This window comes from Maribacter arenosus, from assembly GCF_014610845.1.
In the GTDB taxonomy this organism is placed as follows: domain Bacteria; phylum Bacteroidota; class Bacteroidia; order Flavobacteriales; family Flavobacteriaceae; genus Maribacter_A; species Maribacter_A arenosus.
Genome location: NZ_JABTCG010000005.1, coordinates 230686 through 288356, shown reverse-complemented (window position 1 = coordinate 288356; position 57671 = coordinate 230686). Strand labels below are relative to the sequence as shown.

The 57671-nt window shown below is 36.2% G+C and carries 62 protein-coding genes and 1 other RNA gene (2 of these 63 only partly in view); 18 read left to right on the top strand and 45 right to left on the bottom strand.

Going from position 1 to position 57671, the window contains the following annotated elements; genetic code table 11:
• The 6 genes from HPE63_RS15000 to HPE63_RS14975 all read left to right on the top strand — a co-directional run.
• A protein-coding gene (locus HPE63_RS15000) for a ribonuclease Z (protein WP_188315102.1) crosses the window boundary here: on the top strand, positions 1-397 show its 3' portion. 509 nt of this gene lie to the left of the window's left edge; 397 of the gene's 906 nt are visible here — the last part of the coding sequence; the start codon falls outside the window, past its left edge; it ends in the stop codon at positions 395-397.
• A 55-nt stretch (positions 398-452) separates the two neighbouring features.
• Positions 453-959, top strand: coding sequence for a hypothetical protein (locus HPE63_RS14995; RefSeq protein ID WP_188315101.1), 507 nt, complete (start codon positions 453-455; stop codon positions 957-959).
• Positions 960-1088: 129 nt separating this feature from the next.
• Positions 1089-1736 (top strand): pyridoxamine 5'-phosphate oxidase, encoded by a 648-nt coding sequence (pdxH, locus tag HPE63_RS14990; RefSeq protein WP_188315100.1) that lies wholly within the window; start codon positions 1089-1091, stop codon positions 1734-1736.
• 11 nt (positions 1737-1747) lie between these two features.
• Complete coding sequence (locus HPE63_RS14985; RefSeq protein WP_188315099.1) at positions 1748-2233, top strand: SixA phosphatase family protein; 486 nt, start codon at positions 1748-1750, stop codon at positions 2231-2233.
• Positions 2233-4311: a polyphosphate kinase 1 gene (gene ppk1 / locus HPE63_RS14980; RefSeq protein ID WP_188315098.1), complete on the top strand. Its 2079-nt coding sequence runs from the start codon at positions 2233-2235 to the stop codon at positions 4309-4311. Before HPE63_RS14985 ends, ppk1 begins: the two co-directional genes overlap by 1 nt.
• Before the next feature lie 10 nt (positions 4312-4321).
• Positions 4322-5209, top strand: coding sequence for a Ppx/GppA phosphatase family protein (locus tag HPE63_RS14975; RefSeq protein WP_188315097.1), 888 nt, complete (start codon positions 4322-4324; stop codon positions 5207-5209).
• A gap of 6 nt (positions 5210-5215) precedes the next feature.
• Here HPE63_RS14975 and miaE read toward each other — a convergent pair whose 3' ends face one another.
• Positions 5216-5797, bottom strand: coding sequence for a tRNA-(ms[2]io[6]A)-hydroxylase (gene miaE, locus HPE63_RS14970; protein ID WP_188315096.1), 582 nt, complete (start codon positions 5795-5797; stop codon positions 5216-5218).
• Positions 5798-5868: 71 nt separating this feature from the next.
• On the opposite strand from miaE, the gene HPE63_RS14965 reads away from it, so the two are divergent.
• Positions 5869-6228, top strand: coding sequence for a transmembrane 220 family protein (locus HPE63_RS14965; RefSeq protein ID WP_188315095.1), 360 nt, complete (start codon positions 5869-5871; stop codon positions 6226-6228).
• Here HPE63_RS14965 and HPE63_RS14960 read toward each other — a convergent pair.
• The gene (locus tag HPE63_RS14960; protein WP_188315286.1) at positions 6217-8034 is read right to left on the bottom strand and encodes a DNA polymerase III subunit gamma/tau; all 1818 of its coding nucleotides are present in this window, start codon (positions 8032-8034) and stop codon (positions 6217-6219) included. The genes HPE63_RS14965 and HPE63_RS14960 overlap by 12 nt on opposite strands.
• Before the next feature lie 195 nt (positions 8035-8229).
• Here HPE63_RS14960 and rnpB point away from each other — a divergent pair.
• An RNA gene (gene rnpB / locus HPE63_RS14955) (RNase P RNA component class A) lies at positions 8230-8535 on the top strand.
• Positions 8536-8587: 52 nt separating this feature from the next.
• On the opposite strand, the gene HPE63_RS14950 is transcribed toward rnpB, so the two are convergent.
• The 3 genes from HPE63_RS14950 to HPE63_RS14940 are packed head-to-tail and all read right to left on the bottom strand — an operon-like array spanning position 8588 to position 10588.
• The gene (locus HPE63_RS14950) at positions 8588-9124 is read right to left on the bottom strand and encodes an RsmD family RNA methyltransferase (RefSeq protein WP_188315094.1); all 537 of its coding nucleotides are present in this window, start codon (positions 9122-9124) and stop codon (positions 8588-8590) included.
• Entirely contained in the window at positions 9124-9960 is an 837-nt protein-coding gene (locus HPE63_RS14945) for a DUF3822 family protein (RefSeq protein WP_188315093.1), read from the bottom strand. The genes HPE63_RS14950 and HPE63_RS14945 overlap by 1 nt, the downstream gene beginning before the upstream one ends.
• Positions 9938-10588 (bottom strand): hypothetical protein, encoded by a 651-nt coding sequence (locus HPE63_RS14940; RefSeq protein WP_188315092.1) that lies wholly within the window; start codon positions 10586-10588, stop codon positions 9938-9940. Before HPE63_RS14940 ends, HPE63_RS14945 begins: the two co-directional genes overlap by 23 nt.
• Before the next feature lie 268 nt (positions 10589-10856).
• Between HPE63_RS14940 and HPE63_RS14935 the strand changes: the two genes are divergently transcribed.
• Genes HPE63_RS14935 through HPE63_RS14910 form a run of 6 tightly spaced genes read left to right on the top strand, consistent with a single transcriptional unit; the run spans position 10857 to position 16013 of the window.
• The gene (locus tag HPE63_RS14935; RefSeq protein ID WP_188315091.1) at positions 10857-12296 is read left to right on the top strand and encodes an ATP-dependent DNA helicase; all 1440 of its coding nucleotides are present in this window, start codon (positions 10857-10859) and stop codon (positions 12294-12296) included.
• A 25-nt stretch (positions 12297-12321) separates the two neighbouring features.
• Entirely contained in the window at positions 12322-12891 is a 570-nt protein-coding gene (locus HPE63_RS14930; protein WP_188315090.1) for a DUF4126 domain-containing protein, read from the top strand.
• A 38-nt stretch (positions 12892-12929) separates the two neighbouring features.
• Positions 12930-13643: a 3-deoxy-manno-octulosonate cytidylyltransferase gene (gene kdsB, locus HPE63_RS14925; RefSeq protein ID WP_188315285.1), complete on the top strand. Its 714-nt coding sequence runs from the start codon at positions 12930-12932 to the stop codon at positions 13641-13643.
• A complete protein-coding gene (locus HPE63_RS14920) occupies positions 13634-14335 on the top strand; it encodes an HAD family hydrolase (RefSeq protein WP_188315089.1) in 702 nt (233 codons plus the stop codon). Before kdsB ends, HPE63_RS14920 begins: the two co-directional genes overlap by 10 nt.
• Positions 14336-14339: 4 nt before the next feature.
• The gene (locus HPE63_RS14915) at positions 14340-15467 is read left to right on the top strand and encodes an iron-containing alcohol dehydrogenase family protein (RefSeq protein ID WP_188315088.1); all 1128 of its coding nucleotides are present in this window, start codon (positions 14340-14342) and stop codon (positions 15465-15467) included.
• Between the two features lie 9 nt (positions 15468-15476).
• The gene (locus tag HPE63_RS14910; RefSeq protein ID WP_188315087.1) at positions 15477-16013 is read left to right on the top strand and encodes a 1-acyl-sn-glycerol-3-phosphate acyltransferase; all 537 of its coding nucleotides are present in this window, start codon (positions 15477-15479) and stop codon (positions 16011-16013) included.
• Here HPE63_RS14910 and HPE63_RS14905 read toward each other — a convergent pair.
• From HPE63_RS14905 to HPE63_RS14800, 22 genes are all read right to left on the bottom strand, one after another.
• Positions 16010-16492: a hypothetical protein gene (locus HPE63_RS14905; RefSeq protein ID WP_188315086.1), complete on the bottom strand. Its 483-nt coding sequence runs from the start codon at positions 16490-16492 to the stop codon at positions 16010-16012. The genes HPE63_RS14910 and HPE63_RS14905 overlap by 4 nt on opposite strands.
• A 595-nt stretch (positions 16493-17087) precedes the next feature.
• Entirely contained in the window at positions 17088-18620 is a 1533-nt protein-coding gene (locus HPE63_RS14900; protein ID WP_188315085.1) for a prolyl oligopeptidase family serine peptidase, read from the bottom strand.
• A gap of 96 nt (positions 18621-18716) precedes the next feature.
• A complete protein-coding gene (locus tag HPE63_RS14895; protein WP_188315084.1) occupies positions 18717-19508 on the bottom strand; it encodes a hypothetical protein in 792 nt (263 codons plus the stop codon).
• A 151-nt stretch (positions 19509-19659) separates the two neighbouring features.
• Positions 19660-20412: a class I SAM-dependent methyltransferase gene (locus HPE63_RS14890; RefSeq protein WP_188315083.1), complete on the bottom strand. Its 753-nt coding sequence runs from the start codon at positions 20410-20412 to the stop codon at positions 19660-19662.
• Between the two features lie 55 nt (positions 20413-20467).
• Positions 20468-20956, bottom strand: a complete 489-nt coding sequence (locus HPE63_RS14885) for a hypothetical protein (RefSeq protein WP_188315082.1) — start codon at positions 20954-20956, stop codon at positions 20468-20470.
• A 3-nt stretch (positions 20957-20959) separates the two neighbouring features.
• On the bottom strand, positions 20960-21277 hold the full coding sequence (locus HPE63_RS14880) for a hypothetical protein (protein WP_188315081.1): 318 nt from the start codon (positions 21275-21277) through the stop codon (positions 20960-20962).
• Positions 21278-21347: 70 nt separating this feature from the next.
• A complete protein-coding gene (locus HPE63_RS14875; RefSeq protein WP_188315080.1) occupies positions 21348-21848 on the bottom strand; it encodes a DUF4411 family protein in 501 nt (166 codons plus the stop codon).
• Positions 21849-21853: 5 nt separating this feature from the next.
• Positions 21854-22981 (bottom strand): ImmA/IrrE family metallo-endopeptidase, encoded by a 1128-nt coding sequence (locus HPE63_RS14870; protein WP_188315079.1) that lies wholly within the window; start codon positions 22979-22981, stop codon positions 21854-21856.
• Between the two features lie 80 nt (positions 22982-23061).
• Positions 23062-23247 (bottom strand): IS3 family transposase, encoded by a 186-nt coding sequence (locus tag HPE63_RS14865; RefSeq protein WP_188315078.1) that lies wholly within the window; start codon positions 23245-23247, stop codon positions 23062-23064.
• Positions 23248-23268: 21 nt separating this feature from the next.
• A complete protein-coding gene (locus HPE63_RS14860) occupies positions 23269-24354 on the bottom strand; it encodes a serine hydrolase domain-containing protein (RefSeq protein WP_188315077.1) in 1086 nt (361 codons plus the stop codon).
• Between the two features lie 75 nt (positions 24355-24429).
• Positions 24430-24996: a GNAT family N-acetyltransferase gene (locus tag HPE63_RS14855; protein ID WP_188315076.1), complete on the bottom strand. Its 567-nt coding sequence runs from the start codon at positions 24994-24996 to the stop codon at positions 24430-24432.
• A 348-nt stretch (positions 24997-25344) separates the two neighbouring features.
• Positions 25345-26535 (bottom strand): hypothetical protein, encoded by a 1191-nt coding sequence (locus HPE63_RS14850; protein ID WP_188315075.1) that lies wholly within the window; start codon positions 26533-26535, stop codon positions 25345-25347.
• 236 nt (positions 26536-26771) lie between these two features.
• Positions 26772-27434: a CPBP family intramembrane glutamic endopeptidase gene (locus tag HPE63_RS14845; RefSeq protein ID WP_188315074.1), complete on the bottom strand. Its 663-nt coding sequence runs from the start codon at positions 27432-27434 to the stop codon at positions 26772-26774.
• 125 nt (positions 27435-27559) lie between these two features.
• Complete coding sequence (locus HPE63_RS14840; protein ID WP_188315073.1) at positions 27560-28396, bottom strand: LytR/AlgR family response regulator transcription factor; 837 nt, start codon at positions 28394-28396, stop codon at positions 27560-27562.
• A gap of 296 nt (positions 28397-28692) precedes the next feature.
• Positions 28693-28965, bottom strand: coding sequence for a hypothetical protein (locus HPE63_RS14835; RefSeq protein ID WP_188315072.1), 273 nt, complete (start codon positions 28963-28965; stop codon positions 28693-28695).
• 66 nt (positions 28966-29031) lie between these two features.
• Positions 29032-29592, bottom strand: coding sequence for a helix-turn-helix domain-containing protein (locus HPE63_RS14830; protein ID WP_188315071.1), 561 nt, complete (start codon positions 29590-29592; stop codon positions 29032-29034).
• 241 nt (positions 29593-29833) lie between these two features.
• The gene (locus HPE63_RS14825) at positions 29834-29989 is read right to left on the bottom strand and encodes a hypothetical protein (protein WP_188315300.1); all 156 of its coding nucleotides are present in this window, start codon (positions 29987-29989) and stop codon (positions 29834-29836) included.
• A gap of 34 nt (positions 29990-30023) precedes the next feature.
• The gene (locus HPE63_RS14820) at positions 30024-30932 is read right to left on the bottom strand and encodes a pepsin/retropepsin-like aspartic protease family protein (protein WP_188315070.1); all 909 of its coding nucleotides are present in this window, start codon (positions 30930-30932) and stop codon (positions 30024-30026) included.
• A gap of 400 nt (positions 30933-31332) precedes the next feature.
• The gene (locus tag HPE63_RS14815) at positions 31333-31878 is read right to left on the bottom strand and encodes an outer membrane beta-barrel protein (RefSeq protein ID WP_188315069.1); all 546 of its coding nucleotides are present in this window, start codon (positions 31876-31878) and stop codon (positions 31333-31335) included.
• Positions 31879-31891: 13 nt separating this feature from the next.
• The gene (locus tag HPE63_RS14810) at positions 31892-32290 is read right to left on the bottom strand and encodes a hypothetical protein (RefSeq protein ID WP_188315068.1); all 399 of its coding nucleotides are present in this window, start codon (positions 32288-32290) and stop codon (positions 31892-31894) included.
• Positions 32291-32298: 8 nt separating this feature from the next.
• Positions 32299-34209, bottom strand: a complete 1911-nt coding sequence (locus tag HPE63_RS14805) for an AAA family ATPase (protein ID WP_188315067.1) — start codon at positions 34207-34209, stop codon at positions 32299-32301.
• Between the two features lie 28 nt (positions 34210-34237).
• Positions 34238-34897 (bottom strand): recombinase family protein, encoded by a 660-nt coding sequence (locus HPE63_RS14800; RefSeq protein ID WP_188315066.1) that lies wholly within the window; start codon positions 34895-34897, stop codon positions 34238-34240.
• A gap of 712 nt (positions 34898-35609) precedes the next feature.
• Between HPE63_RS14800 and HPE63_RS14795 the strand changes: the two genes are divergently transcribed.
• Positions 35610-36083, top strand: coding sequence for a hypothetical protein (locus HPE63_RS14795; protein ID WP_188315065.1), 474 nt, complete (start codon positions 35610-35612; stop codon positions 36081-36083).
• A 1-nt stretch (position 36084) separates the two neighbouring features.
• Here HPE63_RS14795 and HPE63_RS14790 read toward each other — a convergent pair whose 3' ends face one another.
• From HPE63_RS14790 to HPE63_RS14705, 18 genes are all read right to left on the bottom strand, one after another.
• Positions 36085-38766: a TraQ conjugal transfer family protein gene (locus HPE63_RS14790; protein WP_188315064.1), complete on the bottom strand. Its 2682-nt coding sequence runs from the start codon at positions 38764-38766 to the stop codon at positions 36085-36087.
• 27 nt (positions 38767-38793) lie between these two features.
• Positions 38794-39351 (bottom strand): conjugal transfer protein TraO, encoded by a 558-nt coding sequence (locus tag HPE63_RS14785; protein WP_188315063.1) that lies wholly within the window; start codon positions 39349-39351, stop codon positions 38794-38796.
• Complete coding sequence (locus HPE63_RS14780) at positions 39348-40304, bottom strand: DUF4138 domain-containing protein (protein ID WP_188315062.1); 957 nt, start codon at positions 40302-40304, stop codon at positions 39348-39350. Before HPE63_RS14780 ends, HPE63_RS14785 begins: the two co-directional genes overlap by 4 nt.
• The gene (gene traM / locus HPE63_RS14775; RefSeq protein ID WP_188315061.1) at positions 40301-41326 is read right to left on the bottom strand and encodes a conjugative transposon protein TraM; all 1026 of its coding nucleotides are present in this window, start codon (positions 41324-41326) and stop codon (positions 40301-40303) included. The genes HPE63_RS14780 and traM overlap by 4 nt, the downstream gene beginning before the upstream one ends.
• A 3-nt stretch (positions 41327-41329) precedes the next feature.
• On the bottom strand, positions 41330-41953 hold the full coding sequence (locus HPE63_RS14770) for a hypothetical protein (RefSeq protein ID WP_188315060.1): 624 nt from the start codon (positions 41951-41953) through the stop codon (positions 41330-41332).
• Between the two features lie 4 nt (positions 41954-41957).
• Positions 41958-42863: a type IV secretion system protein gene (locus HPE63_RS14765; protein ID WP_188315059.1), complete on the bottom strand. Its 906-nt coding sequence runs from the start codon at positions 42861-42863 to the stop codon at positions 41958-41960.
• Between the two features lie 9 nt (positions 42864-42872).
• Positions 42873-43481, bottom strand: a complete 609-nt coding sequence (locus HPE63_RS14760) for a hypothetical protein (RefSeq protein ID WP_188315058.1) — start codon at positions 43479-43481, stop codon at positions 42873-42875.
• The gene (locus HPE63_RS14755) at positions 43481-46030 is read right to left on the bottom strand and encodes a TraG family conjugative transposon ATPase (RefSeq protein ID WP_188315057.1); all 2550 of its coding nucleotides are present in this window, start codon (positions 46028-46030) and stop codon (positions 43481-43483) included. Before HPE63_RS14755 ends, HPE63_RS14760 begins: the two co-directional genes overlap by 1 nt.
• Complete coding sequence (locus HPE63_RS14750) at positions 46018-46338, bottom strand: DUF4133 domain-containing protein (RefSeq protein ID WP_188315056.1); 321 nt, start codon at positions 46336-46338, stop codon at positions 46018-46020. The genes HPE63_RS14755 and HPE63_RS14750 overlap by 13 nt, the downstream gene beginning before the upstream one ends.
• Before the next feature lie 2 nt (positions 46339-46340).
• The gene (locus tag HPE63_RS14745; RefSeq protein ID WP_188315055.1) at positions 46341-46700 is read right to left on the bottom strand and encodes a hypothetical protein; all 360 of its coding nucleotides are present in this window, start codon (positions 46698-46700) and stop codon (positions 46341-46343) included.
• Positions 46630-46983, bottom strand: coding sequence for a hypothetical protein (locus HPE63_RS14740; protein ID WP_188315054.1), 354 nt, complete (start codon positions 46981-46983; stop codon positions 46630-46632). The genes HPE63_RS14745 and HPE63_RS14740 overlap by 71 nt, the downstream gene beginning before the upstream one ends.
• A complete protein-coding gene (locus HPE63_RS14735) occupies positions 46980-47426 on the bottom strand; it encodes a hypothetical protein (protein WP_188315053.1) in 447 nt (148 codons plus the stop codon). Before HPE63_RS14735 ends, HPE63_RS14740 begins: the two co-directional genes overlap by 4 nt.
• Before the next feature lie 2 nt (positions 47427-47428).
• Positions 47429-48112 (bottom strand): ParA family protein, encoded by a 684-nt coding sequence (locus tag HPE63_RS14730; RefSeq protein WP_188315052.1) that lies wholly within the window; start codon positions 48110-48112, stop codon positions 47429-47431.
• 292 nt (positions 48113-48404) lie between these two features.
• Positions 48405-48806, bottom strand: a complete 402-nt coding sequence (locus tag HPE63_RS14725) for a helix-turn-helix transcriptional regulator (protein ID WP_188315051.1) — start codon at positions 48804-48806, stop codon at positions 48405-48407.
• Complete coding sequence (locus tag HPE63_RS14720) at positions 48803-51265, bottom strand: TraM recognition domain-containing protein (protein WP_188315050.1); 2463 nt, start codon at positions 51263-51265, stop codon at positions 48803-48805. The genes HPE63_RS14725 and HPE63_RS14720 overlap by 4 nt, the downstream gene beginning before the upstream one ends.
• Positions 51249-52766 carry a hypothetical protein gene (locus HPE63_RS14715; RefSeq protein WP_188315049.1) on the bottom strand — a complete coding sequence of 506 codons (1518 nt, stop codon included), beginning with the start codon at positions 52764-52766 and terminating at the stop codon, positions 51249-51251. The genes HPE63_RS14720 and HPE63_RS14715 overlap by 17 nt, the downstream gene beginning before the upstream one ends.
• A 104-nt stretch (positions 52767-52870) precedes the next feature.
• Complete coding sequence (locus HPE63_RS14710) at positions 52871-53683, bottom strand: hypothetical protein (RefSeq protein WP_188315048.1); 813 nt, start codon at positions 53681-53683, stop codon at positions 52871-52873.
• Positions 53684-53799: 116 nt separating this feature from the next.
• Positions 53800-55008 carry a hypothetical protein gene (locus HPE63_RS14705; RefSeq protein ID WP_188315047.1) on the bottom strand — a complete coding sequence of 403 codons (1209 nt, stop codon included), beginning with the start codon at positions 55006-55008 and terminating at the stop codon, positions 53800-53802.
• Between the two features lie 90 nt (positions 55009-55098).
• Here HPE63_RS14705 and HPE63_RS14700 point away from each other — a divergent pair, with 90 nt between their 5' ends.
• The 3 genes in view from HPE63_RS14700 to HPE63_RS14690 are tightly spaced (at most 11 nt apart) and all read left to right on the top strand, a layout consistent with a single transcriptional unit that may run on beyond the window.
• Positions 55099-55902, top strand: a complete 804-nt coding sequence (locus tag HPE63_RS14700) for a M23 family metallopeptidase (RefSeq protein WP_188315046.1) — start codon at positions 55099-55101, stop codon at positions 55900-55902.
• 11 nt (positions 55903-55913) lie between these two features.
• Positions 55914-56297, top strand: a complete 384-nt coding sequence (locus tag HPE63_RS14695; RefSeq protein ID WP_188315045.1) for a hypothetical protein — start codon at positions 55914-55916, stop codon at positions 56295-56297.
• A gap of 3 nt (positions 56298-56300) precedes the next feature.
• Positions 56301-57671: the 5' end (the start) of a helicase-related protein gene (locus HPE63_RS14690; RefSeq protein WP_188315044.1), read on the top strand. Its footprint extends 3651 nt past the window's final position; the window shows 1371 of its 5022 coding nt (coding positions 1-1371); its start codon is at positions 56301-56303; the stop codon falls past the right edge of the window.

The window sequence follows — 57671 nt, the reverse complement described above, 5'->3', positions numbered from 1 at the left end:
ATGTTATTTCCAAAGTATCAAGAATGGGAAAGATATTATTCTTGACGATGGGAAGATAATACCCAACAAGGTACTTACTTTCGATCCGGCTGCCCCCAAGGGTTATGCCTTTTGTAGCGATACAGGTTACTTTCCCGATATAATTCCACAAATACAAAAGGTAGATACGTTATACCATGAGTCCACTTTTTTGGAATCCGAAGCACATTTGGCTAGTAAAACCAAACATGCAACTGCCAAGGAAGCAGCGAAAATTGCCAAAAAGGCCGATGTGGGCCTATTGATATTAGGACATTATTCCACACGTTATAGGTCTTTGGACCTTTTTAAGGAGGAAGCCATGGAAATTTTCAATCGTGTGGCATTGGCTGAAGATGGAAAGGTCTTCGAGTTCTAAATTGAATGATTAACGCAACCCTTAACTTAAAATGTATCTTTCAAGAAAACCGGAGATGCGAAATAAGTTTTTTTTAGGTTTGATTTGCTCTGTACTCTGTCTTGGTTCCTGTGAAAAGGAAGATATGGATGCTTTGGATGGACCTGGAGCTGCAATTATAGGTTCCTGGAGTAGAACCGATGTTATCCCAAGTGGCCGATCGGAAGCTGATTTTCGATATTTCGATATGGTAATCACCTATAACTTTGATGCTAAAGAAAATTATTCATATACTGTTGATTTCTATGGATTTAAAGATGATAATCCAGAAGAGCTAATAGGCTCATCCATGAATAAAGGTTCTTATGAAGTACGAGGGGATAGTGTGTTTATGAAAGCCAAAGTCCATACGTCTTGGGAAAAGGGATTTAGGCCCAATCCTGAATCAATTCTACTGAATGGGGAAGTTTACGGAAATAGATTTGAAATAATTGATCGAACACTTACACTATTTTATATTTCCTATCCTGCGGATGCGCCAGTACCTACCCAAATGAGTTACACAAAAGTTAGCCAAGAGTAAATATTCCTTTTTTTGATAGCATTGATCCCCCCTGTGATAGTTATCATTATCTAATAAAAACAGAAGAAGCTTTCCCATTTCCCAATCTTTTATAGAACTTTGTCTATCTTGTTTTAAGATTACAATACTATGGAAAAAGACCTGGGCAATTATAGAAAATCGTACCAAAAGAGTGCATTGACAGAAGATACGATTTCTGACAACCCCATGGAGTTGTTTCAAAAGTGGTTTTATGAGGTTGAAGCTTCCAATACCGTTGACGAGTCAAATACAATGACCCTTGCTACTGTAGGATTGGATGGGTATCCCAAGAGTCGCGTGGTACTTTTAAAAAGATACACTTATGAGGGTTTTATTTTTTATACCAACTATGAAAGTGAAAAAGGCAAGGCCATTGAAGCGAGTCCAAAGGTCTGTCTTTCGTTTTTCTGGCATTCAATGGAACGACAGGTAATCATCAAGGGTATGGCCGAAAAAATCGCTGAAAATTTGTCCGACGGTTATTTCGAATCCAGGCCCGACGGGAGTAAGTTAGGGGCCATTGTTTCCAATCAGAGCGAAGTGATAGCCTCAAGGGATGAGTTGGAAGAAGGTTTAAAAGCACTGGAAGAGCAATACAAAGGGAAGGAAATTCCTCGTCCTGCCTATTGGGGTGGTTATTTGGTCCGACCTATTTCTATTGAATTTTGGCAGGGTCGCCCCAATCGTCTACACGATAGGATCCGATTTACCCTACAGGAAGATTATGATTGGAAAATTGAGCGTTTGGCTCCCTAATAACAGGCGATATGAAACAACTTATTTTGGTTCGGCATGGTAAATCATCTTGGGAATATTCTGTAAATGACAAGGATAGACCCTTGTTGCAAAGAGGAATCAATGATGGCCATTTGGTCGCCGGGGCCTTTAAGGAGCGGGATATCATACCGGATGCCATATTTTCCAGCCCGGCAATTAGGGCCATGCATACCTGTCTCATTTTTTTAAGGCAACTCCATTTTCCATATGGCCAATTTGAAATCAATAATGAGCTCTACGATTTTTCTGGAGAGTATGTTTTACAGTTTATCAAAAACTTGGACAATTCTTTGAATACGGTAATGATATTTGGCCATAACCATGCTTTTACCCACCTTGCAAATAGCTTGGGAAGTCGCCACATTGACAATGTTCCTACAAGTGGATTGGTGCAAATGGGCTTTGATACCGATAACTGGAATACCATAACGAAGGGTACTACCTTGAATACTATTTTTCCAAAACACTTAAAATAATGATGAAATCCAAATATCAATATATAAATAGAGAAATTAGCTGGCTTAGCTTTAATGATCGGGTACTCCAGGAAAGTGCCGATAAAAATGTGCCATTGATTGAACGCCTTCGGTTTTTAGGGATTTTCTCTAATAATTTGGATGAATTTTTCAAAGTTCGCTATGCCACTGTCAAGCGTATTGTCCAGGCCGGTAAGACTGGGAAAAGTGAACTAGGTGGTGAAACGGCGAAAAACCTCCTGGCCGAGATAACGAATATCGTTATCCGGCAGCAAGCTAAAAGCCTGAATATTTTAAAGCAAATACGAAAGGAGCTGGAGACCCAGAACATTTTTCTGGTAGATGAGACCCAAATAGAGGAATCGCATGAAGAATTCCTAAAAACATATTTCATTCAAAAAGTGAGTCCGGTACTCATGACCATTATATTGAACGATTTGACCGAATTCCCGATGTTAAAGGATACTGCGGCTTATCTTGCAGTCAAAATGGTTTTGATTCCTGAAGAGGGTGATGCGGAGAAAACAAGGAATGTAAAATATGCGCTTATCGAAATACCAAAGGGAATCGATCGGTTTATTGTAATGCCAAAAATTGATGATAAGGATTATATCATTATTCTAGATGATTTAATCCGTTATTCCTTACGAAATATTTTTACGATGTTCTCCTATGAGTCCATAACGGCGCATATGATAAAAATTACCCGTGATGCGGAATTGGATATTGACAGTGACCTAAGTAAAAGTTTCATAGAAAAGATTTCCTCCAGTGTTGAAGGTAGAAAAATCAGTGATCCCGTTCGTTTTGTATATGATAAGGGCATTGGAAAGGATACACTTCAATTTCTTAAGGAAAAAATGGATATTGAGGATACAGACAGTGTAATTCCAGGTGGGCGCTATCATAACCGAAGGGATTATATGGGTTTTCCTAGTTTAGGTAGGCGCGATTTAATGTACGAGACTATAGAACCACTTCCCGTAAAAGGGCTTAGTATGGAGGGAAGTCTTTTTGAACGAATAGCAAAAAAAGATTATCTTCAATATACCCCTTACCATACCTTTGCCTATGTGATCAAGTTTTTAAGGGAGGCTGCCTTGGATCCCAAAGTTAGAAGCATTAAGATTACCGTGTATCGACTCGCCTCGAATTCCCAGGTAGCCGCCTCATTGGTCAATGCGGTCAAGAATGGAAAACAGGTTACGATGCAGATCGAGTTAAGGGCCCGTTTTGATGAACAGGCCAATATTGAATATGCTGAAGAATTACAGGCTGAAGGGGTTAAACTTATTTTTGGTGTTCCCGGTTTAAAAGTCCATAGTAAGATATGTGTTGTAGAACGGGAAGAAGAGGATAAAATTAAACGATACGGCTTTATCAGTACGGGCAACTTCAATGAATCTACCGCCAGAATTTATACCGATTATACACTTTTCACTTCCGATGGTCCTATCCTAAGGGAATTGAACAGGGTTTTCGAGTTTTTTGATACGCCGTATAAAATAAACAATTACAAGCATTTGGTCGTATCACCACATTATACCCAAACCTACTTTATTAAGATGATAGATCGCGAGATAGCAAATGCAAAAGCAGGAAAAGATGCCTATATCAAAATCAAAATGAACAGTTTTACCTCTTATAAAATGGTTGATAAATTGTATGAAGCCAGCAACGCTGGTGTAAAGATCCAATTGATCATACGGGGTATATGTTGTCTTATTCCTGGCATCAAAGGAATGAGCGAGAATATTGAGGCTATTAGCATAGTGGATAAATTTTTGGAGCATCCTAGGGTTTTTATATTCGGTAATGAAGGCAATCCCAAGGTGTTTATATCCTCGGCCGATTGGATGACCCGTAATTTATTAAACAGGGTAGAGGTAGGTTGTCCTATTTACGATAAGGATGTTAAACAAGAATTGATCGATATCTTTGAGATAGGGTGGAGAGACAATGTGAAAGCTCGGGTATTTTCAGAAAAACAGGATAATGCCTATAAAAAGGATAATAAGCCTAAGGTACGTTCCCAATTCGCGATATATGATTATTACGCAAAAAAAATGAACCCTTAATTCCTATCATTTGAAAGTTAGAAAATTTGCGGCAATAGATATTGGATCAAACGCCATAAGACTCCTCATCAATAATGTTATTGAGGAAAAAGGCAAAAGAACCTTGTTCACTAAAAGCGAGTTGGTACGCGTGCCGGTTCGTCTTGGGGAAGACTCATTTACCGTTGGGGAAATATCAGAAGATAATGCTGCCCGGATCATAAAATCGATGAAGGCATTTCGATTATTGATGGAGGTGAATAGGGTGGAAAAATATATGGCCTGTGCCACTTCTGCCATGCGGGAAGCCAATAATGGTATGGAGATCATTGAAAAAATCGAGCTTGAATCAGGTATTAAAATTGAATTGATTGATGGTAAAAGGGAGGCTGAAATAATAGCTTCCACAGATTTGAAACAATTGATCGAGAAAGACCAGGCATACCTTTATATCGATGTAGGGGGGGGAAGTACCGAATTCACACTTTTTAATGAAGGCACCATAAAAACCTCGAAGTCATTTAAACTAGGGACGGTACGCTTATTGAACAATATGGTTGGGGAGTCGACTTGGAAAAAATTAGAAGATTGGATAAAATTGAATACGACCAATATCGATAAGATTTCTATTATAGGTTCTGGCGGTAATATCAATAAGCTGCATAAGATGTCCTTAAGAAAGGAGGGCGAACATTTATCTTACGTTTGGTTAAATGCACAATTTAATTTTTTAAATAGCCTTAGTTATGAGGATAGGGTTTCCGAACTGGGTCTTAATACCGATCGCGCCGATGTCATTATTCCGGCAACGCGAATTTTCTTAATGGCTGCCAAATGGAGTGGTGCAAAAAAAATACATGTGCCCAAAATTGGGCTTTCAGATGGTATAATAAAAACCTTATATTATTCTGATGGTTAGGAACCACTAACCATGAACAGTTTCTTTTTTGCCTAAGTCTTTCATGATTTTGGCCTCATATTCCAAAAGGTCTTGCCATTTTTGGTTTACTTCTTCCAGATTGCCATATTTGCGGGCAAATTTTAAGAACATGGTATAATGGCCCGCTTCACTGACCATTAATTTATGGTAAAATTCAGCTAGGTCCCTGTCTTTTAATTCTTCAGATAATAATCTAAAACGTTCACAACTTCTAGCTTCAATAAGTGCTGCATACAACAGCCGATGTACCAATTGATCGGTCCTGCTACCTCCTTTGGGAAAGAATTTCATCAATTCGACCACATAAAGGTCTTTTCTATCCCTGCCCAGTGTTTGTCCTCTTGCGATAATTCGGTCATGCACCATTTTAAAGTGTCCCATTTCCTCTCGGGAAAGGGCAACCATTTCTTGGGTAAGTTCGGTATATTCCGGAAAGGACACGATTAGGGATATGGCCGTACTGGCCGCCTTTTGCTCGCAATAGGCATGATCCGTAAGAATTTCATCGATATTTTTTTCTACAATATTGACCCACCTGGGATCTGTGGGTAATTTAAGGCCAAGCATATTTTCTGTTTTAGCATTCAAAAATAGTATGATTGCCAACCGTTTCAAAATATGGTGGTTATATTTATCGTATGGAACTATTTTTCAAGTTTATGGGTTGGGTCTTCGTTGTATTGTTTTCAATCTCTGCTCTATTGCAATATAACGATCCAGACGTTTTTCTTTGGATCGTGGTTTATAGTTCTGCAGCCTTGGTCACCCTTGGGTTTTTGTTTAAAAAACTACCCTATTTTATCCCTTTAACCGCTGGTTTATTGGCTATCGTTGGCTTTGTATATTTGGTCCCTGAAAAATTCGAAGGCTTTGGTATTGGTGAAGGGGACGTCAAAAATATTGAGAAAGCAAGGGAAGCTTATGGGCTTTTGATTATTGCAATCGTAATGTTTGCGATTAGCATAAGAATACGGGTGCGTAAAACATCACAGGTCTAGATCGAAGGTTTTACGTAATACATCAATAGCGGGATTTTTTTCCCTTAGTTTTTGGTATTTTTCTTCTGGTGTGAACGCGAATTTTTTGGAAACCTCTTCATTTACCGTAATCTTAAGGGTTATAAATTGGTTATTTAGGTTGTTTCGCAAATATTCCATGAGTTGGAACTTTTCCCGTTCCACTTCTTTCTTCATGGTATCGTTCGGGAGTTCTATCCAAATTGTGGTCTCATTACTTAGTTTGGGAATGTCTGTACTTAAGCTAGAAGCCAATAATTTTTGACCATCCCCATCGATTTTTTTTACAAAATCATTCCAATGTTTTTGCATATCCTCCTCGGTGAAAGCTTCCTTGGGCAGTTCGCTTTCATCAATAATAACCTCTATCTTATTGATTTGATGCTGTTTCTTGGCTTTTAAACTCGATATTGAAAGCCCGGATACGCGCTTTCCCTTGGTTTTGATATGGATAGGTTTGCTTAGAACCTCTGCTTGCATAGTAGGTTGCCCTATTTTGGAATTAGGCTCGTTCATAGATGACGAACCGACAGTAACACGTTCTTCGACAACTGTTTCCGGCATTTTTGATGTGTCATCATTTGCCGTGGTGGTAAGGGGATCAAGACTTGTTTCCTTTTTATCGGGGGAATTTGGGATCAGAGCACGATTTTGCCTGTAAAATGCCGCCGGAGCGATGAATTCAATAGTGCTGTTGGCTAAAGCAATGGATTCAGGATTTTTTTTTTCATCCCCAAAGTCAATCGATGCCAATTTCATGAGCGAAAGCTCTACCAAAAGCCGTTGGTTTTTACTGGTTTTATATTTGAGGTCACAATCATTGGCAATATTCAAGGCTTGTAATAAAAAGGCATTCGAAGTTTGTTTGGATTGTTCCAGATAATTCTTTTTTGCGGTATCCCCGACTTCCAAAAGTTCAATTGTTTCCTGATGTTTACAAACCATAAGGTCCCGAAAGTGCGAAGCAAGGCCGGTAATAAAATGATGACCATCGAAACCCAGGGCCAATGTTTTATTGAATAAGAGCAATAGGCCTGGAATATCATGCTTTAGTATCAAATTGGTGGCTGAAAAGTAAGTGTCATAATCAAGGACGTTCAAATTTTCGGTAACCGCTTTTCTAGTCAGGTTTTTACCTGAGAAACTTACCACCCTATCAAAGATCGATAGTGCATCGCGCATGGCGCCATCGGCCTTTTGGGCTATGATATGCAAGGCATCATCATCGGCCTCGATCCCTTGGCTTTCTGCAATATATTTTAAATACTCGGCAGCATCCTTAACCGTAATACGTTTAAAATCGAATATTTGACAACGGGAGAGGATAGTAGGTATGATTTTATGCTTTTCGGTGGTTGCCAAAATGAATATAGCATGCTTGGGAGGCTCCTCCAGGGTCTTTAGAAAGGCATTAAAGGCTGATTGCGATAGCATATGTACCTCATCGATGATATACACTTTATATTTGCCCACCTGAGGGGGAATACGAACCTGATCGATCAAGTTCCTGATATCATCGACCGAATTGTTCGAGGCGGCATCCAATTCGAAGATATTGAATGCAAAGTCCTCATCCTCATGTACGGTACCATCTTGGTTAATTTGCTTGGCCAAGATACGGGCGCAGGTGGTTTTTCCGACCCCTCGAGGTCCACAGAACAATAAGGCTTGCGCTAGGTGGTTGCTTTCTATGGCATTGAGCAAGGTATTCGTAATCGCCTGTTGCCCCACGACATCTTTGAATGTCTGTGGTCTATATTTACGTGCTGATACGATAAATGGCTCCAATTCTTTTGTCTTTAATAGCATTTGAGTAATACCATGGCTTATTACAAATATAAAAATAGCGGAGGTACTAGCCCTTTATTTAAGATGGATTAAACACTTTTTTATCAACAATTGAAGTAAATTTGCAGCTAGCAGGTCACCTTATCGCTGCGTGCTGGACTTGTTTCAGTACCTATTTAGATATTGTTGAAATATATAAGAGGTCCCGAATCAAGTTTGGGATGTAGAGGAAAGTCCGGACACCATAGTGCAGTATAGCGGGTAACACCCGTCTCCCGCCTCGGCGGGACGGACAAGTGCAACAGAAAGTATGTACAGGTTATGCTGTAGTGAAACCAGGTAAACTCTATACGGTGAAACGTCATGTAAATCAGTGTTCGAGGGTTGCACGCCCGAGCTGAAGGGTAGGCGGTTAGAGCCTTTGGGCAACCAAAGGTCAAGATAAATGATAAGGGGGGTCTTACGACCTTACAGAATCCGGCTTATGGCCTGCTTTTTTAATAAAACGTGTTGGTTGAATAAACTTTGGGCAAAGTCAAATGTTTTTTTCCGACTAAGACCCAAAAAAACTAAAAACACTTCCCCCATATCGGCGATGGCTTTTAAAGTGTTCGACTTGTGAGAGATCCGTATGTTTAGAATGTTCAATAATAAGAATCCCGTTCTCTTTCAAAAGATTATGGGTAAAAACCGATTCCGGTAGTTTGGACAAATCCTCAAGGGATAAATCATAAGGTGGGTCGGCAAAAATGATATCGGCTTTGGTTGAGGTCTTCTCCAAAAATTGAAAAACGTCGCTTTTGACCGTCGAAATCCCATAATCGAGTTCCTTAGAAATTTTATCAATGAATTGTATGCATCCATAGTCGGAATCAACGGCTACCAAATCGGTCGCACCCCTTGATGCGAATTCAAAACTAATATTCCCCGTGCCAGCGAAGAGGTCAAGAATTGAAACATCCTCAAAATAGTAGGAATTGTTCAAAATATTGAAAAGTGCTTCCTTGGCCATATCGGTTGTAGGGCGAACAGGCAACTTTTTTGGGGCCGTTATTCTCTTACCTTTATGTCTGCCAGAAATAATCCGCATTACAAAGCATTGATTAATGTAAAGTCAATGGAGTTCTGGTCGGCATCTGCCATGGGGTATGAAGGTATTGGGGGTATGAAGATAGATATGTCCTTAATATAATTATAGCACAATTTATAAATATGGTCGTCCTCTTCAATATTGCCGAAAAGTTTAAGTTTTGTAGATTCCGTATCTAGTTGTAACTGCTCCATAATAAAGAGTAAATAGTACATAAAATCCTCTTTTGTAGTATATGTAAAACTATTATGGAGCAACAATTTTTTCTGGGTAATTACGGTGATATCCATTTGTTGCCCGTCAACATGAACATAACAGACCGGCTCTTTTTTCTGTGTTCCGGAAGTATTCAATAAGGCCTCAACCAATACCGTAGCACTGTGTTTGTATTCAAATTCCCCGAACAATCCAAAAATATAATTATTGATATTCACAAAAGGGACATAAACATTGATCATATCATGGTTGTCCAACGTATCATAGGCAATATGGTCATTGGCCAATATTTTGGCATTCAACTTTAAATAGTTGGCCAGTTCCTTTTCATCGAACAACGATTTTGGTACAAAACTGAAGAGCCCATTGTTATGAACAACGACCACTTCGGCAAAAGGTGCATTGATCAACTGGTGTTTTGCGAATAATGCTTTTAGATGGCCTTGTAATTCAATAGGGGTTTGCGGCTTATCGAATAACCGTCGGTCAGAATTTACTATAGTGTTGGAAATCGTATCAAGGATACAAAAAGAAAGTCCATTCAAGCTAACTTGAATGGACAGTTTATTATATTTTTCCAATGGGATATTGCCTGGATTAAAGGTCTGATTTTTTGTCATAGATCGGAGGCCAGTTTCCACTAGTGCTCACTTGCTCCAGTGAACCTACTTTAATAACATCACCATTCACTTCCTCAACGCTTATTTGGGCATTTTCACGATCTAACAAGTCTTTAGGCTGATCATAAAGAATAACGTTCTTTTTGACCTTGGCTTCAAAAACCGGTGCTTTATACCCCCCCTTGTCAATGATTGCCGATTTCATTTCAAATTTCTCACCTCCTTGGGCATAAGGTACATCCATTAAGCTTTTATAGCGATCGTCATTTTTAAATAATGAATCCTTAACGGAAACAAATCCCAAAGTATCGATAATCTTTATTTCTTTTAAAAGTTCAATTCCATAGGTCTTATCCATTTCCATATAAGAGGAATCCCTTTGTTGGGTAATGGTATACTTTCCAGTATCCACGAAACTTATAAGAGTCTTGAAATCATTCGCATATTTTCCATTGGCCGTTTTATAGGCTTCCTGTGCATTTCGAATATCCTTTAACTTAGAAACAACTTTCGCAAAACGTTCTTGTTTTACCTTTTTAAACTCAATAGGCCCTGTAACTGACTGATAAATAAGGTATCCGAATCCGATACAGGCAATCCAAAGTACGATTTGTATTATGGTCTTCATTTCGTATGTGTTAATTATAACTTAGTGGTTAACACAAATCTACAATTTTTTTGCAAACCGCCTAATATTTTAAGGATGGATTTATTTACCTTTTTTATTTTTATGGTACGCCCATTATAACGGGACTTGGAATGAAAAGTAGGTATCGTCCCCATCCGTTTAAAACGAATCTAAAAGTTCGTAAAATTCTTTCTGTATTTAATGCTTATGAATAGAATATTGGGATTATGGTGTTTTTGACGAAGAATCATGGTTATATTTGGCTGTAATGAAAGCCCTGACCGTCTCATCTTATTTTGCTATTCTAAAGGAAAAATTCCCTCATGAACCTACTTCTAAACAAGCTGTAGCCTTACAACAACTATCAGACTTTGTACTTTCGAAAACCAAAGAACGCTTGTTTTTGTTAAAAGGATTCGCAGGAACCGGTAAGACGACAATCGTGGGCACTCTGGTCAATAATTTATGGCATACTACCATGAAAGCCGTGCTTATGGCGCCAACAGGTAGGGCGGCCAAAGTAATGTCCAATTATTCGAATACCCAGGCTTTTACTATACATCGGAAAATATATTTCCCCAAGAAACAAAAGGGTGGAGGAGTCCAGTTTGTTCTGGCACCGAACAAGCACAGGAATACCATTTTTATTGTCGATGAGGCCTCAATGATCCCGGATACCCCGACAGATACAAAACTTTTTGAAAATGGCTCCCTACTAGATGATTTAATGATGTTCGTCTATTCGGGCCATAACTGTAAATTGATCTTAATAGGGGACACGGCCCAGTTACCTCCTGTGCATCTAGATCTAAGTCCGGCCTTAGACGATGCGAGATTATCCCTTAATTATAATAAGGAGGTGACAAAACTTGAGTTAGACGAGGTGGTTCGCCAAGCTGAAGATTCAGGGATCCTAGTCAATGCCACCCTGTTACGCGAACAATTAGCCGGCACTTTCTTTGAAGGGTTTAAGTTCGATGTAAGTCCATATACCGATATTGTCCGATTGGTCGATGGGTATGAGATCCAAGAAGCAATTGATAGTTCGTACTCCGAAAACGGTAAGGAAGAAACAACTTTGATTGTACGTTCCAATAAAAGGGCCAATCTGTATAATGAGAACATTCGCAGCAGAATTCTTTATTTGGAAAATGATCTAGCTGTGGGGGATTATATGATGGTGGTAAAGAACAATTATTTTTGGCTAGAACCCAGTTCGGAAGCGGGTTTTATTGCCAATGGCGATATCATCGAGGTCTTGGAGATCTTTGCGATTAAAGAATTGTATGGTTTCAAATTCGCTGAAGTAAAGGTTAAAATGGTCGATTACCCCAATCAACAGCCGTTCGAAACCGTTTTGTTACTTGATACAATCAAGGCAACAACCCCTTCCTTATCCTATGAAGATGGAAATAGGTTGTACCTCGAAGTCATGAAGGATTATGCCCATGAAAAGTCCAAATACAAAAAATTCCTTGGGGTTAAAAACAATAAGTATTTCAATGCGCTCCAGGTAAAGTTCTCCTATGCCATTACCTGTCATAAATCGCAAGGTGGCCAGTGGAATACGGTTTTTGTGGAACAACCTTATTTGCCTAATGGTATTGACAAAGAATATCTTCGTTGGTTATATACCGCGGTCACCAGAGCCAAGAAACAATTGTACCTCATAGGTTTTAAATCCGATTTTTTTCTTGATACGGAATAACCTAAATTAGTGCAAAGTAATAACAATGACCTCTGAAACGATAATTAGCATTTTTTTGGGTGTAGGATTGGCCGCATCGGTAGGTTTTCGTGTTTTTTTACCGTTATTCGCTTTAAGTCTCGCTTCCTATTTTGGCGTTTGGGAGTTGAATGAAAATTGGCATTGGATAGGGAGTATCGCTGCTTTGATAACGCTTGGGGTAGCAACTTTGGCAGAAATATTCGCTTATTTTATTCCATGGGTAGATAACCTATTGGATAGTATAGCCATACCACTGGCAGCAATTGCGGGTACAGCGGTAATGGTATCGACTGTAGCCAATTTAGATCCTGTAGTCACCTGGTCCTTGGCCATAATCGCGGGAGGCGGTACGGCAACAGCGATAAAGGGAGCAGGAGCTTCCACAAGATTGGCCTCAACAGCAACGACAGGGGGGGTAGCCAACCCTTTGGTATCCACCGTGGAAACAGGTACTGCCGTTGTGGTAACTACAGCTTCTATTTTTGCGCCTATATTGGCTGCGTTTCTGGTTATTGCCATTTTGATATTCGTGTTTATGATCTACCGCAGACTTAGACCTAGAAAAAAATCTTAATCGAACCATTTAAAGAAAATAGAGTGAAAATTATTGCCATGATCCCTGCGCGTTATGCGGCTTCAAGATTCCCTGCTAAATTAATGCAAGATCTATCGGGTAAACCGGTTATTCTGCGCACGTATGAGGCTGCCGTACAAACGGGACTCTTCCATGAGGTATATGTTGTTACCGATAGTGATATCATTTATAATACAATCAAAAACGCTGGGGGTAAGGCCATCATGAGTATAAAAGAACACGATTGTGGAAGTGACCGTATCGCAGAGGCGGTTACGGACATGGATGTAGACATCATCGTAAATGTTCAAGGTGATGAGCCTTTTACCGATCGCGAAAGTTTAGCAGGTGTCCTGAAGGTTTTCAAAGATGACACCAAGTCGGAAATCGATCTAGCCTCGCTCATGGTACGCATCAATGATTGGGATGAAATAAACGACCCCAATACTGTTAAGGTTATTGTCGATAATCGTAATTTCGCCCTCTATTTTTCTAGGTCCCCAATACCGTATCCCAGGGATACCACTATTGAGGATCTATACTACAAGCATAAAGGTATATACGCTTTTAGAAAGCGTGCATTGATGGATTTTCAACGGTTACCCATGAAGCCTTTGGAGGCCAAGGAAAAGATTGAAGCCATTAGGTATTTGGAGTATGGAAAGAAAATAAAAATGGTTGAAACAAATATTTCCGGGATTGAAATAGATACCCCTGAAGATTTAAAAAAGGCCCAAGACGCATGGAAATAGATTTCAGTAACATTAAAGTAATCGGTTTTGATGCCGACGATACCCTGTGGGTAAATGAAACTTATTTTCGTGAGACCGAAGACCAGTTTGCCAATTTGCTTGAAAATTTTGAGACCAAAAACAAGATCGATCAAGAGCTCTTTAAAAAGGAAATGGAAAATTTGGAGCTTTATGGGTATGGCATTAAGGGTTTTATGCTTTCCATGATCGAATCTGCATTGGAATTATCGAATAATAAGGTTTCCCAAGCAACTATTCATGAAATCCTGAATCTTGGTAAAGGAATGATCGCCCGTCCTGTTGAATTATTGGATGGTGTAAAAGAAGTACTAAAGGCATTGAATAATAAATATCGCTTAATCGTATTGACCAAAGGTGATTTGTTGGATCAGGAACGAAAACTTGAAAAATCGGGGCTATCGAAATATTTTCACCATGTGGAGGTTTTAAGCGATAAAAAAGAAATAAATTATAAAAACCTGTTGGAACATCTAGAGATAGAAGTCGATGAGTTTTTAATGATCGGAAATTCCCTAAAATCTGATGTACTGCCTATACTGAATATCGGGGCCAAAGCGGTCCATGTCCCATTTCACACAACTTGGCAACATGAACAAGTTTCAATAGGGAACAACGAGTATGAATATTTGAAAATTAATGGTTTACGGGATATCCTAGACTATTTGAATTAATGCTATGGAGTTAAAGAATAAAACTAAAACAATAAACACCTTTCCGGGCCAAGAAGTTCAATATAAAAACTTTCCCATGGTTCCACGTGTGGTTTTTGGGAAAGGCAGTTTCGATGCTTTGGGGTCCATCTTGATGTCTAAAAGGAAACATTCCGATGCCCCTTTCATTTTTTTGGTTGACGATGTTTTTGAAGGCAAGGAATTAGTAGGGAGAATACCGGCTATATTCAATGACCTGATTATTTTTATCTCTGCCGATGAGGAACCCAAAACCGAACAGGTCGATGTGCTGGTACAAAAAGTCAAGGATGATTCTATGGAGCCACCGTCGGGGATTGTCGGTATTGGAGGGGGTACGGTCATGGATCTGGCAAAAGCCGTTGCCATAATGTTGAACAATGAAGGTAGCTCATCGGTATATCAAGGTTGGGATTTGGTAAAAAAACCATCCATTTATCATGTAGGTATTCCAACCATAAGTGGTACTGGGGCCGAAGTTTCACGGACAACAGTGCTTTTAGGTCCAGAAAAGAAGTTGGGGATTAATTCGGATTATACGACTTTTGACCAAGTAGTATTGGATCCCGACCTAACCTATGGAGTTTCAAAAAATCAATGGTTCTATACGGGAATGGACTGCTTTATCCATTGTGTGGAATCTTTAAATGGAACCTACTTGAATGCTTTTAGCCAAAGTTATGGTGAGAAGGCATTTGAGCTCTGCAAGGAAGTTTTTTTAGACGATTTGTCACCATGCGAATCCAGAGATAAGTTAATGATGGCTTCATGGCATGGTGGAATGAGTATTGCCTATTCCCAAGTAGGGGTTGCCCATGCCTTGAGTTATGGGCTTTCATATCTCTTAGGGGTAAAACATGGACTTGGTAATTGTCTTGTTTTTCAACATTTGGAGGAGTTTTACCCAGAAGGGGTAGCGATGTTCAATACCATCCGTGAAAAACATGAAATACGGTTGCCCGAAGGGATATGCGCGAATTTGTCCGATGGGGAATTTAATACCATGATAACAGTTGCCCTAAGTATGGAACCCTTATGGGAGAATGCTTTGGGAAAACAATGGAGAACTAGTATTACTCCCGCCAAACTGAAATCGATTTATCAAAAGATCTAAGTCACCTAAATGCATAAACTGGCCCAATTTATTTATTTCAGGTTACTTCGATGGAAGATTGAAGGGGAATTCCCCAAATTGAACAAGTGTATTGTAGCAGTCGTTCCACATACCAGTTGGATCGACTTTTTTTTGGGACTACTGATTCGAAGGGTCATAAACCAGGATATAAATTATATTGCCAAGAAAAGCCTTTTTAAGCCTCCTTTTGGTTGGTATTTTAAGTGGATGGGTGGAGCGCCCATCGACCGTAGCAAAAGCAGCGATACGGTGACTGCGATTGCTGCGATTTTTGACGAAAAGGAAGTATTTCGGTTGGCACTGTCCCCGGAAGGAACACGTAAGAAAGTTGACAAATGGAAAACGGGATTCTACTATATCGCCAAAGCGGCCAATGTACCGATAGTTTTGGTAGCCTTTGATTATGGCCACAAAAAAATCAAATTCTCCAAACCCTATGTGCCTACAGAAGATATGGAAGGGGACTTTAAGACGTATAAGGCGTTTTTTAAAGGTGTAGTAGGCAAAATCCCTGAATACACCTAAACCCTTACAAATTCAAAAGTTACACTGACCGATTCAAATGTGCCATCATTCTCGAAATCATATTCCCCTGTATCAAAACCTCCATTGATTCGTAAGGTTGTGGCAGTTAGGGTTGCCCCGTAGGTATCCCAATCGCCTGGGTAATCGTCCCACTCAATGGCGAAATACGAACTACCTTCCCATTCTTCCCAGAACATTTCTCCGCTAACCGTATATGCAGCTCGATCTACCGGATCAATGTTCATGGTGAACTTGCCACTACTTTGAACACTCATGGTTACGGTTCCCCCTTCGGCAATTAAGTCTATCGCCATATCATTGCCCGTGAAACCTGCCTTAGTGGCTTCCCAATTACCGGCAAGTTCACTAATGTTGAATGGTCCTTTTTTTACCAATGAATCTTCCTCCTTGCTGCAGGAGCAAACAACAAACAGAGCAAGTATTGTACTTAATACTATTGTTTTAATCGATGTTCCCATGACCCTATTCCTTTAAAATGAATTAATAATCTGAATTGCTATGTTATTACAGTCATGAAATTAGTAAGGCCTGAAAATATACACAATGATTTGTGTCACTGGGCGCGGGGTGATAATATGAAAAAGTCAAGAAGTACTTGACGTTTTTTATATGGATTGATGGTAGGTCGTTTTAGTAAAAACAGGCAAGCAATTATTCCTCCATGGTATGGTATACGTTCTGTATACCATGATATTGTATTTAAATAATTGATTTACAATAAATTGCGAAAATAAATATTGATATTTGTTCGATATTTGTTCGAAACTAGGATGTGAATCCGTTAAAAAATGGAATTCGTTTACTAGAAAATCAAAATTGCAAAAGAACCTATGGGTTGTAAAGGTTAAAAAGTATTACGAGTAATTCATAAATTCCTTTTAAACAAATTTACTTAAAATATGGTATTTCTAGGATTGATATAGGTGCTTTTTGAAACTCAAAAAGAATCTTTGAATTACCATAATGCCACCTATTTGGGTCAAACAGTGCCACTTTAAATCATCCTTTATTTGAACTTTAGAAAACTGAACTGAGGCTTTTTTACTAGATGTTTTATTCTCTCAATTGTTTAAGTTTATCAATTGCATGCTTATTTTCGGGATTTAACTCTAATGACTTCTTAAAGTTAGCAATAGCATTTTTATCATCTTGATTATAAAAATAAGCTAGGGCCAAACTATCATATAAGTTAGCCGATTTTGGATAGATATGAATAGCTAATAAAAATACATTTATACCTTGCTCCAACTTTCCAGCGTTAAATGATAATCGAATGCCTAGGTTGTTTAGCATACCCTCTTCAAGCTTAAGTGTTGGATGTTTTGCTACTGTATTTTCGTATAAGGGGATTAAATCTCGATGACCCTGATTGAGTGCCAAATCCTTGAAGTCATTATAATCAAACTCTTTTGTAAGTGATTTTTTTATTTTTTTCGAAACCAGGTTTTTCGAAATACCGTTTTTTTCAAGGCTGTTTTCAATAAATTCCTTTGCGCTCTCCTCATTTTTTAAGGTAGCATTTAAAAATTGTAAGGTGTGTTGAGATAGTAATTTGTAGGACGACATAATTTCAGCATCACTTTTGTCCTGTCTTTTGTCTCTATATGAGAATAAAACACCAATAGTACCAAAATGAGAATGTGTTAAGTCGTGGAATTTATAACTGTAGGCATTGCTATATTCTAAAGAATCGTACAGTTGGAATTTAGAATTCAATTCAGCAGGTATGTTATCCCTCGTTAGCACTTCTTCCGGTATATCTTTTTGAGCAAAATGGATATAAGGAACATTCAACCTATCTAAGTCAAAGTAAGGTGATTTTTCAAGTACAGGGTAATTATATCTGTCAGTTCCATCCAGGCTCACTAATGCACTTATGTTCTTATTTTTCATAACCGTTATGGCATTGGATAGTCCACCAAAACTAAAGCCCATGAGTGCTATTCTATCTAAGTCTATATATTCGTATTTCTGAATTTCTTTTAAAAGAAATTCTACATCCCTAAATTGTGTTTCCATATCTTTTGTAGTTCCTCCTTCTAACCATCTTGTATCTGTTCCTCTTGATGGACTTGATATCACCACGTAACCATTACTTGCCAAATATTCGAACAGTGCAAAATTTTCAATTGATGAGGCTTGATAGCTTGGTGCATAAACTATGACCGGAAATTTTTCTTCTGAAAAATTGGCATTCGACATAGCATTTACTGTTTCAGACAAATGGGCTCTATTTTGCGGAGTATCCCCCAATTGAGGAAACCAATCTAACAATAACTCGTTTGGCAAGTTTTTCGATTCTTCCTCTTCCTTTAAAATCTCCAAATAGTCTAAAACTGTTAATTGTTCAGAGTTGCTGTTTTCAGTGGTAGCCGGAAACCATATACTAATGGGAATCGGTCTATTTACGAGTTGATTATCAAAGTTATTTTCAATGCGATAAAGTCTTGTGCTATCGACCATTGTATAATGTTTGAAACCTACATTATACGCTCCTTTTTCTAGGTTTATTTCTTTTAAAGATGTCTGTCCTGTCAAAGAACATAATTGAAAAAGAACTATGGTGGCTAAAATTATTGTTCTCATCATTTAGGTATTAACATTCATTTTAAGAATCGTTTATTTGAACTTTGGTGAGCTGGGCTAGTGCTTTTCATAGGGCACATTGTTGGGCAGAGTTTTTTAATCAAATTGCCAACTATAATATGTTCTATTATTCCAGTTCGTTAGTGAAAACGAAACACCATCATTAGGAATGATATTTTCTGTTGCGAAATCAATTAATAATTGCCCTGCTACATCAAAGTCAGATACATTATTGTATTTAAAAAACCTCGAGGGCATATTTACCCAATGACCATCTGAAATTACTTGATATGGTATTCGACCTTCTCCATCAAATTCATATTCTGTAAATAAAGGATTGTTAATGAGTATATTCAAAAAATCATCATGAATATGCGTGTTATCAGTATTTGTTCCTCCGACGTATGCAAACGTGTTTTCAGGGTATCTAAATGTTTTACTATATAGAGAAGAGGTAAAATTGTTTATTATAACCGAAATAGAAACGACCTCATTATCTATTTCTATATTATAGGCGTCAATAATTTCTCCATTTATAAATACCAATTTATTTATATCTTCAGGAATATCAATGTATGAAGTCGCAGGGCCTCCATTCAAAAGGCATAAAATTGGTTCCTGTATTTCTTCAAATTTTATGGTTAATTCATTATCTGATACAGATTGAGATGTTAATATTCTATAGTTACCACAATGATATCTTTGCGTTGTATTTATACGAAGCTTTAATGATGGAGTCTCAGCTATATTTGATAAACTTGAATTTTCATATCTCTCTATTGGCATAAACTCAATATCTGTAGAAATAAAACTATCAATATTGTCATTTTCATTATCGCAAGCAGATAGTAATGCAACAAAACTTATCAATAAATAAAATCTGTTCATTTACTTTCTTTTTCTATAGATACAGTTTGTAGTTAAAGGTTGCATCAGAATTATGCCCAACTTGTTTATATACGTGTATAATACATCTTTATATGCCAATCATTGGCATGAATCCGATGAAAGGTTGCATCCTTTATTTGAACTTTGGTAACTACTGACAAACAAATATCTGTTTTTCCGATTTGTCATTAAATACTTCTTCTTCAAAACCTCCAAACTTATGAATAATATTAAAACCATTCCTTTCTAGGTATGAATCCAATTCTTGAGGAAAAAATAGTCTCATATCCAAATTTTGAATAGAATCAAACTCACCATTTATAAAATAATGCCAATCTATGCGATTGATCTGGGTTTTATTTTCATATCGCATTGTTTGCTTTATCAATACTTCCCTTCCATCTTTGGTGGTATATTTAGCAATTTCTTTTTGTTCTTTTTCACCATCAACAATAAATTGAATATTCGGATTAAAGCAATCCAACAGAAATAAACCTCCTTTTTTGAGATGTTTTTTCACAACGTTTAATGCCTTGAATAAATCTTCATTTTTATATAAATGATGTATTGAATTAAAAGGAATGAAAACAAGGTCGTATTTTTCCGGCAAATCCAAAGTTCTAATATCCGCTTCAATAAACTCAACCTCCAATCCTCCTTCGGAAGCTTTTGCTCTTGCTTGTTCAAGCATTGAAGAAGTGTGATCTATCCCAATAATATCATATCCATCCTTTGCAATTGGCAGTGTAAGTCTGCCTGTGCCACAGCAAAGCTCAAGTATGCGCGCATCCTTATTTTTTGGCATCCACCGCTTGTAAAATTGCAAATCGGCAAGGTCGGTGTTCATCCCATCATAAATATTCGCATCATAAATTAAATCCCCAACTTTATAATTGTTATTCATTTTGTCCTCGAATATCTATCCTTTATTTGAACTTTTACCTGTTGTTGTCTAAACATTATTCAATTGTCTTTATGATAAAAGCAGAACCTACACAAAGTGCTGAAAATTCCATAATTCCAACCATATAATAACCAAACCAACCAGTCTGAAATGCAATCCCTTGTAATATTCCAATAATAATCAGGGGAACTAACCATTTCTTTTTCTTTCGTGTAATAATATCTATAATTACCCCAATATATATCGCTATTGATGCAAAATAATTATGGATAGAAATGTATTCAGTAAAATATGAGCTAAATGTCGCTAAACTTATAAAACCTATACCTACAAACCATTTATTATAAAGAAGCCAACAACCTATTACCAGTAAAAAGAATGTATAGAAATAAACTCTAATGGTATCCATCCCCATTATTGAAGAGTAAGAAGATTGTCTATTCACGAGTAAATCTAAAAATCCTGTAACTACAAACCCAAACAATAATAAACCTGTTACCAGTTTGTTTATTGAATATTTTTTTAAAATCACATTGTTTTTCATCCTTTATTTGAACTTTGACATTTTTCCCCTTGCCTTTATTAAACCTTCTTTGAACTCTTTCAATTTTGGTTGAACATCACTTCTCCCTGTTGTAATTAGTGATTCAAAAACGTAGACGGCTTTTTCTAGAACTCGTATTTCGTCAGTCAACAACTTTCTCTTGCGATAAAGAACTGCCAATCTTCTATAAGGGAAGCTACCTTCGAAATTCTCACAGATGTTTGCTTCGTAAAGAGCCTTAGCTTCTAATACTCTACCTTCCTTTTCCAACTGTTTCCCAAGCAAATTTCTTTGAACCTGGGTATCGAATTGATTACTCATCCTTTATTTGAACTTTAGAGAACTGGACGAGAGCTTTTCATGGGACACGTCGTTGTGCGTACGAGCTTTTCTAAAATGTCTCACCAAGCTCTCTAAACATTTCAATTGTATTTAAAAAGCGAACATCAATTGGATTGCAAGCTTCAGGAATTTTAATTTTATTCTTACGAGTTGGCTGACTTTTTTCTTGTGTAACAAGGACTCTATTGTCTTTGTCTGCTAATGAGTAAGCAACAAGAAAAGCATCTGCTTCATCAGCATCAAGAAACTCATTTAGTGCATTTGGCAAATAATGATGATTCAATGAAATTGCCCAAGAAGTAACTCTTCCATATTCAGTCATAACTTCATCTGTGGATTTGAAAAAGTCTTCTGGCAAGTTAGCTTTACACCAAGCTTCTAGATCGTCATTTTTATCATATAGTTCAGCTTTTACTTTATCAATACTGATAATTCTACCAGTTTCAGCTAATTCCTTTACTTTGTTCCAAAAGCTATAAGCAATATCTAGCGGATAGTTCACTCTATGAGCTTGAATAAAGAAATTACTATCTACTACATAAACTGTCATACAAACTATATATGTTTAGAGAAAAAGGTTTGAAAAGTATCTCCTTTTAAACTAGTTAGTTTATAGGCATCTCTATATAATAGTTGACCAGTCTTTACTGCATTATTTATATGAGAAGCAAAAGTCACACTTAATCGTTTACGAGTAGTAGCGTAGAAGTTCCCACCAGAGGGTTGATTTTCTTTCTTTCTGAATTCTCTATTTAGATACTCGTTGTAGAATTCAAAGAATTCAGTTTTTGTTAATTTTCCTGTGTCCAATGCTCTTCTAGCAATCACTATTTCACTTACTTTGAAATATCGAGATGCACTCCTAATATTTGGATTGTTAATCCATTTTTCATTGAAAGTCTTTTCAGGAACAAGAAATTCAGCTGCAACTTGATCACAAAGAATTTCAATTGGGTCATCAGCTGGTTGAAGTTTTCGAAAGTCAAATCCTGCGCTGTGTCCTGTCCATATATGCGCCAATTCATGGACAATTGTAAACATTTGCGCAGATTTAGAATCTGCATTATTAATAAACATAAATGGTGCAATATCATCGACTAAAACGAATCCTCTACATTCATCAACTGGTATTTTTCTGTAACCATTGTTTTCAACAACACCATTAAAGACAGTTATGATTCCCTTGTCTTCGATGATTTCAACTAAATGATTTTGTGCTTCTTCCCAAGTTCCTAGTTGACTAGCCCAATTTTCAGATAATCCAAGAGTTTTGCGTATATCGTTGACTATCGCAGTAACATTAGTATTACCTTTATATTTTCCAACAAATGGAAGGTTTTCAAATTCGTTATCTTTTAAATAATCACGAAGCCAATCTTGTCTTTGTTGAATTAATAAAATTGTATCATAAACATTTAAACTAACTTTTTCATCTTGGTTCCCATTTGTTCTAAAAAATGGAATAGGAATGTTTTCGATCGGTGGCTCATGAAGAAACAAATAGCCAAAGGGCAGGTGAACTTTTTTAGAAAAAGCCTCAAGTTGTTTTACGGTTGGTTTTTTTTCTCCATTAATCCACTTTTCAAGATTGGGAACTTTTTCAGTGAACTCCGCCAAATCAAAGCCTGCTCGGGAAACAGCCCAAGTAAGCATATTAGCATCAATATTGATTTCAGTTCTCATATTCGGCTAAGATAATTATTATGAAAGATTATTTTCAGCATGTCACGTCCTAAAATACGGCTACAGATTAATACCTGTTTTTAAGTGGCATTTTGGCGAACGTAATTAGTTGTTTTATAATCTAAAGATAAATGTAATCTTTTGTTATTGTAAAACTTGATTTCATTTTTAGTAGCCTTTTTAGCTTGAACCACTCTAGTAAAGGTTTGGTCTAGATAGAATTCATCGTTTATTTGAACTTTTAAAACTGGACTAAGGCTTTTCATAGGAGATTTTGTTATGCCACATTATTTCTCCTTCTGCTTGTCCGCAATCAATGTTTTAAAAAAATCAGCCACCATCGAAGCACCCGTCTTTCCGTTATCGTCCATATTCGATAAAATGACGACCGTGTAGTTATCCTCCATAAAATCCATAAGTTCTCCACGAACCCCATACCAACCTCCACTATGTCCTTGAATTGTTTGGTTATACCTCAGGTCGACGTCAATGCCATATCCCAGATTTGTGTTGTAGCCTTTAACTTTTGGCTCGAACATTAATTCAGTTATTTCTTTCTTTAAGAGTTTACCATTTCTTAGAGCTTTCGAGAACTTGAACAAATCCTCAACGGTCGAATAATGGAATCCTGCGGACGATGCTTTTGAGAGGTAATATTCATTTCTTTTTGGGATATTGATTTCTCCAAAAAGAGTCGTGTATCCGCTTGCTTTGTTTCCCACGACAGAATCGATTTCCAACTCCCCCGTATTTTCCATTTCTGCTGGTATGAAAATGTTTTGTCTCACATAGTCATAATAATTCTGTCCGCTTACTTTCTCGATAATGAGACCAAGTATAATAAAACCTGACCCACTGTAATCGTATTTAGTTCCTGGTTTTGACAACAAAGTATCGTTTTCAAAACGTTGTGCAAAATCCGATACATTTTTGTATTTGAGATTATTGGTTTTCCAAAAATCTAAATCATTATTGTTTCCGGATGTATGTGTTAAAAGCTGGTGAATGGTGACTGAATCCCTGACCAGTTTGTTGGGATAGTCGGGAAGGTATTCCCCTATAGGCCGTTTAAGGCCTACTTTTCCCTTTTCATATAGTTGCAGGGTCGCAACTGCTGTTATCATTTTTGTAATCGAGGCAATATTGAATTTGGTATCTACTCTGTTTTTTATCCCAAATTCGATGCTTGCTAGTCCGTATGCTCTCTTTTCAATGATACTATCATTATATGCAACTAAGATTGCTCCAGAAAAATCACTTGGTTCTAAACTGTCCAGAAAATTTTTTATTCCGATGTTCTTTGATTGTCCAAAGGCCAACATTCCGATGAACAAAAAAATGGTGATATTATAAATTTTTAGTCTAATGTTCATTGGTTGATGTATTATTTTTAAATAAAGCCTGGCATTTTTGCAGCCTAAAACGCCTTAGGTTTTTTGTAAATTGTCCTATGCTTTTTTCCATTCTTCTTTAAGAATACTGTAAACGTAAGTTCCATCGCTTTCTCCATAAGATTGTATGTTGTAATTTCTTAAAAGACCCTCTTTAATGGCTCCGATCTTTTCTATTGCCCTTTGTGATTTCAAGTTTTTTATATCTATTTTAAACTCTACCCTTCTTAAGTTTAAATTGTCAAAACAATAATCTAGAAGAAGCCCTTTGCAAATTGCATTAATACCAGTTCCCTGAAATTTTTCACCAATCCATGTCCACCCTATTTCTAATCTTTTATTTTGAAAACTAATATTTCCAAACATTGTTAACCCTATTGGATTATTATTTTCCTTACTTATAATTATTAGGGGGTAAAGTTCTTTTTCTTTCTTTGAATTTATACAAAAGTTAAAATATTCCGTTAAATCATTTCTGTTTTTTACTCTTGCTCCAAATTCTCCTAATTCTTTATTATAGCTTATAGATTCTATTTTGTCAATATCATTGATGGATAAAGGACGCAATAAAATTGACTCGTTTTCAAGAATCAGTTCAGATGAGAAAATTTTTTCTAAGTTCATATTAATTTGGCATAACAGATTGGCTCGTATTTTAAGAATCTTTATTTGAACTTTCTAGATCTTGTGGGTTTTGGCCAATCGATAATACGAATCATCTGGATTACTGTGATAGACCACAACAAAGGCGGTTTTCACATCATAATTTTTTCCGACTTCAACAAGATACCTACTTTCATGTCAGAATAATAATCGACCTCAAATTTTTTCATTTTCATATAGTGTTATCATTTAGAGCTCTGTCCAGTTGGTCAGAGCTCTTTTTGATTTTATCGTTTATTTGAACATTTAAATCGGCTGGGTCATGATTTCACACGCCTTGGGCGTAATGAATTATAGTCATTTTTGTGTTTAGTTCTTTAACTCCGTTTTGATATAAGCGTCAAATTCATTCCTTTCAATTCCCAATTTTTTATTTAGAAAATCAAAAAAGGCATCATTAGAACCACCGGATTTATGAAATTCCTCCACGTTCCCTCCTTCAATCTGTAATGCCTCTAAAAGGCCCTCAACTCCATAATTTTCGTAAATCTCTTTCATTAGAAACCCTCCAATAACGTATCTAAAGTCAGTTTTGTGTTCTCCGTTAGGAATTACCGTATCCAATTTGTCTATGTCCGATAAGTCAAAATTCGGTTTGCTTTCTAAAAATATTCGTAGTTTTTCCAGATGCCAATCCAAGGAATAACCTCCACTTCCACCATAAAAAGTTGCTATTCCTTCACCAATCCAAAAATGATAATCCTTTGGTACCAAGTCAAAAGTGTAAAGATGTACCAATTCATGGGGATAGTATTCTGAATTATTCCCAGAATAAATTAGTTTGTTTTGCACGCTTGCAACTCCGCCAGTTTGATTAGGGATATACATCCTTTTCATGTATTCATAGCCCCATATGTCCACAATATCACGTGCATTATTTGCAACGAAGTAGTCAAATTCAATAGGTTCCATATCAAACTCTTTAGCCATGAAAACATTGAAATCGTTCATTTTTTTGGCTTTTTCGATGTCGAATTTGTGAAAAGGGTGTACGTAATAATTTATATTACCAATTTTATGGTGTTCCAAAACACTTTTGAAGTACTCGGCACTACTGATTAGCAGATACTTGTCATTGAATTTTTTAGCATAAACCGATGTGATCGTGTCTAAGTGAATCTCTCCATTATCGTCAATATGGGTAAAAGCACTTTTTAAGGCATAAAAATCATTTTCAGCCGGGAATACACCGATTATCTTACATTGGACTTTATATTTTCTAGAATTTAAGTTTTGAACTCCGACTGCCCATAGATATTCGTCAGGTATTTTCATATCATCAAAAGACCAATACGGGGACCGGTCATCTTGAAATTTACCTTCCAATAAATAACTTTTCCATAATTCGATTATTTGCTTTTCTGGAGCGTCTTCGGCATTGATTACTTCACTGCCAGTAAAAAAAATAATACCGGAACCGGATTTCAATTCTTCATTTTCAACTTGGGCATAGCCGATTTGTAGGATTAGTGCAAATGATAGTAATAGTATTTTTTCCATGGTTTTAAATTTAAACACAACCTAAATATATGGTCATTCATAATATTCCATTATATATTTGATCCTTTATTTGAACTTTGTGAAGTTCTCGTGTATGAAAAGTACGTCTTTTTTTATGGACGTTTTTTCTAGCCGTTTTTTTGTTTTTAAAGTACGGGAGAACTCAAATATAGAGAAATGTAGACGTATCTTATTATTGAGTAAATTCAATGGATAAGTCTGATTACTTAGCATCATTACACCAAACCAAAGTAAACACAAATCAAAGCAATGGTGTCAAAAAAACCGTGTACAGCAACAACAAACCACAAATCGTATTTGCGCAAGTAGAATATCAGGGCTAAGATTGCTCCGACTGTCCCTGCAACAAGCTGCCCGGTAATTCCTTGATAACTATGCATAAAGCCAAAAAAGCAAGCAAGTAGTAGAATATTAAGCACAATACTGACTTTGCTTTCTCCAAAGAATTTTACAAATTGTCGCATGAAATAACCGCGAAAGATAATTTCTTCTCCAAATCCCGCAGAAGCCCAAACTATTAATAAAGCAACCAAACAGGCTGGAAGATTTCCTTTCAATTGATCAAAACTTGAATAATCTATTGGAACTCCTGTGAGTTTTGTAATTCCAGGAACCAATACAAAGACATAAAAAACAAAGAGCCCTAGTGCAACTAATGGAGCAAGTACAACTATGTTTTTGAATGTGAATTTTTCACGTTGAAAACCAAGTGCTGAAAATGGTTTTCCTTTGTATTCTATGTAATTCGCTATAATGATTAATATAGAAATAATGACATTTTCTATGTAGCTAATACGGATTGGTCCAAACCATAAAAAGCAGATGATTCCAATCGTAATTAATGGAATTAATGTTTGTCTTAAGGTTAGTTTATTCATTTTTCATTGATTTTGAATTCTAAGCGAAATAATGAACAAAATCTCTGAAAACCCCTTTAAATACTAATGTTTTTACTGAATGGTCGTGAATTTATAACTGAATAGTCGGTAGTTTTTGGCATCTTTTATTGAAACCAATTCATAAATGCTTTTCGCTTGTAACGACTGATATTGATTTCAGCAATTGAATCGTTTTCAACGGAAGCTTTTAATCGAATATGCAACTTGCCATTTTCAATCTTTTCAATTTGGTCTACTGCATCTTTGTGAATGATAATTTTCCGATTGGCTCTAAAAAACAATTGGTCATTTATTTTTTCTTCTAGCTCATTCAACGTAAAATCAGTGTTAATAGTAGTGCCATCATTTTGAACAGCGTATACAATCTTATTTTCGCTATAAAAGCATGCAATGTCCTCATAAGTAAGTTTGGTTGTTTTTGCACCACTTTCAATCGTGATTTCAGCACTTTTTATCGATGCTGCATACAAGCTGTAAATATCGCGTGCATAAACCAATATGACACCAATAAAACTCAGTAATAAGGTAAGTAACAAACCTACTAGTATATAATAGAATATTGTTTGTCCGCCTGCAATTATATTCAAAATAATATTTACAGGAATATACATGATGGTAATATATCCTAAAGTAGAAGCCAGAAACCGTGCAATAGTAAAAGTTTCTACTTTTTTAGAAAAATACTTCTTCTTGTAAAACTTAAAATTAAGATGCGCTATGATCCCAATGAAAGTAGATAAAATAATAGACGCCAGAAATCCTTCAACGGGAAATCTATACGATTCACTATCTGGAAAACTATCGCGTGATGCTAAATGATTGACCACTAAAGATAAAATTGTCAGTACAATTGCTATCTGAAACCAACGCCATGCAGAACTACTAATAAATTTATGCCTTTTTGTTTTTACTCTATCCTTTGTTGGTTGCGTAGTACTCATGAATTAGAAGCTCTTTATTTGTCAGATTCGAAAGTAAAGAATAATTTCTCTATAGAGTTTTTGCCAAGAATATTGGTCGTCATTCATTAAATTTATTTTTAGTATTTTTTCTCTTAATAAATCCAATCAAATTTTTGGTATGAAATTGTAAAAAAAGAAAGACCTGATTGGCAAAAAGTTGCTATGAAGAACATCCCTCGAGTATTTTTAGCAACTTGTTTATATAGATGTAAAATACACCAATACACCCTATATTGGAATAAAATCTATGTATTTGATAATCGTTTTATTGAACTTTAATTATTCTCCATCCACCATAGAGTTATCTCCCTGGCAAGTTTGGCTGAGTCTTCTTTTTCTATAGAAAATCCAAAATTCGCCGTTAGCTCATGATGAATTGACTTGGTAATTTTGTTTTTATCCGCTCCTTTGTAAAGCATACTTAAGCACATATGATTTAATGAATCAAATTCATCAGCAGGAGAACTTGGAATCAAATTCCAGGAGTTTATCAAACTCCTTAACTCCGAGAATTGAATCTTATATTCTTTTTTTAACTTATTGTTCATCGTTTATTTGAACTTTTGATAACTGGACTAGGGCTTTTCACAGGGTACAGTGTTGCACAACGTTTTTCACTCTTTTTCTTTAATCAACTCGTTTCCATAAAATAATATACTTAGGGATATAGCTGCACAAATAAATAAACCAGTATGAATTCCAGTTTGAAATCCATGTTTTACTGGAACAACAATGAAAAAGACAATTAATCCGAAACCAAACTTTAACATTCGTTCGATTCCATTCATTTTTTTCGTTTTCCAAACAATAAATAATGAAAAAAAGACACTTAGTAAGATTGCACCAAATCTACTATTTAAGTTTGCCTCTGAAACTAAAGTTAAGAAGCCGAAAGTACCCATGAGGGCAAAGTTGTAAACTAGAAGAAAAATTCCATGAATTACCATAACTCCGAGGTTTTTCCTCTTATTATCTTTTTCTTTATTTAATAGTTCTTCCAAATTTAGCTCAAGAACGGAACATATTAGGTTTAATGTTTTTCCGCGAGGGGCGCTTTTGTTGTTCTCAATTCTCTGAATTGTCCGTAGGTTAACCTTTGCTAACTCCGCTAATTCTTCTTGGGTAAGTCCTTTTAACTTACGCGTTTCACTAATTGTATTTCCGATTATAGTCATAATTTATGAATTTGCCCAAAATTATGTATGGAAGGATAATTTGGTAGCGGTTAGCCTACGTCATTCTTACGACATTTGACTTTATACGCCTTATTGTCAAAAGTGGATAGTTTGTCAAATGTTGTACAACTCATTATGTCATTATAAAATTATACTTTTATCCATTCAAGTTTCCAGATAAAACCATGCTTAGCATATTTATTCGGTTCTAAAATATCGTTTATTTAGACTTTACTCGTTTTTAGAGAACTTCATAGCAATTGGAACAGCGGTAATCTCCAGTAGCCGTTCCTAAGTAATATTCTTTCAATTTTCCAAAACTATGGTTACATTCTTTTCCGGAAAGCTCAAACTCTTTTTTTAATCTTTCAGCTTGGCCCATTTGTATGTTGCTCATTTTCTATCGTTTATTTGAACTTTAGAGAACTGGGTTAGTGCTTTTCATAGGATACATTGTTAGCAGTACTTTTCGCTCTATTTTTAATTTTATAACTATTATTAAGGTTATCAATATAGATTTCACAATCTTTAAAAAACCTGATTCCGATTCTTGGCTGGCTTGAAACATTTATTGTCGTATTAACATTCTTAAAATCCATATCCCCCAATTTTATCAAAGGCGCGATTCCGACTTTTTCTTTAATGGCCTGTAGTCCGCCAAGTGTATATCTTTCTCTTTCGTTGTCTTCAAAATCGTATTGTTGTAAAAATTGCTTTGCAAGTTTAGATTCCTTTGGTAGATTAAATTCCGATGATGAGCCAAAATCTATCACAACTTTATGCTCAATTCCGTTTATTGATATGAAAGTATATGGTGTGCCACCTTCTCGTTTGATTTGGATAGTCTGAAAGGTGTTGTCTACTAAATTTTCGTTTGAAATTCGCAACGTTTTATTCGGATAATCGATCAACCAATTCGCTTTGCTTATTATGGGCTGTCCTATAATTCCGCCAAAATTTGAAATTTGCTCTTTTAGGCCTTCTAAATTGCCGTTTCCAGCAAAAGTATTTTGAAACTCTATGTTACCAATCTTCATAGATTTTACATATTCATTGCCGAGTTTCATTTTTCGGTTAGATGCTCCGTTATAATTCCCAGTCCTTCCAATTGTTGAGTCTCGCTGAATAAGGCTATAATCTGCTCCAGTATCAAAAAGGAAATTTTTAGGAATTCCATCAATCTCAAAAGGCAAGATTATTACTGATTTAACAGTAGTGAATTCTGTTTCGAAGTTAAAATTCTGAGGTAGTACTTTCCCTTTTTTTTGGTTTTTAATTACTGAACAACTAAATGAAAGGAAGAAAATTATACCAAATAATAATATCTTTAAATTTCTCATTCTAAGTTTCAGTTTGGTTATTTATTTTATAGACGAAAAAACTGTCCAATGTCGGCCCGATGTATATTATTGCTCACAACGCGGATATATAATCGTTAACTAATATCGGAACAACTAATCAATGATTACGTATCCACTATATATTTGATCCTTTATTTAAACTTTAGTGAATCGGACTCTCAAGATATATATCCATAAAATCAAATTTAAAGCCCTTTATATCCCAAAAGACAAGCTATTATTAGCCATAATAATAAAATAAATGATATTATGACTAGAGTCGCAACCGGATCCCATTGGACTAAATTCCATAATCTTTTAGGCTTTTCTCCCATCGTTTTTTTGAACTTTAAAGAATAGGACTAGGGCTTTTCATAGGAGGTATTGTTAGTAAGTGTTTTTAAAAGATATAAACTCCAGCGCTCAATTGAATTACGGTATTAGTCCCTTTAATAAAATCTCTGCTTTCAATCGCTTTTGTAAATCCTTGATAGAGATTAATTTCAATAAAGAAGTCATGTATTCTTTGTCCAAGACCTAAATTAAGGCCAGCGTCAAATGATTGTTTAACACTTTGAAAGAAAAACGTATTTTTCTTGGAAACAAGAAAACCAATTTGAGGCCCAACCATCAAGTAGGTCCTCTCATAAAATTTCAAATTCAAAGGAATGTTCAAATAATCCAACTTTTCCCCAATTATATGATCGTATTCACCTCTATTGCCTTGCTGAGAATAAACCAATTTAGGCCTAAATTTCACTTTTTCAGACAAGTCCATTTCATAAAATCCACCTATATGAAATCCTAATTTGTCAGTGAAGTAGCTCTCTTTTAAAAATCCTTCGGATATAGATGAGTTGTTTAACCCAGTAAAAGCTCCAAGCCTTTTTTGGGAAGACCCAAGAAGGGGGATTAGAATCAATATTATCAATAATGTTTTTTTCATTTTAGCTCATCCTTTATTTGAACTTTCGTGAGACTGAAAATATTGGACCCGTCATTTTTCTGTAAGCCTGTCTAACGTTATCTAATCCTATTCCCAACTCAGTTATTTTTGCATCATCATATAATTCGGGACTTAACCAGTAATCAGATTTTATATTACATTTTTCAGCTAGATCACGATCAAAATGCCTCATCGGTATTGCAGCTGCAGACCAATACTTTACCAACAGTTCCTCCCTCTCTGGATTCCTTTCCAAACCTCTGTCCAAATCACGGTAATAAAGATAAGTTTCATTGAGAGCATTAAGAATAGCCCTTAACGCGGAGTCTTTTAGTTCGCGTCTGTCTTTAGACAATGTAGAAATGGGGCCAAGTATTTTGGCTAACCCGTTTAATAAAATGCTTATATCCATAATCTGTATTAAATTTCATTTAATTTTTCTTTCAATTTAATTGAGAAATTAATTAAAAGTGTGCACTCTTTTTCTAGCGACTTAAAAGTTCTATATTTTTTGATAAATCCTTCCGTGATTTTGGTTTTAAATTTGTCCAATTTTTCTTTATTATTTTTGCCTTTTAAAGTTTCTTCCTGACTTACAATCAAGGAAAGAATTGGTTTGCCATTTGCAAGTTTGAGTTCTTTTCCAAATTCAGATTTGAACACCTCAGACAAGTAAGATATTGGATATAAATCTTCTAAGGTGGAATAAGCAGGTAAACCTCCCAAAACATCTCTAAGAGTCAATACATTGTTTTCGCTAAAAGGATTCTTAACTTTTGAAATTATCTCTTTTTTTATTTTTCTTCCTTCTAAATCATCATCTAAAATTATTGTTGCAAGTATTTTCTCTTCGGCCAACAGTGATGCAATCGAATAGACTTTACTTGCTCCACCGGCGGATTTTATTGTGTAAGATGGGTTTGTTTTGTCTAATTTAAATAGATGATTAATAAGATTTTTATCTCCTGTTCCTTCCACCAGAAACACATTATTTGGAATTAGTTCTCTCATTAAATCAATACCGAAAGCCTTAGATAATACTTCCTCATCCACCATAGTACGTGAATCATCAATTTGCTCAATAGAAGTATTCTCGTCTTTTTGTACAACCCAATGTCTATCAACCGTAGTTGCATCAACCATGTAATGACTATGAGTAGCGATAATTACATTATTTTGCTTTCCAATTTTCAACAATTCATCTCTCATAAATCGGATGCCACTAGGATGAAGGTGAACCTCAGGTTCGTCTAGGAGTATAATTTGATTTTTTAAAGAATTATTTGTTGTCTCAACCGATAGACTTAGTATTAAAGATACGAACTGTTTAAACCCATCACTGCGTTGATTCATAGTGAAGTATTTGTATTTGACTTTCTTGTCTTCAATATGGACCTGACATTTACTCCCGTCTATTGAAACCTTCACATTGATTTTATGTTCCTTCCAAATTCTATTTACGTGTTTTGTAATAACTGAACTTAATGAATCTACAAGTTCTGCTTTTTTCGATGGTGAACCTAAGGCTAGAGTTATACATTCAGAAATTTCAGGCTGAGTTTTTTTTCCGTAGATGTGAAACATATTTTTCAAAGGAATGGAACTTGAGGGATTTGTGCTAAACTCTGTCAGTTCAATTGACTCGTTGATTAAATACTTTTCACTTGCCTTCCAAAAGACTATCTGGGGTATTTTTGAATTGATTGAAGCTTCAAGAGTGGTTGAACATATGGTTTCTAGAAGTTTTTTATCTAGAAGTTTTTGACCCTCTTTCAAAAGAGTTTTAGCCGTATTAATAGACATTTTAGATTTAGGTGTCTTTTCCAATGTCAATAAATCAATATTCTTGGTTTTGGTTGCTTTACCGTTTATCGTCTCATTAACTTCAATCACCACAAATCTATGCAGTTCAGGAATATCTTCCAACCTAAGGGTGCTTATCGAAGTAGCGACATCTTCTTCCGGGCCACAATAAATATTTTTAGTGAGGTCAGTGATTTTAATTTTATCTATTATAGATTTTAATTTGGGTTGTTCTTTTAACAAGATATCTTGATAGGGTTTCTGATTTTCAATTTCCAACCTAACCCAGAGTTCAACATATTCCTTGTTTTCTTGTGCCTCTTTTCTGCATATTAGACTGTAATCTTGTTCTTCAAAACCAGTAGCGATATATCCAATTGCCTCTAGAATATTGGATTTACCACTTTCATTTACGCCAACAAGAACAGCGGTAGAACTCTTATTTGTTCCGGTCCCGTAAGATAGTATAGGAAAAACTATTGATTCAATGCTTTTGTAGTTTTCAATTTCTATTGATTTTATTTTCATATGGTACCAGGAGTTGGTTATTTAAAAATCACTTTTTATGTTTTTTGCAAAACGCGTCTTCAATGTTTTGCCTCTCATCCCAAAAAATAATCCCACATTCCTTGCAATTTCGACGGCCTTGGATTGCTAAATATTTATAGAGGGTAGGCTTCGATTTAATACCTACCAACTTCATGATATCCACAATAGGCAAATTGTTCTCCTTATAATAAGATGCAGCTAATATAGCTTTTTGTTTTGCAATTTTATTAAGACCTTTCTTTCGACCTAGTTGAATTCCCCTTCGTCTGGCACTTTTAAGGCCGGCTGTGGTGCGCTCAATGATGATGTCCCGTTCCAATTGGGCGATGGCCCCAAAAAGGGTAATCACGAATTTGCCATGGGCAGAAGTAGTATCAATGAAGGGATCTTTGATGCTCTTGAACTTTACTCCAAGCTTTTCAAATTCGTCAACTAGTTTCAAAAGGTGGGATATGCTTCTTGCAATCCGGTCGAGTTTCCAAACGATTACGGTATCACCCTCACGTAACCTGCTCATCATCAGATCAAGGTCATGACGCTCGGATTTTGCTCCCGAGGAAACATCGCGATAAATGTTTTTTTCGACTACACCTTCCTTTAAAAGGGCATCGATCTGTAAGCCGGGATTTTGGGTCTTTGTACTTATCCTTACATAACCGAACAGCATATCTAGTATAATTATTCCTACAAAATTATACTAAGAGATTATACCGGAAAAATGAACTTGTCAGGAGTTATTAACCAGAAAAAATGAAAGTTCACAAATACGGTCGTTAGTTTTAAGTGTTTGGTTAAGCTTAAAACCCTTATCGAAAAACAGCGATACTCTACCATCCGAAACTAAAAAAGTGTGCATAGTTAAACTACCAATAAATCACTGTCCCACATACCACTAAGGTCAAATGTATAATGGTACAAATTAACTGTTTTTTTTAGTGGTTCTTATTATCTGTCCCATCTACTCTATTTATTAAAATGGCTAAAACGAAATACCAACTTGGTACAGGATTTTGAGATAATGTGTTAATTGTATGTGGTATTATGTCTTGTTCCCTCTTGGCCAAGAAGAGGATATGCTTATGACCGATTCGAAAAAGATGACAAAGAATCAAAGGTCAAAAAGTTAGGAATAATCCCCCTGCGGAAGTTGGCCACTTGGATCCTCCTAAAGTCGGTTACAATACCCAACCTCCTCGGGTGCGTGGCAAGAGCTTTCCTTTGGCATCGCTCTAGTCTTGCATTTTAAAGCCCCTTGCAACGGCCAGTCATGCTTTAAAATCACAAGTTTCGCTAGCCATGGAAAGCACTTGCTTTTGGCCATTCCAACCATCGTTAGAGGCCATTATTTTATTATCTTTAAAGTAATAATCAAATAGGTAATGAAAAATAGTATTCTTTTGGGTTTCTTTTTTGTTCTCTTAGCAGCCTGTCAAGATGATGATTTCTCCTTGGAGAACAGAGATGAAACAATAAAGGGGCAATGGAGTTTTAAGTCTATTACATTGACCCCGGCAATTGACCTAAATAATGACGGTATTCCGAATACTAATGGCTTTGAAGAGGTGGATACTTGTGTATTGGACGACTTATTCTTTTTTGGCGATACTGGTGGAGAATCTAATGTATTTAGAATTGATGAAAACGCCAGTCGATGTAATGATACCCCACAGGGAAGCACCACTAAGTTTCGTGACAATTACATGTTCAACGATGATAAAACGATTTTAAACTTTGTCGAAAGTGACATCACATATTTTGTTCAAGAAATTTCCGAAACCACCTTGGAAATAGAATTTGATGAAGTGATTGAAGGGCAGACCATTCGTGTGAACTACATTTTTTCACGGGATTAGTTTATACTCTAATAACCGAACCAAAACTTTTATCGGACCAAATTCCATCGTTATCCTGAACTTCGATTTCAAAATCTTGGTCTAAATAACGTAAACGACTTTCCCGAGCTTCTTCCTCTAAACGCCAGTAAATGTCCCCCTGAGTATTGGTTTCCAATTCATTAAAATTCTTGACAATTGTTTCCCACCGATTGTCTTGCCGATTAAAGATTCGTATTCTGACTGTAGTTATGGTTGCACCATCAAAGGCTCGGGATTCGCCAAAACCAGCTCTTTTGATATACATCCGTACCCGGTAATCGCAGCCATTTAACCCACCACAATTGACATTCTCTTTTTCTGCTCTCCCAAATGCAATGGGTTTCCTATTCACATTCACCACGATGTTCTCGACGTTTGTGTTGCCTAGATTGTCCCGAACCGAAACCGTAATGATATGGGTTCCATTGGCATAATCCAAAGGGGTGTAATTGAAAGTATTATTGCCTGTTGAAGCAGGAAGGTAAATACCAGGACTAATTCCACCGAAATTGAATGTGCCGTTTTGATCGGTGACCAGTTGAATCTCATAATTCACATTCAAATCGGTCCTATCTGGATTAATGACCACATTAAGACTTTCGGTCAATGTTTCTTTAACTGAAAGGTTGGCTGGTACACTAATTTGAAATCCAATAGTGTTAAAGTTAATATTTATGGTTTTATCTTCAGTTATATTGTTTGAAGATACTACTCTAAATGTCACTTGATGATTTCCGACAGAGTTACCAGTATAAGAGCCATTAAATGTTCCGGGTACATTTGTCAAGGCAATGTTCTCACCAGGGTTATAATCCACCCCTCCAATAGTCAAAACTCCATCACCATTGCTGGAATAGGTCATATTGTAGGTCAATTGTTCCACACCTTGTTGGTTTAAAGTGAAACTTAATGGTATGGTTTGAAATACAAAATCATTGGTGTTTGCTGCAACTATATCCAAACTGAAATCCGTAGCTTCAACGTCTATGAATAAACGTATTTCTTCTTCTTGTCCTGTAACGTTTCGAGTAAAGAAGGTCATATCTATCCTACCGGCTTTAGTAGCTTCAAAACTCCAAGTATAGTTACCCGGACCTTCCGATGTCTCATAGTACGTATTTGGTGCCAATTGGGTACCATTTGATCCACGAATTAATCCTTCGCCTTGGTTTATTATATAGCGGGATTCATAAGTTGTAGCACCTATACCTGTTTGGTTTATAATGAAATTAAGATTTGTAGTTTCCGTAATGAACAACTCATTGTTCGAAGCACTGCCTGAAAAATTAAAGTCAATACTGACAAAATCAATTTCAGTACTAATTTCTTTTTCTATATTGGAAGTTGACTTTACTTTAAAGGTCAATGTGTGCCTACCCTCACTTATGCCGGTGTATGTAAGTGCATTAGATTCTTTGATGAGTGCGAACTGTTGGCCAGCTGTATAATTCTGCCCGGCTATTTCCATTGAACCCGTGCCAGACGAGGAATAAAAACCTGTATAGGTGTCTCCCGTAGCACCTAATTCGTTTATTAAAAGAGTAATGTTTATTGAACTGCCCACGAAAGCTTCAATAGCCGCTGGTGTAACGGTTAGGTCATAATCGCGTTCGGACACTGCAATAGTAAGTTGGCGTTGTCTTTCAACACCAGTCTCATTTCTCACAAAGAATATCATTTCGATACTACCTGGTGTACTGGATTCAAAATCCCATGAAAAATTACCGGTAGGTACTGGAGTAAATGTATTTGGAGCGACTGTTTCACCTCCTGAAGTAATCGTGCCATTACCTGAAACTATTTCATATCTCATTTGGTAAGATGTCCCAGAAGGATTAGATTCGGTAATGTTGAAATTTAGGTTGGTGTTTCCACCTAGGTCAATTTCATTTTTTTGAGGTGAGGCAGTAAAGGAAAACTCAATTTCTTCCACAGTGATACTCAAAGTATCTCTTTGTGTCTGACCGTTTTGGTCTCTAGCTTCAAAAATCAGTTTATTAACACCCGTTTCCTTAAATTCTCCTTTTAAGCTAAAAGATCCAGGTTGCATTTCAGCAAATTTTCCAGTTTCAACAGGGATTTCCGATTCTTCCTCCTCGTTTAGCAAATGTATATTTCCTGACCCTTGGATAAAATAAATGTTACGCTCATACTTGGCATTTATGTCAAATCCGGTATTGGTAAGTAGCAAAGAAATGGGTACTTCTTCATTAATGTTGATGGTGTTGGTAGTAGTAGAAGCCTTCCAGATGAAAGGATTATGCTCTACCAAATAGTTTAAGGTTACCGTTTTCTCCAATCCATCGCCATCGGAAAACGTTACCTCGACTTCCTTTGAACCAATGGTAGTTGCCATGAAGTCAAGTGAAAATGTCAATTCGTTCAGGGGTATCCACTCCCTTTGCGCTAGGATTGATCCATCTAATACAAAGTTTCCTGAACCATCTTTCGACTCATACTTAAATTGATACGATTGCGTATGTACCAAACGTTCTGGAACCACTGAAAATGAAATGTTCTCGGGAAGGTTAACTGTCGCTTTATCCCTGTAAGTCATTGAAATAATATAGTCGAAGCTGCTAATAATCTCAACATCTTTGTCACAAGTAGTGAAAATGAATAGACATAAAAGACCAATTAGTGGGGTAATTTGTTTTTTCATATGTTCTCAACTTTTGAAGGGCCGGCCCTAAAACAATATATATCGAATACCAACCCCACCGAAAAAGGCAAATTGACCTAAATCACTTGAAGGATGGTAGTATTGATTTACTTTTCCAATTATTGAAAATGACTCTGTAAAATAAAAATCCAATTCAGCACCAACAAAGCCACCATAAATGAACTCAGAAGTGTTACTAACTAAGGCTCCCGTAGCGAGTTCCTGTTGCCCATTATTTACAATTTCATATCCGACTACTGGCCCAGCTCCCAAGGAAGCAGTAAACTTTCTGTTGAGCGCTTCAATGACATTATTAAAGTAGCCAATATTTAGGGTGAAATTGTTATAGGGAACAGTGTATCCCTGTTGATTATCCTCCGCAAAGGAGAGGAAGACGGCTCCCTGAATGTATTTGAACCTATTTAAATAGTAGTTGTACCCTGCATTTACGCCATAACCATCCTCAACTATCCCACCGGTCAATTCCAAACTACTGGCGTAATTTTGCGCTTTTAATTGCTGCCCTCCAAGAAATATGGAAAGAATACCAATTAATAGGTGCGTATATTCTTTACTAGTCCTCATTTTCCAAATTTTTTAGGTCGATTTATCAATTGGTGTTCAATGTCAAGACTAATATTTCTATTTCCATTCAACTCATCCAATTCCAATACGAGGTGCTTGTTCTTGTCCAAGGTGAACTTTTCGAAAATCAAGACAAAAGAGGCCGAGGTGTTGCCCTTGACCCTTGTGGGCTGTCCATACCTGAATAGAGGCTGGAATTCGCTTTTTTGGTTACTACTACTTTGTTTGTAATTGGTGCCAATAAAGGTTTTGAGGAAATTGATATCCAAATCTATAGGCTCTTTGTTCTCTAGTGTAAATAGAAAATAAAGCTCCTCACGATCATAATACACTCCTTTTAACCATATAAAAATATCCCCGACTTTTGAAAAATATCGTGCTATATTACCCTTATCAGAAATATGGTTCTTACATTTTTGCTTTAAATAGGCTATTCTGTCTTCTTCATATAAAGAAGTTGATAATGGCGTAATTTTAAAATTTTCTTCCCTACCGTTGGTCAATATATCAATATCGTTTGGCAATGCGGTATCCTCATTTTTAATGATTTCTGCATCAGTCCCTTCGGAATGATTTATCGATAAGCTGATCTCGGAGAAATTATCGGCCATATCCTTAGTGATATTCCATCTTTTGGTTTCAGGAATAGCTACCAAATCCAAAATAAAATCGTAGGCCAGTCCGTTTTTTGTATATACCGTATAATTGGTGTAGTCCTGTTTGTCCGGTGCAATATTGTTGTAGGCAAGCATGACGATGTGGTCCGCCTTTTCGGAAGTACTCTTCGGGAAAGATTCAATAAAATTCAAATCCTTGCCATTAATGGAAAAGGAATAGGGCTCCGGTAAAACCAAAATGGTTTTATAATCTTTGGAAACCTTTATCGTATCGATTTGTGCGAACATAAAATCGCAAAAACCGATTATAAAAAGTATTAGATAAATATGCCTCATTCGATGGTCATTAAAAGTTCGTGATCGTTGATTAATAGAATTTTATCCCGTTCTCTAAGTTTTTTCCTTTTTAAAAAAGACCCAAGGCCCGTCACAAGGCTGTTCAAATTCCCACCCAATTCATTGGTGAATTCGTTGTTTATTTCGGTTACTGCCCTATTTTGGGTTTCTGCCATGTACTCCCCCCAAAGGCCTCCCGCTCTTTCGCTATAAATTCCTTCCATTCCATCCCTATAATCTTTTAATATTGCCTTTATGGGAATATGGTTGATATTGTCCGCATCCAAGAGTACACGATTTCCCTGTACAGAAGCCAGTGCATAGAAAAAAGTATTCTTTGGAATAATTTTGCCTTCATACTTAAAATCTTCTGTTACAATAAGTTGAACCCTGTCATCAGGCAAAACAAATTGATCTCGATATACTTTTACCCGGACTTGAAGTAAAGTTGATTTTTCAGTCCTTTTTTCAGCTAACAATGAAGGTGGATTTAGACTGTTGGTTTCGAGCATTTTTTCCTTACCCTCACGCAATAGTTCTCGGTAGTTAAGTCGCGCTTCCAAAGTTTCATCCATTTTACCTCCTTGTCCGTTGTTACCTTCCATACCGTTTTTTTCTTGAGCTGGGCTTCCTTCAGATATAACAGATTGATTTTGTTCTAAGTCAAAAGAAATATCTTCCAATTCCTTTAGGACTTTTTTTAAAGAATCCTCCTTTTGCGCTTTTTCAAGTAATTCCGGAGAACGTTCAGTTTTGGAATTTTGGTTATCTTCCTTCGTAGTGGATTGCCTCCATAGGGCCTCGTCTTCCAACTTTGTCGATTTTTCAGCATTCGATGAAGGAAGGGAAGAATTAAACCCTTTAGACTCTTCCGAGTCTACTGATATGGATTGGTAATCCTTTATATTTTCAATGACAAAGAAGCTACTGAGCACTAAAACTATGGGCAATGAAATTGATAGGGTTTTATGCTCAATCACCCAATCCTTAAAACCTTGTATTTTAGATTTAAAGTCTATCATTACTTACTTTGTTACATCTGAATTATCGATTACCTCAAAGTCCATGATTTTCATTCCATTTAAATTATTGGCCGTTACCCCTGTTTCCTTTATAAAGCCCTTAGTAAACAAATTTCTATAAGTTGTATTTTTCCCTTTTTCTATGGATTGTTTTCCGTAGTAGGTAAAGGGAAATGGATACTTCGAATAATCGACTACAACTGAATCAAGTTCAATAAGATAGCGATAGTCGTTCATAACAACATCGTGAAAATATTTTTTTTCGACCAATCGTACATATAACCGTTTACCTGAGTTGTCGACCATATAAAGAGCCCTTTTTTCTATGTTATCTCTTATATGATCTAAGTCCGGCTCAAGGGAGAAGAAAAGCTCATGAAACTGGCGAATATGTCCTTCAGTGAGCAATGTGAGTTGCTCTCTAGAGTTCGTTATAGGTTCAATAGGTGTTCTTAGACCTCCTTGGATGACATAGGCATTAAATCGAGCCTGTTTATGTGCATTATGTATTAAAACCATTGAAACGATTACCGTTATCAGCACCACCCCTAAGGCCAAATAAACCAAAATGCGATTTCTCTTTTGATTCCGTTCGATATCATTAAAAACGTAATACTCATGTTTCATTTTCTTACTGTGTTAAGGTTCTTATGCCCTTTGATGCACCTCCAGTTTTGGCATCGATTACGGTATTAATTGCCTTTTTTCCGTAGTGTTTAGGTTTCGAGACCATATTACCGCCAGAAATATTCAACCCTTGCACGACAAAATTGGCTAGGGTAGGGGCCTTTATGTAAAAAAACGAGGTCATTAATATTAAAAGGGAAGCGGTTAGCACTATACCAATATCTTTAGCATTGTTTTGAAGCAAGTGAGTAGTTAATAAATCAACTAATTCAACCATAAATGCGTCTACCACGTACAACATTGGAACCCAAAGACAAACGCTCATAAATTTTTGCAGCCATGCTTTAAAAAGACCTGAAAGAGCAGGGATGAAGGAAAGGCCAATATTTATAGGGCCAAAAATGATAAGAATGAACAAATAGATGATGGAGAGCGACTTGATACCCACAAAAATTATAGACGATACTACATGGGCAATTGAGGTAATACTGCCCGAAAGTCCCGCCATTGCGAGAGATTGAAGGGCATTCAAATCAATACTCAATAAATTCCATTCAGCTGTGGATTGTGCAAAGGACTCTATTTGTGCTTTGGCCACATTCGCATTAATCGTGTCCCAATTCTTTTCAGTGGTAACAAAGGATTTTCCTAAGTTGTCATAAAACTCAAAAATGGCAAAAGCAAAAACTTTGTAATTGAAAAGTATAAACAACAGCGGAAACCACTTTAGGGCTTTCCATACATCACCCCTGTCTTGACCGGCAAAGTGCTGGATTGCAAATATGCCAATACCTATTTTTGCAAAGTGGAAACCGACCGATAAAGTTGGACCCAATGAATCAAAAGCCTCCTGAAGGTATTCATCAAAAAGCGTATTGACCAAGAATCGAAAACCAGAACTCTCTTGCATAATAACTAATTAATTTATGGTGATTACCGTTTGAATGGCTTTACGATGTTCATTTCTTTGAGCTAACTTCTTGTTGAGTTCGATTACTCCGTTCAAAACACCTTCCATTTTTTGTACAATAGTTTGAATTTGGGATAGGCGTGCCGAAGGATCTACCAAATCGGGAGTTGAAGCCATAGTTTTTGCATGTACGAGAAGGGTTGATAAACTAGCGATCATTTCACCTAAATAGTTCTCAGCTTCCTTGCGTTCTTTTTCATCCAAAAAACTATAGTCATCCAAGTTTTTTTTCGCACCATGGTATGCTTCTAGTATTTTTTCCTTTAGGTGTATTAGTTGGGCCATTTCAGGAGCAGCCAGAACAAAACTTGCAGCTGTTCGCTTTGCGGCAATTTCTTGGGATATGCTCTGAGATGAATTTGTGGTTGCCGTTACGTTTTTTTGCATCAACTTGATCAAAGTTGCCATATTTCCATTTAATGAAGAAATCTGCCCTTGCAATGCCATAATGTTTTTGTTTAGAAGTACAAGCTGACCATTTGTTGCAGCGTCTGTAACAGGAATTTGGGCCAAGCTTAATGAAGGACTAAGTATGAGTGTAATTATAATTTTTTTCATTAGGACTGGTTTTTGTTAGTTAGTTCTTTATAGTCAAGTGCTGTTTCTTCCCAATTGTTCTTATTTTTTTCCAAGAGGGAATTAATAAGCGCTTTTTCATTGGGATTAGTTTCAAAGAGACATTTTGTAGAAATTGAGGTTTCTAGACCATAAACAGCTACCTTTTCTTTCCAGCAAATGGCAATTTCCCGATATTTTCTTTTTGCAGAAATGTCCTTGTTTAAAGACAAAACCATTTGTTTTTGCTTTACGGTCAAGCCTAGAATTTCTTGAATGTCATCAAAGGCGTTGGAATACTCGGCCATGTCAAGCAAAACCTTTATGTGGCTGTTTACTACAAGGGTTTTTCCTATATGCTTTGAAGTAATAAAGTCGTCTACTTTTTGGGAAATAAAAATGGGTTGTCCCCCATATTTCCTTGCCATTCTTGACTGTGCGTTTAAGTACTGTGCCATGATTTCGTTGTCAAAAAGATTCCATGCTTCGTCAACATTCAAAATCTTATTGATATTTAATTTTTTAGGATCTTTAAGTTTTTTATTAAAGACATCCATCAACAAGAAGGAGATAATGGGAAATAACTGTTGGTTCTCTATTAGGTTACCTAGTTTGAAGTAAATCCAGCGTTCTTCAGTTAGCTTTGATATTCTTTCATCTTTGCTGTTTAAAAGATATTCACGGGGTCCTCCATCAGCATAATTCCCTAAAATCATTAAAGCCGTATTGGAATCAAAAGTTTGGGAGTTAATCCTATGCTTCTCCAGTAATGCAGGCAGCGCATCTACACAATAGCTATAAAAACTATTGAATCCATAATCTGATTGATTTTTATCTTTAGACTCTTGGTAATAACCACTGATTAAACGCTCAAAAATGGTTTGATGGATAATGCTGTTTGATGTGGTGTTCGTATCGCTATTCTGATGGCCCAAAATAAGCTGGAGCAATACAATCAATTGGGTCAGTTTGTGCTCTCCCAGTTGAAGGTTGTTTTGATTGATATGATAGTCCTGTTCGTCCAGCACAAAGGGATTGAACGAAAAGGGCCTATCGTCATCGTGTTCTATGGTAACCCCATCCAAATAGCCTGTTAGTTTGTCATAGGAATTACCATTTTCCAATATGATAACCTCCGCACCTTCTCGATACTCAGCATATAAGTAGGCATTTGCAAAATAGGTTTTTCCACCACCTGAGCCGGAAGCTATTAACATACCCCGATTAAAAATCCAATGATTTTTTTCAGGTTCCCTATATAGGCTTACCAACAAGGGTTTATGTGTTGCACGATCAATCATTCGAAGTCCATGCAAGCCATGAACTGGATTTTTATATCCACCCTCTGAATAAAGTAGGGAAGCAGCCATTTTGGAGGACATTGGGCTATATAATTCTGAACTTATACCGATACCATTACCCAAAATTCCTGCAAAGAATAAATTTTTTCTGTCCACAGAATTGGCCTTGACATGAACCCCTATCTTTTTGAAAGCTGATTTGATGGTATTGCACATCATTCCGAAGTCATTATTACGATCTGCATACCCCAAGACATTTAAATGGTAGTAAACCAATTCTTGATGATCTTCAATCAAATTTTGCTCAAACTGCTGTATTTGGTTTCTATAAATACTGTTCTTATCCCCTTTACGATTGTTTGCGTATTTGTTTAATCTTTTTGCCCGTTTCTTAAGATTGTTGATGCCGGCTTCTTTTGGAGGCAAGTATATATATTGGTTAATGATGTGTTCGTAAGGTATTTTGAACCCTAAAGAAAAAAGATTGCCAATAGGAAATGGATGCTCATCAGAATGATATTTGCCATAATAACTATGGTCAAAAATGGCCTCGGTTTCAAATTGGTCTAGATTTTCCAAAGTAAAGAACTGACCTTGTTTCTTTCCATTAAATAACGTTGCATTCTCAAAATCAATATCAACACCGGAACCCTCTTCAAAAGTTGCTTCCAAATAATTCGAATAGTAACCATCTTTTTCAAATAAGTGCTCAAAACTGACTATTGTTGAACTTAAGAGTTCACTTTCATTAATGAGTTGATTGATGGCCATAGCCTTTAATCTAAAAGCCTCCAAGACGGTCTTATCCGAATATTCTTTAGGTATTATGCCATCGAACAAACCATTTTTAACTTTTTTTAAATAACCATTAGCACCCAGCGGATTGCTTTTGAAATAATTCTTAGGTACCAGATGGAGCCCGAGAAAACAACGATGGTTCAAAAAGGGTCTGTGTGTAAAATGTAACTCATCCTCGGATTCAAAAAAATCCCTGTCAATTCTCGTTTTGTCAAGTTTATACCGGTCGGTAAAGAACAAGTCTTGTTTATGCACCAAAGTGTTTTCTTCCAAAGTGCTTATAATATTGGAGAATAGGTGATTGAATTTGGCATACTCGTTCTTATCCAAAGAGAATATTTCTGGGAGCTTTAATTCTAGTGGAATACAAAGACACCCTTTTTCCTTCGATACTAGGATAGGTGATTCATACCCATAAATTGGAAATGCATCTTTTAGGCTTAACGTATCCATTTCAATAACATTTTTTTGTTTACGGTTCCTTTGATAAAAGTAGGTCTGGCCTTGTCAGCCCTTGCCTTTAGATATCCACTTTCACCAAACGAAAATGAATAATAAAGCATTAGAAGAAAATAGCCACATGCAGCTAATAAGGATACTACAAATCCAATTAAGGTTGTGGTAAACGCACCCAAGATCATTCCAAGTACAAGAGAAAGGAATATGCCTTTAAATGCTTGGTCCACATATTTAGCCTTTAGGCCAAAGAAGGTAACGTCCTTCTGTAAGGCCTTTGGAATAGGATAATATTTATCTTCCATGACTACCTAGATAGGTTCTCGCCTATTTCCAATAGTCCATAGAAAATTACCAAGCCAACTATGATATTTCCGACTTTTTTAGTCAGGTCTTGACTTTGTTCCCGAACAATCAAAAAGGTAACCGCAGCAATAGCGATTAAAACGGCCGCAGCAATTTTTATTATTCGAAAAATACTATTTCCTATTTGTGATGCACCTTGCTCGGCGGCATTTACTTGGTTTACCAACTCATTAATTTGAGCATGGGTTTCAAATGGGAGTGATAATAGGATACCACCAAAAAGGAGATACTTAATCTGGTGGTGGCTGACCTTCCTCTTTCTCAGGAAGGTCGACATTTCTGATAACCTTGAGTTTTTCATTTTTTTTAGGAATTAAGGATTCGGTATCTTTTTCGGACGTTCCAAAAATGTCTAACAGTTCCGAACTGCTTACATTTTTATCAACATGGTTGAGTAAATGGTCCATGTCTAAATCTTCAAAAGATGAATTATTTACAAATATATTAGAATTTTGCACATCTGAAAGAGAATCGGGATTTTTTTTCGATTTGTTTTTTTTCAAAATAACAAACACGATGATATACCAAAGAATGCTGAGTGCACCAATGGTCAACCAAACAATATGTTCCCAATTCAAATTCAAAGGGTATGTAACACTTTTAATAAATCTTCCAATTTGTTTGTATGGTAATCTTCAAGTACTTTCCGCATAATATCATTTCTTGACAGTTTTTTATTGAGTTTGTAATTAACGGTCCTTGTTAATTCCTCATAGTCATCAAAACACTGCTGACTTAACCTAAAGATAAATTGTTCTTTTCTATCTGAAAAGTTTTCTTGGCCCAAAAGGCTTTCCAGCTCAATAATCTTAGGATGTTCTTTAGTCACTTCTGTATTTTGATAGTTAAGTTCGGAATAATCTGGCATTTCGCCAGAATATCTGTTCCTTTCACTATGAGCTCGATTTAAAATGGGAACGGTTTTTTCATTTCGTTGCGCTTTTAAGCCCTTTACGGTTTCTGCCAAATTAATTTCATCGTTCATTGCCGAATTCAGCAAGCTGCTTACATTTACTTTTTTAGCCATTGTTATTGATTTAAAATAGTGATTACTTCGTTAATAAATTCATTCAGTTCCATTTCACCGTTTTCACGGGATTCTGGTATAGGTAGTAGGGTATTGCGATACTTCTCTCTATAAATAGTCCTGTCCATCACCACTGATTTCATAAGCGGCATGCCTGATTTTTCAAAACCTCGTCTTATTGCAGCAAACTTGTTTACTTTAATTTTTTCGTAACGATTGAAAAACAAGTTGATTCCACGTAATATCCGATTATCGTTTTCTAAAAAATTATTTTTTAAAGTTTTATAAAAGATTACGGTGCTATTGATTTCTAGTTCATCCAAAAAGAAAGGGATAAATATATGTTCTACATAAAGAAGCCCTTTTACCATCTCCTCATTAAGATTACCAGGAAAGTCCAAAATAATGAAGTCAACCTTACCATAATACGTTTTGATAAGGGAATCTAATTCTTGGACGTTTGATTTTTTGATCGGATATAATTCAACTGTAAGCTGTTCCGTCTCCGAAAGTTCCTTTAAATCTCTTTGCCTCTTTTTGTATACGGAATATTGAGGATTGTCCAAATCTATAAGAACCACTTTTTTGGCATGGTTAAAGAATAGATTAGTGGCTAGTATAATATTAATGGTCGTTTTGCCACTACCTCCTTTTTCACTTGCACAGGATATAATTGTTGTTTTCATTTTATTAAGTTTAGGCATCATATGACCATATCGTCATATGATGCTATATATGTTTGATTATATGTTTATAGCTGTATTGCTAACATTAATGCACTATTTAACTATTGCTAGCGCTATTGCTTAATTCAACTATTGGTATCGATAATGCATTATATAAATAATGCTAAATCTATTGATTTAGTACTTCAAATGAATATTGCTCTATAGCTATCTATATAGCTCTGAACTAGTTGAAAAAATGCTGAAGAAATAGTAAGCGAATGTTATTTTTAGTACGAAAAATGCTGATGTATTACAGAGAAGATTTGAATTCTTTCATAGCCTCTAGCGTTTTAGATTCCATTTCAAGGAATTTCTTTTGTAAATCTTCCTTATAGGCCATATTTTCAATCAAACTGCGTTTCGGTACAAAGTTGTTATCCGGAAGTAAAATCCAGATAGGATTATACCCTAAAGTATAGTAATAGAGGATAATTTTGATGGAATTCACCGTAGACATTCCGCGTTCAATATTAACCAAAGTATTACGGTCTATTTGGAGTTTTTCACTCAATTTCGTTAACGAAAAATCGCTGAAACGTTTATCTGAAATATCGTCTATTTCAATCAATTCAAGTCGTATCTCTTTTAAACGTTCTCCGATATAACCAAAATCCTTTGAGTCAAGTTTTATAATTCCTTCAATATCCATCATTCATAACTTTCAATAGGAAAAGAAGAAAAAGGCTCTTCCATTTCCGTATCATATTCTTCCTGCAATGTAATCAAAGTTTCTAAATCATCCATGGACAAGTTGGTTTGGAAGTCCTGCATGAAAGATTTGGCAGCTTTATCAGAATTACTCATTGCATTAGCCATTTCACTATTTATTTTTTCTTCATCAAATATTGCATTTTTCAAAGATTCACCGGTTAGCGATGAATATTCATTTTTTACTAAGTTGTCAACCTCCCTCATGATATTTTCAAAGTTCTGGTTGGATACCTTCTCTATTTCGCATTCAATAAGATGCTCCCCAATGATATTTGAGAATAATTTTCTTATTGCTTTTTTTGGGTCTCCACTGGATATTGCTTTTATTAGTTTATACTGATGTTTCACTAGGTTGAACCGTTTAGCCAATCCTTTCATCTGAATCGTTTGAGCGAGATTGCAATCATGTTCATCTACACAAGTAAAGAACAAGGTGTTGGTCAATGAAACTTGCCCATTCGTTTTTTTGAACAGCGATTCAAAAAATAAGACATCAAATGTATTGTTCATCTCCTTGAGAAACTTAGCATGTTGCAGTTGAAAGTCTTCGGGTATGAAATCCCTGATTAAGGGAAGTTCATAGCCCATAGCTGACTTTTTCGCACTAATATCTGGTTCTAATTGTCCAAAGCACTTCTTCTCCTTGATTTGATGCTCAAATGTATCCGCAACAATGCCTGCAAAATATCCAGTGGACATCGTCGCAATTTTACTTCGAGGTAATAAATCCATCATTTGTGTACTTATATTGGTGCCGACATCATTGGAACTTGTGTTTTTACTTATTTGCTCTTGGTGTATTTTACCGAATAGCTCATTCAACCTTCTTGCCGTCTCCCCCTTGGCAGCTCCACAGATTATATTAGCGCAGTTATCGTAAATCACTTCCGCCATATCTTTGCCGTAATCCAAAACTAACTGGGTGAAGCTTTGGATGCCCAAAATGGCGGCTATTTTGTTTTCCCGACCGGTATCGATAATTGTTCGTAAAAGCATGATGAATAATGTAGGCAGCTCATCTAAAATTAAAGCCATGGGCCGTTTTTGCGGTTTGTTGACTTTTTTCATGAGTCCGTTCATGTACATGCCCAATGCCGCGGAGTAGACTTGTTTCCGTTCAGGATTGTTTTGTAATGATAGTATCTTTGGCTGGTCCGGATCGTTAATCTCCAAAGTAAAATCATTGCCCGACATGACATAAAAAATCTCTTTAGTCGCCAATTTTGATAAACTGATTTGAACAGTACTTGTTTGACCGGATAGTTGTTCCATAGCTTTCTTTTCCAAGGCATCCTTAAAAGGCACCAAAATTTGACGCACTTCTTTGTCTTGCATCATAATTTTCATAAGCAATTCCACTTTAACCGTAGAAAGTATCGAGAGATGTCCAGGAGTACATATATCCATTTCCAGTTCATCTGCTTTTTTCTTCAAATACCAAATGCATGCCCCAGTAAAACTAATGGCACTTCTAGAGAAATAGTCCTGTTTTTGAATCCATTCTGGATTCAAGTTCTTTAATAGGGTTTCAGCGATGTCAATGGCATCCGATTGGTTGGTTATTAGATTCTGATGCATGGGATTACAACGGTGCGTCATTCGAAGATCGTCAAAACAGATAAAGAACATTTCAGGATAATTGCCCCATGAACTAGTGCCTTTTATTTTGGATTCCATTAAATAACCATACGCTTTTTTAGTCAGGGAGTTGAATTTGAAATCATAAATAACCATCGCAAATCCCTTACGAATCAATTGCCCCATTATTTCCTCGATAACGGAAAAGGACTTGCCACTGCCTGGAGTTCCAATTACCAATAGGGCACGAAATAAATTGACATAGTTTATCCAGCCTTTTCGCTTTCTATTTTTATGGAAATAACTATAAGGGATATTTACTGAATGAGGAGTGTTGATGTAATCCTCATTCTGCAAAAAGGTCTCATTACGCTCATTAAAAGGATCATTTTTCGCCAAATTGTCAAAAGCCATAAGCTGAAACAAACGCATGCCATAGGTCATGGTTCCTAAATATCCCAAGGCAAATAGTAAGAGTCCAAGCATTTGGGTGTTTATGGTTACATTTATTTGCCAAGTTGATAAAAACAGTAATCCATTGGCCATTATAAAACCTATAAAAGTTGGTGTTTTGGGTATTTTATTATCTCTCTTTGGTCTGTAAATCATGATACCTCCCATTAGCAGTCCTATTAAAATACACCTAGACATGATCCCTGTTGCCGGTATATTTGAGGTTCTAAGAAAATTATAGATCGAATCAAAAAAATGCTGAGGACCAAACAAATGTTGAAGCAGTGGGTGATATTCCATGGTCACGACAAGTAAGAAGTATGCCGCTGAAAGATACATTCCAGTATAACCCTTATTTCTTTCTTCCATGGCTTGCACTTTTGATATTTTCTTGATGAGTTACCAGTGTCTTTTTTTTACGGAAGAAAGCGGTTATTTCTTCTTTGGATATCCATCGATAGGCTGTCTCCCCAATATCACATAGCACCTTTTGCTCGCCGACCATCATTACTTTTCCAATAGGGGAATAGTTGCCTCGGGGCTTACTAACATGAACAGCCCAAAGGGATTTGTCTATTCCTTTGGAAATAGAACTTACATCCATAAGCTGTTCATGAGTTTTAAACCATATCAAATCATCATTCCAGTCTTTATGTAGAGGCGGTTTTTGAATTTGAATCTTTGGGCCTTCTAATGCACTTGTGAGTACCGAAAAAAAACCATCCCAATACCAACGGGACCCGTATTTACCATGACCAAGAAGAAGAATGTTCTCTAATTGTATTTCTATTATCAGGGTTTCTTTAAGGGAAATGACTTTTGCAGGTTGCTGACCAATTTGTTGATTTATATTGGTTAACCCAGTCTTCAATTCTTCTCCAAATTTTGTTATTTCACGGCCTCGTATTTGAAGTTTCACCTCGGAGTTTTGTCTATGTAGAACAAAATCATTTTGTTTCTTCTCCCTATCCATGAGACTTTTTAGGAAATACATATCAAAATAGAATCCGGCTATATCATGGTCGAAACCTAATTTTATGGGTAGTTTGTCGTTAGGGTCAATTTTGTTTTTCCACAGGAAAAATTGTTCCAGTTTCCTTTCGTCCAATTGCCCGTTAAATGCCAAGTAAAATAGATTTGGAAAACCTTTCGACTCATGAAAGGCCATGGCATCGAAGCCACTTTCAAAACAGGCTATGGCTTTTATGTTTGCTGTTGGATTGGATGCAAAAAGAAAATGGTATTCTGAATTCATTACCCTTCGGAACTTTTCAAGTTTATTTTTTTTAGGGCTCCAATATGGCTTATTGAACAAGATGTAATTCTTAATGTTACCTTCCGTGTCCGTTAAAGGCAAAGCAATGTTGGTGATTTGATTCCCTTTTGTATAATCGTAAATACCATTAAGTACTTTATTATTAAAAGCCTCTGATTCTAAAGTTTTTAAGCTTAACCCTCTCTCTTTTATTATATAGTTCCACCTTTTAAGGGGTTCAATTAAAAACTTAGCCTCCAAATTTGTTGATTTCTTGGCGCGTAATACATGGTTAGTTTTCACTTCGGAATAGTGACTAGCATTGATGGCTTCCAAGCCTAAAGTAATAGCAGTGTAAAAATTAGTGGAACGTTGAAGTAAATAACTAAAGAACCAACCTTTATCTTGGGTATCATTCCTATTGAAGTAGGAAACCGGATTTCTTTTTGTGTTAAGGACAATACGCTCTTGGTCTTTTCCATATTCTTTGGATCCAACACTGGATTTAAGTAAAGCATAGCCCTTTACATGTAAATATCCAGAAAAGTCGACTTCTTGGTTGATTTTGGAAATGAGCATCCTATAATGCATCCTATTGTCTGCATAGTTTTTCATAATGATAAAGTGAGTTGATAAAAGAACAAATGGTGAAGTACCCATCATTTAATAAGATGGGGATAGAAAAAAAGGCCGGAGGAAATTACCGGCCTATTACATTTCTAAATTTTCATTCGCTGGCTAGAACTCTTTTTTTTTTCGTCGGTGACTATCTCAAGATTCCTTGCCTTTTCCAGTTGCAGGTTTTTCGTTATGAAAATCTCATTTCTAGGGGTGTAGGAAACCAAATATGGCTTGGTGCCTTTGGACTTTGTCTTGATTTTGATTTCAATTTCTTCCCCTTGGTTTAACGCCTTTGCTTGCGTGGCAGTCAGTTTAGAACCATACAAATATGTGTTGGGTGTTAAAGCTGATTTTGTTCTGATATCCAGAAGCTTTGGCTCATAATAGGCGAGCTTTTCAAACAATTCACCATCCTTGGTAATCCCTTGAAAGAGGACCACTTCTTTTTTAGAGACCATACGTTCAAATTCATTGGGGCTAAATTTGTGGTTATACGCTATGGCTTGGTCTAAAGTAACTTGATTTTTTCGTTTAAACTGTACAAACAAACGAGAACCCATATTGGGGTCATATACCATTTGAACCATTTTAGAAGTTTCTTTAAGCTCTCCGTCTGATAAGTACGTGGAGACATAAAAATGTTCCTTTCCTTGGGCCAAGTTATCCTTTACATTTTCAGGCAATTTCTCAAAACTGATATATTGACCTTCTAGTTGCTCTTTTACATCACCATAGGCATAGCGTTGCGCAGGGTTTTGTACTACCTCCAACCATTTGCTTTCTTTGTCTATGCAAAAGCGCTGTCCATCTTGTGTCAGGACATTCACCTTGCCTTCTTCTTCGTTGATAATGTTTGCTTTTTGCCATTTTTGGTTCACTTTCACGAACACTTTTTCTAACTGATTTTCCATTTTTCAAATTTTATATTAAGGATCATTAATAATTAGTAACTTTGAAATTCCGGACATGACCTTTCCATTTTCATATCCGGAATTAAGGATCGAAAGGGGTGGGAGCACCCCTTTTTTTATACCGCTATTTTAAAAGCGCTAATCTCCTGTGGACTTGCATTGGTGCTCTGATTATGTTCATATTGCCAATTTTGAGTTTGTGGTTTAATAATATCGATCATCTTTCCGAGGTAGTTCCTATAATAGCTCCATAAGAAATACCGTAAAGCGTTGATTTCAATGGGCAGCTTACATGCCACCATTTCTCTATGTTTCGAAAGGACCATGCTCTTTTGGTTTACCAATGTATGGTCTACCAACTTGTTGAATTTTAAATATTCCTTATTCAGGGCCTGATTATATTTTTGGATTTCTTTGTGTAATTGGGATATTGCTTTTTCAGATTCTGGATCAAATCGAATCATTAGATGATCTTTTTCAAGCTTAATAAAAAACTTTCCGTCATTAATACAGGATATCAACATCAAATCATCGATGTAACCTTCAATCTTACTGTTTCCAGTGAAACTTAACATCATTTTACGCACCTTGGTTTGCTTATAGATTTGTACCATTATTTTACTGGTTTCGTAATTGATGTTCTTTATTGCAAGATATACGGCGTTAGTTAACTTGAACTTTTGCTGAAAGTAAATGGCTTCAAGAGGATTATTGAAAACAATTAAATGCTCGATTTTTTTAGGAACCTGACTAAACCAGATGGACATACTTGTGTCACTCTCTTCAATGGGAAATGTTTTCAAATCTTTTTGCTGTACATGCCCCGTTAAATTATTCGATAGATTGTAAAAGGGGAAATACAAGAGACCTTCCTTATCCTCAAACAATCGATCTTGAAAACATAACTGCAAATTTTGGTCATCCAACAAGGATGAAGGCTGTAATGTTTTAGCAAACTCTTCGAAATGGTTGAAAAATTCGTTCACTATTTCTGCTTTACTTAGGGTTAAATTGGCCAGTTGAAACTCTTTTTTACTATTTAAATAAGAATAGCATTCATCTACTTTATGCCAAAGGCCTTTAGAACTATCCTTTTCAGTTTTTGAACATCCTGTCAAAATCAAATCAAATACACGAAGTTTTTTTTCTGGGCTACTGCACAGATAATAAAATTGACCGCGGCCAGTATTGAATACCACCGCATGATCTTTACCCATGTTGTAAATTTTATGACTGGTTGCATTCTTGGTCATAGGATACCCGAAATAGTCCATTACGGCATTGATATCTAATTTATCATCCCATGCTCTCCAAATATTATTCATATTTCAATTGTGTAAAAAATTAGTATAATTGTAAAATATTAATCAAATATAATTATTTTTGTTTTCAAAGCAAGTAATCCTTTAAAAAAAATGGAAACCGGCAATAACACAAAAATTACTTGGCAGCAAATGTTCTGTTCATTAAGGGGACTATTCCCTTCCAAAGCAACAGTTAAAAAGAATGCTATAGGTATGCTATATCTCGAAAACCGGGCATACTGGACGTTGATAGCCTTGTTCTTTTTCTTTATAGCATTTAATGGTTTGTTCTCGAGAACAGAAAAGTTTCATTGGCGTGCTGATGTAAATCATGCTGCTTATACTCAAATACATTCGGTCTTTCTTTCAGTTACCAAAAAGACTTTTAAGGAGTATCTAGTACAGGCTAAAAACTACGAGCAAATTACGTCCTCGCCTGAATTTTGGGAACTACCACTGGTGCTAATGGACAGTATACCCTCTGCAAGCCCATTAAAAAGAAACGCTTTTTTCCTATCAAGTGCATATGGGCTACGACGGCATCCCATTAAAGAATCCAAAACACTTCATAACGGAGTTGATTTGGCCACAGTACAAGGAACCCCCATTTTCTCCAGCGCTGCTGGTACGGTTATCCAATTAGGTTATGAGCCGAAGGGATATGGTTATTTTGTTCGTATAAAACATTCCTTTGGATTTGAAACTTTGTACGGCCATTTAAGTGAAGTTGTCTTAAAAGCACCTACAGAGATTAGGTCCCAACAATTAATTGGTTATTCAGGAAACACAGGTTTTTCAACAGGTCCCCATCTGCATTATGAAGTCATAAAAAACGGGAAAGCCATAGACCCAATTCCATCCTTTGGTATGAAATATAAAATGTTTGAACAACGATTACGCACCTTAACAAATTAAAAATATAGAAAATGAAAAATGAAACACTCCTATTGACCGAGTCAACCCTCAGTTTTAGAAAGGAACATCCGGAAATGATACAACTATGGGAAAGACAAATAGTGGAGGATACCTGTAACCCCGATTTGCATTTTTGTTTGTATGCCCTTGAGAATTATATACATCTACGTGCTCAGTTAATAGCCTCCGATTATTTATATGATTTTGTCCTTAATGCTCATATTGTTCATGCCGATTGGCAAAGTATCTATGTTCAAAACGGACACACAGATGCAGAAGCCGTGGAACTTGCCAATCAAGAAATACTTCAAATATATGCTGCCATCAATAAAAATCCCTTATCCGAAAAGGATAAAGTAGTAACTGAAATTTTAGATAAGGAATCCAAACAATAGGTTATGCGCACTCAGGAACTTTCAATGATTCTGGAAGCCATTAAATCTGGAAATCCCAAGAATCTATACATCAATAATGGTGGATTAGCGCAATTAGGTGAACATTTATTCTATCCCAAAAAGGGTAGGGAAGAACAACAAAAAGAACTACTCCATATCCTTAAAAATTCTTTTCCCGAGACCTATGGCACATTTTTAGAATCCTTAAAAAAATATCATCTAACTAGTTATTACACGCCTAAATCTATTGTTGAATATAAGATTTCATTGCTTAAAAGCGCAAGCTTCGAACCTACAACCATTCTAGAACCATCTGCGGGTAATGGTGCCTATGTTCAAATCCTCAAAAGCGCATTTCCCAAAGCCTCCATTGTAGCTATTGAACCTGACTTGTTGTCCTACGAGATTCTTAAAAATAACAATTTGCAAAGTACCAATGTAACGGTGCTCAACACCACATTTGAGGCTTATTATTTACAGCATAAAGACAAAACCTTTTTTGATTTGGTCATTTCGAATATTCCCTTTGGAGATATACCCATTGAAAATGCTTTTGAACATGATTATATTACAAATCCCGTTCTTAAAAATGTTGGCAATTACTTCAATATATATGCACCGGAAATGTGCTCGATGGGTGGTGTAACAGCTCTTTTAATTTCATCGGCATTCAACGAAAAATCAATATATAGTGGTCTAAGGGAATCAATTCTAATGAGGAATGATTTGATTCTAGCTAATCGCTTCAATAATGTGTTGTTCAAGGAAGAAAAGACAAAAGTGGTATCTGATTTATTACTATATCAGAGAATTTGGAATAAGTCTGGGTTAACATCTAATGAAAAGCTTTTTGCGGATACCGTTTCTATAGACCTAGGACAAGGACCCCATACGACCAATGCCTTTTTTAATCAATTCCCTCATCAGGTCAATGGGGAAGTGGTACAGGGGTATTTCCATGGTCGCCCAAATTTAACCGTGAAACCTGATGCGGAGCAACTTTCCAAATTTTTGGACAGACAACTGTATTCATTTGAATGTGATTTACATAATGCCCTTGCAAACGCTCCCGTATCTAATGTTTTAAAGGCAAAAGCAAATAGTACAAATCAAGATGTTCCTAAAGTACCTGAAATATCTCATTCCCTTGTAACTTCAGTATCCAAGAAGCAAGAAATAATTAAACTCGGCGATAAATACGTTGAAAATTATACACGTTTATTTTTTGGTTCCTTCAATTTTGATGCCATTGGAAACCTTTGGTACTATCAAGACACCTACACAAAAACCAAAGTTCCGTATAAAGTTCAAGAATTGGTTTCGGACTATGTTCGATTGAGAAACAACCTAATCTTACTTCAATTGAATTCAGAA

What these genes read in the sequence shown, in the direction of transcription:
- HPE63_RS14995 (WP_188315101.1), top strand. Translation starts at nt 453, where the DNA reads ATGCGAAATAAGTTTTTTTTAGGTTTGATTTGCTCTGTACTCTGTCTT.
- pdxH (WP_188315100.1), top strand. Translation starts at nt 1,089, where the DNA reads ATGGAAAAAGACCTGGGCAATTATAGAAAATCGTACCAAAAGAGTGCA.
- HPE63_RS14985 (WP_188315099.1), top strand. Translation starts at nt 1,748, where the DNA reads ATGAAACAACTTATTTTGGTTCGGCATGGTAAATCATCTTGGGAATAT.
- ppk1 (WP_188315098.1), top strand. Translation starts at nt 2,233, where the DNA reads ATGATGAAATCCAAATATCAATATATAAATAGAGAAATTAGCTGGCTT.
- miaE (WP_188315096.1), bottom strand. Translation starts at nt 5,797, where the DNA reads ATGCTTGGCCTTAAATTACCCACAGATCCCAGGTGGGTCAATATTGTA.
- HPE63_RS14965 (WP_188315095.1), top strand. Translation starts at nt 5,869, where the DNA reads ATGGAACTATTTTTCAAGTTTATGGGTTGGGTCTTCGTTGTATTGTTT.
- HPE63_RS14950 (WP_188315094.1), bottom strand. Translation starts at nt 9,124, where the DNA reads ATGCGGATTATTTCTGGCAGACATAAAGGTAAGAGAATAACGGCCCCA.
- HPE63_RS14945 (WP_188315093.1), bottom strand. Translation starts at nt 9,960, where the DNA reads ATGACAAAAAATCAGACCTTTAATCCAGGCAATATCCCATTGGAAAAA.
- HPE63_RS14940 (WP_188315092.1), bottom strand. Translation starts at nt 10,588, where the DNA reads ATGAAGACCATAATACAAATCGTACTTTGGATTGCCTGTATCGGATTC.
- HPE63_RS14935 (WP_188315091.1), top strand. Translation starts at nt 10,857, where the DNA reads ATGAAAGCCCTGACCGTCTCATCTTATTTTGCTATTCTAAAGGAAAAA.
- HPE63_RS14930 (WP_188315090.1), top strand. Translation starts at nt 12,322, where the DNA reads ATGACCTCTGAAACGATAATTAGCATTTTTTTGGGTGTAGGATTGGCC.
- kdsB (WP_188315285.1), top strand. Translation starts at nt 12,930, where the DNA reads ATGATCCCTGCGCGTTATGCGGCTTCAAGATTCCCTGCTAAATTAATG.
- HPE63_RS14920 (WP_188315089.1), top strand. Translation starts at nt 13,634, where the DNA reads ATGGAAATAGATTTCAGTAACATTAAAGTAATCGGTTTTGATGCCGAC.
- HPE63_RS14915 (WP_188315088.1), top strand. Translation starts at nt 14,340, where the DNA reads ATGGAGTTAAAGAATAAAACTAAAACAATAAACACCTTTCCGGGCCAA.
- HPE63_RS14910 (WP_188315087.1), top strand. Translation starts at nt 15,477, where the DNA reads ATGCATAAACTGGCCCAATTTATTTATTTCAGGTTACTTCGATGGAAG.
- HPE63_RS14905 (WP_188315086.1), bottom strand. Translation starts at nt 16,492, where the DNA reads ATGGGAACATCGATTAAAACAATAGTATTAAGTACAATACTTGCTCTG.
- HPE63_RS14900 (WP_188315085.1), bottom strand. Translation starts at nt 18,620, where the DNA reads ATGAGAACAATAATTTTAGCCACCATAGTTCTTTTTCAATTATGTTCT.
- HPE63_RS14895 (WP_188315084.1), bottom strand. Translation starts at nt 19,508, where the DNA reads ATGAACAGATTTTATTTATTGATAAGTTTTGTTGCATTACTATCTGCT.
- HPE63_RS14890 (WP_188315083.1), bottom strand. Translation starts at nt 20,412, where the DNA reads ATGAATAACAATTATAAAGTTGGGGATTTAATTTATGATGCGAATATT.
- HPE63_RS14885 (WP_188315082.1), bottom strand. Translation starts at nt 20,956, where the DNA reads ATGAAAAACAATGTGATTTTAAAAAAATATTCAATAAACAAACTGGTA.
- HPE63_RS14880 (WP_188315081.1), bottom strand. Translation starts at nt 21,277, where the DNA reads ATGAGTAATCAATTCGATACCCAGGTTCAAAGAAATTTGCTTGGGAAA.
- HPE63_RS14875 (WP_188315080.1), bottom strand. Translation starts at nt 21,848, where the DNA reads ATGACAGTTTATGTAGTAGATAGTAATTTCTTTATTCAAGCTCATAGA.
- HPE63_RS14870 (WP_188315079.1), bottom strand. Translation starts at nt 22,981, where the DNA reads ATGAGAACTGAAATCAATATTGATGCTAATATGCTTACTTGGGCTGTT.
- HPE63_RS14865 (WP_188315078.1), bottom strand. Translation starts at nt 23,247, where the DNA reads ATGAAAAGCCTTAGTCCAGTTTTAAAAGTTCAAATAAACGATGAATTC.
- HPE63_RS14860 (WP_188315077.1), bottom strand. Translation starts at nt 24,354, where the DNA reads ATGAACATTAGACTAAAAATTTATAATATCACCATTTTTTTGTTCATC.
- HPE63_RS14855 (WP_188315076.1), bottom strand. Translation starts at nt 24,996, where the DNA reads ATGAACTTAGAAAAAATTTTCTCATCTGAACTGATTCTTGAAAACGAG.
- HPE63_RS14850 (WP_188315075.1), bottom strand. Translation starts at nt 26,535, where the DNA reads ATGGAAAAAATACTATTACTATCATTTGCACTAATCCTACAAATCGGC.
- HPE63_RS14845 (WP_188315074.1), bottom strand. Translation starts at nt 27,434, where the DNA reads ATGAATAAACTAACCTTAAGACAAACATTAATTCCATTAATTACGATT.
- HPE63_RS14840 (WP_188315073.1), bottom strand. Translation starts at nt 28,396, where the DNA reads ATGAGTACTACGCAACCAACAAAGGATAGAGTAAAAACAAAAAGGCAT.
- HPE63_RS14835 (WP_188315072.1), bottom strand. Translation starts at nt 28,965, where the DNA reads ATGAACAATAAGTTAAAAAAAGAATATAAGATTCAATTCTCGGAGTTA.
- HPE63_RS14830 (WP_188315071.1), bottom strand. Translation starts at nt 29,592, where the DNA reads ATGACTATAATCGGAAATACAATTAGTGAAACGCGTAAGTTAAAAGGA.
- HPE63_RS14825 (WP_188315300.1), bottom strand. Translation starts at nt 29,989, where the DNA reads ATGAGCAACATACAAATGGGCCAAGCTGAAAGATTAAAAAAAGAGTTT.
- HPE63_RS14820 (WP_188315070.1), bottom strand. Translation starts at nt 30,932, where the DNA reads ATGAGAAATTTAAAGATATTATTATTTGGTATAATTTTCTTCCTTTCA.
- HPE63_RS14815 (WP_188315069.1), bottom strand. Translation starts at nt 31,878, where the DNA reads ATGAAAAAAACATTATTGATAATATTGATTCTAATCCCCCTTCTTGGG.
- HPE63_RS14810 (WP_188315068.1), bottom strand. Translation starts at nt 32,290, where the DNA reads ATGGATATAAGCATTTTATTAAACGGGTTAGCCAAAATACTTGGCCCC.
- HPE63_RS14805 (WP_188315067.1), bottom strand. Translation starts at nt 34,209, where the DNA reads ATGAAAATAAAATCAATAGAAATTGAAAACTACAAAAGCATTGAATCA.
- HPE63_RS14800 (WP_188315066.1), bottom strand. Translation starts at nt 34,897, where the DNA reads ATGCTGTTCGGTTATGTAAGGATAAGTACAAAGACCCAAAATCCCGGC.
- HPE63_RS14795 (WP_188315065.1), top strand. Translation starts at nt 35,610, where the DNA reads ATGAAAAATAGTATTCTTTTGGGTTTCTTTTTTGTTCTCTTAGCAGCC.
- HPE63_RS14790 (WP_188315064.1), bottom strand. Translation starts at nt 38,766, where the DNA reads ATGAAAAAACAAATTACCCCACTAATTGGTCTTTTATGTCTATTCATT.
- HPE63_RS14785 (WP_188315063.1), bottom strand. Translation starts at nt 39,351, where the DNA reads ATGAGGACTAGTAAAGAATATACGCACCTATTAATTGGTATTCTTTCC.
- HPE63_RS14780 (WP_188315062.1), bottom strand. Translation starts at nt 40,304, where the DNA reads ATGAGGCATATTTATCTAATACTTTTTATAATCGGTTTTTGCGATTTT.
- traM (WP_188315061.1), bottom strand. Translation starts at nt 41,326, where the DNA reads ATGATAGACTTTAAATCTAAAATACAAGGTTTTAAGGATTGGGTGATT.
- HPE63_RS14770 (WP_188315060.1), bottom strand. Translation starts at nt 41,953, where the DNA reads ATGAAACATGAGTATTACGTTTTTAATGATATCGAACGGAATCAAAAG.
- HPE63_RS14765 (WP_188315059.1), bottom strand. Translation starts at nt 42,863, where the DNA reads ATGCAAGAGAGTTCTGGTTTTCGATTCTTGGTCAATACGCTTTTTGAT.
- HPE63_RS14760 (WP_188315058.1), bottom strand. Translation starts at nt 43,481, where the DNA reads ATGAAAAAAATTATAATTACACTCATACTTAGTCCTTCATTAAGCTTG.
- HPE63_RS14755 (WP_188315057.1), bottom strand. Translation starts at nt 46,030, where the DNA reads ATGGATACGTTAAGCCTAAAAGATGCATTTCCAATTTATGGGTATGAA.
- HPE63_RS14750 (WP_188315056.1), bottom strand. Translation starts at nt 46,338, where the DNA reads ATGGAAGATAAATATTATCCTATTCCAAAGGCCTTACAGAAGGACGTT.
- HPE63_RS14745 (WP_188315055.1), bottom strand. Translation starts at nt 46,700, where the DNA reads ATGAAAAACTCAAGGTTATCAGAAATGTCGACCTTCCTGAGAAAGAGG.
- HPE63_RS14735 (WP_188315053.1), bottom strand. Translation starts at nt 47,426, where the DNA reads ATGGCTAAAAAAGTAAATGTAAGCAGCTTGCTGAATTCGGCAATGAAC.
- HPE63_RS14730 (WP_188315052.1), bottom strand. Translation starts at nt 48,112, where the DNA reads ATGAAAACAACAATTATATCCTGTGCAAGTGAAAAAGGAGGTAGTGGC.
- HPE63_RS14725 (WP_188315051.1), bottom strand. Translation starts at nt 48,806, where the DNA reads ATGATGGATATTGAAGGAATTATAAAACTTGACTCAAAGGATTTTGGT.
- HPE63_RS14720 (WP_188315050.1), bottom strand. Translation starts at nt 51,265, where the DNA reads ATGGAAGAAAGAAATAAGGGTTATACTGGAATGTATCTTTCAGCGGCA.
- HPE63_RS14715 (WP_188315049.1), bottom strand. Translation starts at nt 52,766, where the DNA reads ATGAAAAACTATGCAGACAATAGGATGCATTATAGGATGCTCATTTCC.
- HPE63_RS14710 (WP_188315048.1), bottom strand. Translation starts at nt 53,683, where the DNA reads ATGGAAAATCAGTTAGAAAAAGTGTTCGTGAAAGTGAACCAAAAATGG.
- HPE63_RS14705 (WP_188315047.1), bottom strand. Translation starts at nt 55,008, where the DNA reads ATGAATAATATTTGGAGAGCATGGGATGATAAATTAGATATCAATGCC.
- HPE63_RS14700 (WP_188315046.1), top strand. Translation starts at nt 55,099, where the DNA reads ATGGAAACCGGCAATAACACAAAAATTACTTGGCAGCAAATGTTCTGT.
- HPE63_RS14695 (WP_188315045.1), top strand. Translation starts at nt 55,914, where the DNA reads ATGAAAAATGAAACACTCCTATTGACCGAGTCAACCCTCAGTTTTAGA.